Consider the following 55,979-nt stretch of genomic DNA (forward strand, 5'->3'; position numbering starts at 1 on the left):
ACCCGGAACAGGCCATCGAATCGATGCTGCCGTGGCAGGCGGATATCGATGCACTGGCGACGCAGTTGGAAGGTCAGGCCGAATTCGACTGGGTCATCGCCGACCACTACGGCCTCGATCATCACTGGCAGACCGCAGCCCGTCGCTTTGCGCCACGGATCGCCGCCGTTGACGATCTGGCAACTCGCCGTTACAGCGTGGACCTGTTGCTCAATCAGAACCTCTCCGGTCTCAGCGAAAACTATCAGCCGCTGCTGCCGGCAGGTTGCCGAACGCTGCTTGGTCCGCGCTTTGCCATGTTGCGCGAAGAGTTCAGCGGCCCGGTTATCGAGATCAAACCCGTGGCGCGACGGGTGCTGGTGAACTTCGGCGGTTTCGACGCTGCCCGCCAGACCCATCACGCGATGCTGGCGCTGGCGGATTTTTCCGGGCTTGAAGTGGACTTCGTCGCCGGTGCCGACAACCCGGCATGGGCAGAGATGCAGGCACTGGCCGCAAGCCGGCCGAACTGGCGCCTGCACAGTTTCGTCAGCGATTTTCATCGACGCATGACCGAAGCCGACCTGTTTATCGGCGCTGGCGGTGGCACCAGTTGGGAGCGCGCGGCCATGGGCCTGCCGACGATCTGCATCGCGGTGTCGAACAACCAGCAGGCCAACGGCGAGGTGATGGCCGCGGCCGGGGCGCATGTGTTCATGGGCGCGCGGGAGCAGGTCAGCGTCGAACAACTGCGTGATGCCGTCGGTTTTGTCGTGGGCAACTTTTATCTGCGCCAGAGCCTGGCCGAGCGTTCGCGGCAACTGGTCGACGGGCGCGGCGCGCTGCGGGTTGCGGCGGCACTGGCCGGCGCGGTGCTCACGCTGCGGGGCGCGACGCTGGACGATGCGCAGGTGTTGTTCGACGGACGCAACGCCGACGCTGTGCAGCGCTGGTCGGTGAAGAGTGGCGCGATCGAGTGGTCGCAGCATCTGAACTGGTTGAGCGCCAGTCTGCGCAATCCTCAACGGCTGTTGTTGATCGCCGAGGCCGATGACGGCCCGGTCGGTGTGTTGCGCTACGATCTGCGCGGCTTTGAAGCCGAGGTATCGCTGTATCTGCTGGAGGGGCGTTTCGGTCTCGGCTGGGGCAGGGCGCTACTGACGCGGGGCGAGGCGTTCGTCACGGCGCACTGGCCGCAATTGACCGCGATCAGCGCACAGGTGTTGCCGGCCAACCAGGCCTCATTGAATGTATTTCGTGACGCCGGGTTCACCCAAAGTGCCTGCGCGTTCACCAAGGATTTGAAGGAACACCGTTCATGAACAGTTTCAAGATTGGCGATCGCCTGATCGGTGCCGACGCACCGCCGTTCATCATTGCCGAAATGAGCGGCAACCATAACCAGTCGCTGGACGTCGCCTTGCAGATTGTCGAGGCGGCGGCCAAGGCCGGTGCCCATGCCTTGAAGCTGCAAACCTACACCGCTGAAACCATGACGCTGGATCTGGCGGAAGGCGAATTCTTCATCAAGGATCCGAACAGCCTGTGGGCCGGCACGTCCCTTTACGACCTGTACGAAAAGGCCCACACGCCCTGGGAATGGCACGCACCGATCTTTGCCCGGGCCAAAGAACTGGGCATGCTGGCGTTTTCGACGCCGTTCGATGACAGCGCCGTGGATTTTCTTGAAAGCCTCGACGTGCCGGCCTACAAGATCGCCAGTTTCGAAAACACTGATCTGCCACTGATTCGCCGTGTGGCGGCGACTGGCAAGCCGCTGATCATTTCCACCGGCATGGCCAGCATCGCCGAGCTCGACGAAACCGTGCGCGCTGCCCGTGAAGCCGGGTGCAAGGATCTGGTGCTGCTCAAGTGCACCAGCACCTACCCGGCGACGCCGCTCAACAGCAACGTGCGCACGATCCCGCATCTGCGTGAGTTGTTCGGTTGTCAGGTGGGGCTGTCCGATCATTCGATGGGCGTTGGTGTGTCGGTGGCGGCTGTGGCACTCGGTGCGACGGTGGTTGAAAAGCACTTCACCCTCGACCGCGCGGCGGGCGGGGTGGACGCCAGTTTCTCGCTGGAGCCTGCGGAAATGGCCGCTCTGGTGCTGGAAACCGAGCGCGCCTGGCAGGCCATGGGCCAGGTGCATTACGGCGTGACCGAGGCTGAGAAAAAGTCTCTGGTCTACCGTCGGTCGCTGTACGTCACGGCCGACATGGCGGCCGGTGAACCCTTCACGGCGGCCAACGTGCGCGCCATTCGTCCCGGTCTCGGTCTGCCGCCCAAGCACACCGACGCCGTCCTCGGCCGCCGCGCGCGCGCGCCGATCAAGCGCGGCACGCCGCTGGACTGGTCACTGGTCGAATAACCCGATCTGCACCGATTCGGCAAAATAGCGTGACCTGCGAGTCATAACGCGCATCTTCACTGTATTGTATTGACCGGGGAGATGGCGCCTGGCCCGTTATCGGTTGCAGTGATAGCCCTTTGCGCTCCCCGTGGCTGCCCTTTGTGGCGGCCGTTTTCTGTTTGTCGGCGCCCCTCGAAATCCTTGCGAGCGGTGGTATTGGGCTGTTTATTATTGGGAAGCCGTAATGATTGGCATAAAAAGCATTGCGAGCTACGTTCCTGTAGCCGGCGTGGACAATTACGCACAAGGTGCAAAATTCGAGAAGGATGAAGAATTCATCCTCGGCAAGATCGGTTCGGCCTTCCTCCCACGTAAAGACGCGGAACAGGAAACCTCCGATCTGTGCGTTGAAGCGGCCAATGCGCTGTTTGCCAACAACCCTGAACTGAAACGTGAATCCATCGATGCACTGATCGTCGTCACCCAGAATGGTGACGAAGAAGGCTTGCCGCACACCGCTGCGATCGTCCAGGACAAGCTCGGCCTGCCGACCAACGTCGCCGCGTTCGATATTTCCCTGGGTTGCTCCGGTTACGTCTATGGCATCTACGCGATCAAGGGCTTCATGGAAGCCGCCGGCCTGAAGAACGGCCTGCTGATCACCGCCGACCCGTATTCGAAGATCGTCGACCCGGAAGACCGCAACACCACCATGCTGTTCGGCGATGCCGCTACCGCGACGTGGATGGGCGAAAATCCGGCCTGGGCGCTGGGCAAGGCCAAGTTCGGCACCGACGGTTCCGGTGCGCCGCACCTGAAAGTCACCGATGGCGTGTTCTTCATGAACGGTCGTCAGGTGTTCAACTTTGCGCTGCTGAAAGTCCCGGCGCACTTGCATGAGTTGCTCGACGATTCCGGCCTCAAGGCCGATGACATCGATGCATTCTGCATTCACCAGGGCAGCGCGGCGATTGTCGATGCCGTGGCACGACGCTTCGAAGGCGAGCCGGAGAAGTTCATCAAGGACATGGTCGAGACCGGTAACACCGTGTCGTCCAGCGTTCCGCTGCTGCTGGAAAAACACGTGCTGGATTCCGACTGGCAGCGCATTGCGATCAGTGGTTTCGGCGTCGGTCTGTCGTGGGGTTCGGCGATTATCTATCGTCCTTGAAACGGCTAAAAACGACGGATACAAAAATAGCGTTCAAGGGTTAACCTTGAACGCTATTTTTTTGCCTGAATGGAGCGTGAGGCACCATGAGCGAATTCTTCCAAGCCAACGCTGAAGTCATCGAGCGACGCTGGCCGGCACTGTTCGCACGGTTGATGAACGAAGACAGTTCGGCGATCGAAGCCGAGCTGACGCAGGGGCTCGGTTCGACGCTGAGCATCGGCGGGATTCAGCTCACCAGTCGCCATGACCGCCTCCACGAAGCCCGGATCCAGGCCGCCAGCCTGCCGGCGGACAAGCCGCAACTGCACGTCTACGGCACCGGTCTCGGGGATTTACCGGCGGTACTGCTGGAGCGCGCCGGGCTTGAGCGACTGTATGTTCACATTCTCAATGGCGCGCTGTTCGCCCTGGTGTTGCAACTGATCGATCAGCGGCAGTGGCTGGAAGAGGCGCGGGTAGAGCTTCTGTACGCCGGAGACCTGACGGACATCTGCACGCCGTTTTTTGCCTTGCCGACTGAAATGCTGCTGGCCGATGACTTCAACGCGAAGATTCGTGATCGGCTGGTCAGCGAGGTGCACCTGAGTTTCAACAATCGTGAGTTCGATCCGCATTCGCCCTTCATTTTGCAGCGTCTGCAGGACTGCCTGCCGGTGCTGCTGGCTGACGATGATGTGGCGCAATTGTTCGGTACTTGTGCCGGCCGGGAAGTCTACGTGATCGGCACCGGGCCGACGCTTGAGCAGCATTTCGAGCGACTCGCAGCGATCCGTGAGCGCGACGAGCGCCCGCTGTTCATTTGCGTGGATACCGCTTACCGACCGCTGCGCGAGCACGGGATCGTGCCCGACTATGTGGTGAGCATCGATCAGCGCATCAGCTTTCGGCATTTGCCTTTCGAAGAATCCGACGGCATCCCGCTGGTGTATCTGCCCATGAGCGACCCTGAGGTATTGAGGGCCTGGAAGGGCAAGCGTTACGGCGGCTATTCGCTCAGCCCGGTCTATGCGGCGTTGCGAGAGCAACATCCACGGGCGCTGCTGCATGTGGGCGGCAGTGTGATTCATCCGGCGGTGGATCTGGCGGTGAAGATGGGGGCGGCGCGGATCACCCTGTTCGGTGCCGACTTCGCGTTTCCGATGAACAAGACCCACGCCGGCTGGCGTGATGGTGATCTGGGGCCGTCGGTGAACCAGGCACGGCACTGGGTGCGTGACGGCTTCGGCGAGCGCGTCAGTACGCAGCTCAATTTCCGCGGCTATCTGTGTGTGCTGGAGCGTTACATCGCCAGCCAGCCCCAAGTCGAGTTTTTCAACAGTAGTCGCGCAGGTGCGTTGATCGCCGGGACGCGCTTCAACCAGGAGTTCGTGCAATGAGTGCGCTGCAAGGCTGTGTCGACGAATGCCGGCGGTGTGCCGGCCTGTTTCGCCTGGGGCGTGATGTCGAAGCGGCGCTGGACATGGTCGATGTGTTCGAGGGGGCGCAGCAGTTGCTGGTGTCCGCCTCGTCGGATATCCAGCAGTCGTGGGCGCACCTGCTCACACAAATGCTCGATTGCCAGGAGCGTCAGGACTGGCTCGGGCTTGCCGACTTCATGGAGTACGAGTTGATCCGGTTGCTGGAAAGTTCTGCGGCTTGAGGAAAGCCGACAGCGCTGGCCCGCAGGTTTGCGCGGCGGACGGTTTTATGGCGTCATTTTTTCGCAGGTAAAGTGCTGCTAAGTCTTTGTTTTCAGGGGGGTGGCAGGGTGATGGCAAAAATTTTCAAAAAAGCCCTCAAGCAACCTGCAAACCCGACGATAACTATTACGAAGGTTCTCTAGGCCATACCCGGCGGTTGCCAGGGCCGGAAGCCGCAGTACCCAACCAACGAGGAATTCGTCATGGCTTTAACAGTAAACACTAACACCACGTCGTTGAACGTTCAGAAGAACCTGAACCGCGCCTCCGACGCTCTGTCGACTTCGATGCAGCGCCTGTCTTCCGGCCTGAAAATCAACAGCGCTAAAGACGACGCTGCTGGCCTGCAAATCGCTACCCGTATGTCCTCGCAGATCCGTGGTAACACTCAGGCGATCCAGAACGCCAACGACGGTATCTCCGTTGCTCAGACCGCTGAAGGCGCTCTGCAAGCTTCGACCGACATCCTGCAGCGTATGCGTGAACTGGCTGTTAAAGCTCGTAACGGTACCAACGGCACTGCTGACCAGACCGCAACCAACGCTGAATTCGCTCAGATGTCTGACGAAATCACCCGTATCTCGGCTGCTACCAACCTGAACGGCAAAAACCTGCTGGACGGTTCGGCTGGTACTGTGACCCTGCAAGTTGGCGCCAACACTGGCTCCGCCAACCACATCGACCTGGTACTGAGCGGCAAGTTCGACGCCGTCAGCCTGTCGGTAGGTAGCGGTACTGTTGTTCTGACCGGTGCTACTTCGGCTGCCGCCGCTTCGAACATCGACAACGCGATCACCGCGATCGACGCTGCAATTGCGAACATCAACGCCACTCGCGCCGCTCTGGGTGCTTCGCAAAACCGTCTGACCAGCACCATCCAGAACTTGCAGAACATCACCGAGAACACCACTGCTGCACAAGGTCGCGTACAAGATACCGACTTCGCCGCAGAGACTGCTAACCTGACCAAGCAGCAAACCCTGCAACAGGCTTCGACCTCTGTTCTGGCTCAAGCCAACCAACTGCCTTCCGCTGTACTGAAGCTGCTTCAGTAATTTCGGAATGAGTTTTGGCGGGGGAGTGCGCTTGTCGTGCTCTCTCGCTTTTTCACGTTAGGAGGTGATGAGCATGGACATGAGCGTAAAGCTTAACGTGACTTATCCGGCTCCCAAGCCAGCCAATACTGTCACTGACAAGCCCTCGGAAGCGAAGCCGCAGGCTGCTGACGCCGTTACTGCCGTGAAAGACAGTCAGGAAACGGATGAAAGCAAATTGAAGCTGGCGGTGCAGGAGATCGAAAAGTTCGTACAGTCGATCAAGCGCAATCTGGAATTCTCGATTGACGAGCATTCCGGGAAAGTCATCGTCAAGGTGATTGCAAGCGAGACGGGCGAGGTCGTACGACAGATCCCCTCCGCAGAAGCGCTGAAGCTGGCAGACAGCCTCGCCAACGCGAGTCACGTGTTGTTCGACGCCAAAGTCTGATAGCTGGCATGAATAGTGTTTGAAGTTCTTTAGGCGCCGACAAGGGTCAAAAGACTGGCAACAACCCCAAGGGAGATGCACATGGCAAGTCCAATTTTACCGGGTACGGGCCTGGGCTCCGGCCTGGACATTGGTGCGATCGTTACTGCGCTGGTCAATGCCGACAAGTCGCCGAAGCAGACGCAGATCGATGCCACGACCAAAACCAACACGCTGAAGATCTCCGGTATCGGTACGCTGAAGAGTGCGCTGACGACATTCCAGACGGCGATGGCCAACCTGGGCAGCAAGACCAACCCTGCGTTTTCCGGTTACACCGCCACGTCGGCGACTCCGACTGTTCTGGGCGTGACTTCGGATAACACCGCAGTATCGGGTACATACAGCGTAGTTGTGCAGAAACTGGCCACAGGCTCGAAAGTAGCCAGTGCATCCTTTGCCGGTGGTGCTGCCAGTGCCATTCCGAGTGGTACCCTGAAAATCAGTCAGAATGGCACTGATTACAATGTCGCGATCCCGGCGAACGCGACTTTGCAGAGCACTCGCGATGCAATCAACTCGGCTCAGGCTGTCAATGGTATTTCCGCGAACATCGTGACCGACAGCTCCGGATCTTCGCGTCTGGTGATCAGTTCGAGCAAGACGGGTGCGGGTTCTGATCTGACAGTCAGCGGTATTGCCGGTCTTGAGATCGATGGTACCCAGCCGATGGGGGCGACCCCGGCACCAGGTGCCTCCGGCTCGGTCAATGGCCTGGCACAGGATGCGCAGCTGACCATCGACGGTCTTCAGGTAAGCAGCAAGAGCAACACGGTCACTGGCGCCATCAGCGGTTTGACGATGAACCTGCTGACTGTTCCTGCTACGGCCGGAACACCGGTTACGGTAACCGTTGATGCCAACACCAAGGGTTTGCAGACGTCCGTTCAGTCTTTCGTCGACGCCTACAACACCCTGAAGAGCACCATCGATACGCTGTCCAAGGCAACGCCGGACGAAAATGGCAAGCTGACCGTTCAGGCGGCGTTCACCGGTGATTCCCTGCCGCGTTCGCTGATTGCTGACATTCGTGCGCAGTTGACTGCTCCGAGCGCCACGGCGGGCACCTCGATGGCCTATCTGTCGCAGATGGGTGTCATGACCGACAAGCTCACCGGTAACCTGACGTTCGATACCGTTGCGTTCAACAAGGTCATGTCCACGCCAGGCATGACCGGCAAGGTCCAGGACATGTTCACCGGCACCAACGACACCAATGGTCTGTTGACGCGCATGAGCAAGGCGGTGGATCCGTATCTCAAGCCATCGGCTGATGGCAAGACCACTACGGGTCTGCTTGATCAGCGCATGACGATCCTGAACAACAACACCAGGAACCTTACCAACCAGCAACTGGCGCTGGACCTGCGGGTCGCCAACCTGACCAAGACGTTGACTGCCAAGTACAACGCCATGGACTTGCTGGTAGGGCAGATGAAGGCCACGGCGAGCAACATTACTTCGTTCTTCAGCTCGCTGAACGCTCAGCAATCTGCGAAGTAACATGCAAGCGCGACAAAAACCCGGCTACGCTTTCGCGCGTGTGCCGGGTTTTTGTCTTATGGTCTAAAGTTTTTCGACTCGCAGGCGATACACTGTTCATACGAGTCATTGTGGCAAATGAGGTAGAACATGAATCCGATGTTAGCCCTTCGGCAATACCAGAAAGTTGGCGCCCACGCTCAGACGTCCGAAGCGAGCCCTCACCGACTGGTGCAAATGCTGATGGAAGGCGGTCTGGACCGCATCGCTCAGGCCAAGGGTGCGATCGAGCGCAAGGATATTCCAGCCAAGTGCACGTCGATCAGCAAGGCGATCGGGATCGTCAGTGGTCTGCGTGAGGGCCTGGACCTGGAAAAGTCCGCGGACACGCTGGCTGATCTGGATGGCCTGTATATCTACATGATGAAGCGTCTTGCCGAGGCGAACATCAGCAGCGATCCGCGTATTCTGGACGAGGTCGCCGGCTTGCTGAGCACGGTAAAAGAAGGCTGGGACGCGATCGCTCCTACGCCCGCTCCTCAGTTCTAAGGAGATCACCATGAGTCTTGTATTGCAGCGAATCGAAGAAACCCGAGAGGCGTTGGTCGGTGCCCTGGCCGAGCGCAACTGGGAGGCCATCGGTCAATTGGATCTCGATTGCCGTTCCTGCATGGAAGATGTCTTGAGTGAAGCTTCGCTGGATGAAGTGGCACTGCGTGACAATCTTGAGGAGTTGCTACATGTCTACAAGCAGCTTCTTGAGGTCGCCATGGGTGAGCGTCAGGCGATAGTCGACGAGATGTCGCAGATCACCCAAGCGCAGAGCGCGGCAAAGGTTTACCATCTGTTTGGTTAATTAACCCTCAGTTAATCCAGACATGTGCGCCATAAATTTGACTGTGCACGGTTTTTTGACTTAACTAGTGGCTGTTTTCAGATTTCAGGCGTCTACAGGCACAAGGTGTCCTGCAAGCGTCTCGCTTGCCCCTCGTTTCGGGCATTGAGTTGACTAGGGAAGTTGCTATTGCATGTGGCGTGAAACCAAAATTCTGCTGATCGATGACGATAGCGTCCGCCGCCGCGACCTGGCGGTGATTTTAAATTTTCTTGGCGAAGAAAATTTACCCTGCGGAAGCCATGACTGGCAGCAGGCAGTCGGCTCTTTGTCGTCTAGTCGTGAGGTCATTTGCGTACTGATCGGGACGGTCAATGCTCCTGGTGCGCTCTTGGGCCTGTTAAAGACACTCTCAACCTGGGATGAGTTCCTTCCGGTTTTGCTGATGGGCGATAATTCTTCGGTGGACTTGCCCGAAGACCAGCGCCGCCGGGTACTTTCGACCCTCGAAATGCCGCCGAGCTACAGCAAACTGCTGGACTCCCTGCACCGTGCCCAGGTCTATCGCGAAATGTACGACCAGGCCCGTGAGCGCGGCCGTCATCGCGAACCCAACCTGTTCCGCAGTCTCGTCGGCACCAGCCGGGCGATCCAGCATGTGCGCCAGATGATGCAGCAGGTGGCCGACACCGACGCCAGCGTGCTGATCCTCGGCGAGTCCGGCACCGGCAAGGAAGTGGTTGCGCGCAACCTGCATTACCATTCCAAGCGTCGTGACGCGCCGTTCGTGCCGGTCAACTGCGGGGCGATCCCGGCAGAGCTGCTGGAAAGCGAGCTGTTCGGCCACGAGAAGGGCGCCTTCACCGGCGCAATCACCAGCCGCGCCGGCCGCTTCGAACTGGCCAATGGCGGTACGCTGTTCCTTGATGAAATTGGCGACATGCCGCTGCCGATGCAGGTCAAGCTGCTGCGCGTGCTGCAGGAGCGCACCTTCGAGCGCGTGGGCAGCAACAAGACCCAGAGCGTCGACGTGCGCATCATCGCCGCGACCCACAAGAATCTCGAAAGCATGATCGAGATCGGCACCTTCCGCGAAGACCTCTACTATCGCCTGAACGTGTTCCCGATCGAGATGGCGCCGCTGCGTGAGCGCGTCGAAGACATTCCGCTGTTGATGAACGAACTGATTTCGCGGATGGAGCATGAGAAGCGCGGTTCGATCCGTTTCAACTCCGCCGCCATCATGTCCCTGTGCCGCCATGGCTGGCCGGGCAACGTTCGCGAGCTGGCCAACCTGGTGGAGCGCATGGCGATCATGCACCCGTACGGGGTGATCGGTGTGGTCGAACTGCCGAAGAAATTCCGCTACGTCGACGACGAAGACGAGCAAATGGTCGACAGCCTGCGCAGCGATCTGGAAGAGCGCGTGGCAATCAACGGCCACACGCCGGACTTCACCGCCAACGCCATGCTGCCGCCGGAAGGCCTTGATCTGAAGGACTACCTCGGTGGTCTGGAGCAGGGGCTGATCCAGCAGGCACTGGACGATGCCAACGGTATCGTGGCCCGTGCCGCTGAGCGCCTGCGCATCCGCCGCACCACGCTGGTGGAAAAGATGCGCAAGTACGGCATGAGCCGACGTGAAGGTGATGAGCAGGCGGATGATTGACGCCTGTTTTTCAACTGCTTCATTTATAAGCAGTTTTTTTTAGGCACGGGTATTGCTACGTCCCTCGCAACGTTCCGTTTAACTGACGGTCAGCCAAGCGAGAGAGCACAATGCCCCAAGCCTCCCAGATGTCTTCTGTTCCCGAGTCCTCGGGGCAACTGCCGTCCGTAGAGCAGGCCAGTCGGCAGGGTCTTGAGCAGGCGTTCGCGCTGTTCAACCAGATGTCGAGTCAACTGACCGATTCCTACAGCATGCTTGAAGCGCGGGTCACCGAGCTCAAGGGCGAGTTGGCCGTGGTCAGCGCCCAGCGCATGCAGGAGCTGGCGGAAAAAGAACGTCTGGCCAACCGTCTGCAAAATCTCCTCGATCTGTTGCCCGGTGGCGTCATCGTCATCGACGGTCACGGCATCGTGTGCGAGGCCAATCCGGCTGCCATCGATCTGCTCGGTTTACCCCTCCAGGGCGAGCTGTGGCGCCATGTCATCGCGCGCTGCTTCGCGCCCCGTGAAGACGATGGTCATGAAATCTCCCTGAGAAACGGTCGGCGCCTGTCGATTGCCACCCGCTCGCTGGATGCGGAGCCCGGGCAATTGGTGCTGCTCAACGACCTGACTGAAACCCGTCACTTGCAGGATCAGCTCGCACGCCACGAGCGGCTGTCGTCGTTGGGGCGCATGGTCGCCTCGCTGGCTCATCAGATTCGCACGCCGCTTTCCGCCGCGCTGCTGTATGCCAGTCATTTGACCGAACAGGCGCTGCCGGTCGCCACTCAACAACGTTTTGCCGGGCGTCTCAAAGAGCGTCTGCATGAGCTGGAGCATCAGGTGCGCGACATGCTGGTGTTCGCTCGCGGTGAATTGCCGCTGACCGACCGCATCACGCCCAATGCCCTGATGCAGTCGTTGCAGGCCGCCGCGCTGACCCATGTGCAGGATCTGCCAATTCGCTGGCAGTGCGACAGCCATGCCGGTGAGTTGCTGTGCAATCGCGATACGCTGGTCGGAGCCATCCTCAATCTGATTGAAAACGCGATTCAGGCCAGTGGCGGTGACGTGCGCCTGAAAGTGCATTGCTACACCCGCGACAACACCCTGCGCCTGTGCGTCAGTGACAACGGTGGCGGTATCGAACCGGCGGTGCTGGCGCGGCTGGGCGAGCCGTTTTTCACCACCAAGGTCACCGGCACCGGCCTGGGCCTGACCGTGGTCAAGGCCGTGGCCCGTGCTCATCAGGGACAATTGCAGCTGCGCTCGCGGGTCGGGCGCGGCACGTGCGCGCAGGTGATCCTGCCGATGTTTTCCGCTGTACAGGGAGCTGAGTGAAGGTCATGGGCATCAAGGTTCTGCTGGTCGAGGATGACCGTTCATTGCGCGAGGCGCTGGCCGATACGTTGTTGCTGGCCGGCCACGATTATCACGCAGTGGGTTCGGCCGAGGAGGCGCTGAAGGCAGTGGAGTGCGAGGCGTTCAGCCTGGTGGTCAGCGACGTCAATATGCCGGGCATGGACGGTCATCAGTTGCTCGGTCTGCTGCGCGCCCGCCAGCCGCAATTGCCGGTGCTGCTGATGACGGCTCACGGTGCCGTCGAACGCGCGGTCGATGCCATGCGTCAGGGCGCGGCGGATTATCTGGTCAAGCCATTCGAGCCCAAGGCGTTGCTGGACCTGGTCGCGCGCCATGCCTTGGGCAATCTCGGTGCAGCCGACGCGGAAGGGCCGATCGCGGTCGAGCCGGCCAGTGCGCAGTTGCTGGATCTGGCAGCGCGGGTGGCGCGCAGTGATTCCACCGTGTTGATTTCCGGCGAGTCCGGCACCGGCAAGGAAGTGCTGGCGCGCTACATTCACCAGCAGTCCCATCGTGCCCGTCAGCCATTCATTGCGATCAACTGCGCGGCGATCCCGGACAACATGCTCGAAGCGACACTGTTCGGTCACGAGAAGGGTTCGTTCACCGGCGCCATCGCGGCGCAGGCCGGCAAGTTCGAACAGGCCGACGGTGGCACCATTCTGCTCGACGAAATTTCCGAAATGCCTCTGGGCTTGCAGGCCAAGCTGCTGCGGGTGCTGCAGGAGCGCGAGGTGGAGCGGGTCGGCGCGCGCAAGCCGATCACCCTCGATATCCGTGTGGTCGCGACCACCAACCGTGATCTGGCCGGCGAAGTGGCGGCGGGGCGGTTCCGTGAAGACCTCTACTATCGTCTGTCGGTTTTTCCGTTGGCCTGGCGTCCGCTGCGTGAGCGGACCGCCGATATCCTGCCGCTGGCCGAGCGTCTTTTGGCCAAACACGTCAATAAAATGAAGCATGCAATGGCGAAGTTCTCGCCCGAGGCGCAGGCGTGCCTGATCGGTTATCCATGGCCGGGCAACGTGCGCGAGCTGGATAACGCGGTCCAGCGGGCGTTGATTCTGCAGCAGGGCGGCCTGATCCAGCCGCAGGATTTCTGCCTCTCGGGCCCTGCGCTGTTCGCCCCGTTGCCGGTGGCAGTGCCGACTGCGCCAGTCATTCGTGAAGTCGATATCGAGGCGGATTCGGCCGGGGCGCTGGGCGATGACCTGCGTCGTCGTGAGTTCCAGATGATCATCGACACCCTGCGCACCGAGCGCGGACGACGCAAGGAAGCCGCCGAAAAACTCGGTATCAGCCCGCGTACGTTGCGCTACAAACTGGCGCAAATGCGCGATGCCGGGATGGACGTCGAAGGGTATCTGTTCGCCACCTGACGGGTGGCGCAAACGTTTGAAAACGCATTTCTCGAAGCGGTGCCCGTGAGCTGGCACCGTTGTTGCTAACACCTGAGTACCCGCCGAGTGAGTGTCAAAAAATTGCGGGCCGCCCAAGAGAGTAGACCATGAGCCAAGGTATTGAAATTAATCGGTTGATGACGGACATGAAGGCCATGCAAATGGACGCCATGTCGAAGCCGAAATCGACTGCCGCCGTCCCAGAAGTGGCGGGCAGCAGCTTTTCCGACATGCTCGGTCAGGCCATCAACAAAGTGAACGATACCCAACAGGCTTCGAGCCAATTGGCCAACGCGTTCGAAATCGGCAAGAGCGGCGTCGATTTGACGGACGTGATGATTTCCTCGCAGAAGGCCAGCGTGTCGTTCCAGGCTCTGACCCAGGTGCGCAACAAACTGGTTCAGGCTTATCAAGACATCATGCAGATGCCGGTTTAAGGACGAGATTGAGTCATGGCAGAAGCAGTCGCCGATAACGTTCCGGCCAAGGCCACCCCGATAGACGGCAAACCGCCGCTGTTCGGCCTGTCCTTCCTGGAAAACCTCTCCGAGATGACCATGCTGCGTCAGGTGGGCCTGTTGGTCGGCCTGGCTGCGAGCGTGGCGATTGGCTTTGCCGTGGTGCTGTGGTCGCAGCAACCGGACTACCGGCCTCTGTACGGCAGCCTTGCCGGTATGGACGCCAAGCAGGTCATGGACACTCTGGCCTCCGCCGATATTCCGTACACCGTTGAACCGAATTCCGGCGCCTTGCTGGTCAAGGCCGATGACCTGTCCCGTGCGCGCCTCAAGCTCGCGGCCGCTGGTGTCACTCCCAGCGACGGCAATATCGGTTTTGAGATCCTCGACAAGGAACAGGGTCTGGGCACCAGCCAGTTCATGGAAGCGACTCGTTATCGTCGCGGCCTCGAAGGCGAACTGGCTCGCACCATCTCCGCCCTGAACAATGTCAAGGGCGCGCGCGTTCACCTGGCGATCCCGAAAAGCTCGGTGTTCGTACGTGACGAGCGCAAGCCAAGCGCTTCGGTACTGGTCGAGCTGTACTCCGGTCGTTCGCTGGAGCCGGGTCAGGTCGTCGCCATCATCAATCTGGTGGCCACTTCCGTCCCTGAGTTGAGCAAGTCGCAGATCACCGTCGTCGACCAGAAGGGCAACCTGCTGTCGGATCAGGCGGAAAACTCTGAAATGACCATGGCCGGCAAGCAGTTCGATTACAGCCGCCGCATGGAAAGCATGCTCACCCAGCGTGTACACAATATTCTGCAACCGGTACTGGGCAACGATCGTTACAAGGCTGAAGTGTCGGCCGACGTCGACTTCAGTGCCGTCGAATCGACCGCCGAGCAGTTCAACCCTGACCAGCCGGCGCTGCGCAGCGAACAGTCGGTCAACGAACAGCGTACCGCCAGCAATGGCCCGCAAGGCGTACCGGGTGCCCTGAGCAACCAGCCGCCGTCGCCAGCCTCGGCGCCACAAACCACCGGCGGTGCAGCAACCTCGACGAGCATGGTGCAACCTGGCCAGCCACTGGTTGATGCCAACGGTCAGCAGATCATGGACCCGGCCACCGGCCAGCCGATGCTCGCGCCGTACCCGGCAGACAAGCGTCAACAATCCACCAAGAACTTCGAACTCGACCGTTCCATCAGCCACACCAAGCAGCAGCAGGGTCGCCTGAATCGCCTGTCGGTGTCGGTGGTGGTGGACGATCAGGTCAAGATCAACCCGGCCAACGGCGAAACCACCCGTGCGCCGTGGAGCGCCGACGAATTGGCGCGCTTCACTCGCCTGGTGCAGGACGCGGTCGGCTTCGACGCCAGCCGTGGCGACAGCGTCAGCGTGATCAACATGCCGTTCTCCGCCGAGCGCGGCGAAGTGATTGCCGACATTCCGTTCTACTCCCAGCCATGGTTCTGGGACATCGTCAAACAAGTGCTGGGTGTGTTGTTCATCCTGGTGCTGGTGTTCGGCGTGCTGCGTCCGGTGCTCAACAACATCACCGGTGGCGGCAAAGGCAAGGAACTGGCCGGTCTGGGCGGTGACGTGGAACTGGGTGGCATGGGCGGTCTGGACGGTGAACTGTCCAATGATCGTGTCAGCCTCGGCGGCCCGACCAGCATCCTGCTGCCGAGCCCGAGCGAAGGCTATGACGCTCAGTTGAACGCAATCAAGAGTCTGGTGGCAGAAGACCCGGGTCGTGTGGCCCAGGTCGTGAAAGAGTGGATTAACGCAGATGAGTGATAACCGAGCCGCCGTCGCCAAACTGTCCCGGGTCGATAAAGCCGCGATTCTGCTGCTGTCCCTGGGTTCGACCGATGCTGCACAAGTGCTGCGCCACATGGGCCCCAAAGAGGTTCAGCGAGTCGGCGTGGCCATGGCCCAGATGGGCAACGTCCACCGTGAGCAGGTCGAGCAGGTCATGAGCGAGTTCGTCGACATCGTCGGCGACCAGACCAGCCTGGGCGTCGGCTCCGACGACTACGTGCGCAAAATGCTCACCCAGGCCCTGGGTGAAGACAAGGCCAACGGCCTGATCGACCGCATTCTGCTGGGCGGCAACACCAGTGGCCTCGACAGCCTGAAATGGATGGAACCGCGCGCCGTTGCCGACGTGATCCGCTACGAACACCCGCAGATCCAGGCGATCGTGGTCGCGTACCTCGATCCGGATCAGGCCGGTGAAGTGCTGGGCAACTTCGACCACAAGGTGCGTCTGGACATCATCCTGCGCGTCTCGTCGTTGAACACCGTGCAGCCGGCGGCACTGAAAGAATTGAACCAGATCCTCGAGAAGCAGTTCTCCGGCAACTCGAATGCCTCACGCACCACCCTGGGTGGCATCAAGCGGGCGGCGGACATCATGAACTTCCTCGACAGCTCGATCGAAGGCCAGCTCATGGACTCGATCCGCGAAGTCGACGAAGACCTGTCCGGTCAGATCGAAGACCTCATGTTCGTGTTCAACAACCTGGCCGATGTCGACGACCGCGGTATCCAGGCGCTGTTGCGCGAAGTGTCCTCCGATGTGCTGGTGCTGGCCCTCAAGGGTTCGGACGAAGGCGTCAAGGAAAAGATCTTCAAGAACATGTCCAAACGTGCTGCCGAACTGCTGCGCGACGACCTCGAGGCCAAAGGCCCGGTGCGCGTCAGCGACGTGGAAACCGCGCAGAAGGAAATCCTCACCATCGCCCGCCGTATGGCCGAAGCCGGAGAAATCGTGCTCGGTGGCAAGGGCGGCGAGGAAATGATCTAACACCATGGGCAAGAACGACGACGATGTAACGGACCTGATCCGTGCCCGGGACGTCCGCGGTTTCGAAACCTGGGCGATCCCAAGCTTCGATCCGCCAGCACCGGAACCCGAGCCGGAACCGGAGCCCGAGCCGCCGGAGATGGAAGAAGTGCCGCTGGAGGAAGTCCAGCCACTGACCCTGGAAGAACTCGAAAGCATCCGTCAGGAGGCTTACAACGAGGGCTTCGCCATCGGCGAAAAAGAAGGTTTCCACAGCGCCACCCTCAAGGTGCGCCAGGAGGCCGAGGTGGTCCTGACGGCCAAGGTCAACGGCCTTGAGCAGTTGATGGCGAACCTGTTCGAACCCATCGCCGAACAAGACACCCAGATCGAAAAGTCGCTGGTCGACCTCGTGCAGCACATCGCCAGACAGGTGATTCAGCGCGAACTGGCCATCGACTCGACGCAGATCGAACACGTCATGCGCGACGCCCTCAAGCTGTTGCCGCTGGGCGTGGGCAATGTGCGGCTGTACGTCAATCCGCAGGACTTCGAACAGGTCAAAGCCCTGCGCGAACGTCATGAGGAAACCTGGCGTATCGTCGAGGACGAATCGCTGCTGCCGGGCGGTTGCCGGGTCGAAACCGAACACAGCCGGATCGATGCGAGCATCGAAACCCGCGTCAGCCAGATCATGGCCAAGCTGTTCGATCAATTGCACGAACAAGCCCTGCACCCGGCCGCGCCGGACATGAGCCTGGACTTGCCGGAAACGCCGAAGCCGGCACCTGTCACCGACGAGCCGCTCGCGGACGCCCCCGATGCGCCTTGAACGCACCAGTTTCGCCAAGCGCCTGAGCACCTACGCTGAAGCCGCCGAAATTCCCGGTGCGCCGATTCTCGAAGGGCGCCTGCTGCGCATGGTCGGCCTGACGCTCGAGGCCGAAGGTTTGCGCGCTGCCATGGGCACCCGCTGCATGGTGATCAACGACGACAGCTATCACCCGTCGCAGGTTGAAGCCGAAGTCATGGGTTTCTCTGGCAGCAAAGTTTTCCTGATGCCTGTTGGCAGTGTTGCCGGTATTGCGCCGGGCGCCCGTGTGGTGCCGCTGGCCGATACCGGTCGCTTGCCGATGGGCATGAGCATGCTCGGTCGCGTGCTGGACGGCGCCGGACGTGCGCTGGACGGCAAGGGCGGCATGAAGGCCGAAGACTGGGTGCCGATGGACGGCCCGACCATCAACCCGCTCAACCGTGACCCGATCAGCGAACCGCTGGACGTCGGCATTCGTTGCATCAACGGTTTGTTGACGGTCGGTCGCGGCCAGCGTCTGGGCCTGTTCGCCGGTACCGGTGTCGGTAAATCGGTATTGCTCGGCATGATGACCCGCTTCACCGAGGCCGACATCATCGTCGTCGGCCTGATCGGTGAGCGGGGTCGAGAAGTTAAAGAATTCATCGAGCACATCCTCGGTGAAGAAGGCCTCAAGCGTTCGGTGGTGGTTGCATCCCCAGCGGACGACGCGCCACTGATGCGTCTGCGCGCGGCGATGTACTGCACGCGGATCGCCGAGTATTTCCGCGACAAGGGCAAGAACGTCCTGTTGCTGATGGATTCCCTGACCCGTTTCGCCCAGGCCCAGCGGGAAATCGCCCTGGCCATCGGCGAGCCGCCAGCGACCAAGGGCTATCCGCCTTCAGTGTTCGCCAAGCTGCCGAAACTGGTGGAGCGCGCCGGTAACGCGGAGAAGGGCGGGGGTTCGATCACTGCCTTCTACACCGTATTGTCCGAGGGCGATGATCAGCAGGACCCGATTGCCGACTCGGCGCGAGGCGTGCTCGACGGCCACATCGTGTTGTCCCGGCGTCTGGCCGAAGAAGGTCATTACCCGGCCATCGATATCGAAGCTTCGATCAGCCGGGTGATGCCGGCGGTGGTCTCGCCGGAGCACATGACCCGTGCGCAGTACTTCAAGCAGTTGTGGTCGCGCTACCAACAGAGTCGCGACTTGATCAGCGTCGGTGCCTATGTCGCCGGCGGTGATCGTGAGACGGACCTTGCCATCAATCTGCAGCCGCAATTGGTCAGATACTTGCGTCAGGGCCTGAACGACAGCATCAGCCTGGGTGAAAGCGAGGCGTACCTCGAAACGATTTTCGCCCCTGCGGCCGGCGGGTAACCGGCCATGGCCCTGAGCCGAGCCGCGCGTCTGGCGCCGGTGGTGGAAATGGCCGAAAAAGCCGAGAAAACCGCCGTGCAACGCCTGGGTTATTTCCAGGGGCAGGTGAAGGTGGCCGAAAGCAAGCTCGCCGACCTGCATGCCTTTCGTCTGGATTACTCCGAACAATGGATCGTGCGCGGCAGCACGGGCGTGTCCGGGCAATGGCTGCTGGGTTTTCAGGGCTTTCTGGCGCAACTCGACACCGCGGTCGATCAACAGCGGCAAAGTCTGCAATGGCACCAGAACAATCTGGACAAGGCGCGTGACGCCTGGCAGCAGGCGTTTGCCCGGGTCGAGGGTCTGCGAAAACTTGTACAACGCTACTGCGACGAAGCCCAGCGCGCCGAAGACAAGCGCGAGCAGAAGCTGCTGGACGAGTTGTCCCAACGCCTGCCGCGCCGTGATGCCTACTGACGGGTTGATCTCTGACAGTTTCCGGCGACTTCCTGCCTTGCCCCTTACCCTTGCAAGTGCTAAACCTTGTACAGGTTCGTCAATGACAAGGAAGCCAGTACATGTCAGTCGTTACAGAAGTCTCTCCGGATGGGCAAAAGCTGACGATTTCGATCAAGGGCCGGTTCGATTTCGGACGCCATCAGGAGTTTCGCGAGTCCTACGAGCGACTCAATAAAAAGCCCGACGCCATCGTGGTGGATCTCAAGGATGCCACCTATCTCGACAGTTCGGCTCTGGGAATGCTGCTTCTGCTGCGCGATCACGCCGGTGGCGACGACTCGGACGTACGAGTGATCAACAGCAATTCGGATGTGCGCAAGATCCTCGCCATTTCCAACTTCGACAAACTGTTCGACATCAGTTGACGGCCATGCAGCCGCAAGAACCGCTGACGATCCTGATCGCCGAAGACAGCGCCGCCGACCGGCTGCTGTTGTCGACGATCGTGCGCCGTCAGGGGCATGTCGTGCTGACGGCTACCAATGGGGCTGAAGCGGTCGCGGTGTTTTCTGCTCAGCAACCGCATCTGGTGCTGATGGATGCCATGATGCCGGTGATGGATGGCTTCGAAGCTGCGCGGCAGATCAAGGTGCTGGCGGGTGAAAACCTGGTGCCGATCATTTTCCTTACCTCGCTCACCGAGAGCGAAGCCCTGGTGCGATGCCTGGAGGCTGGCGGTGACGATTTTCTGGCGAAGCCTTACAACCAGGTGATCCTCTCCGCCAAAATCAAGGCGATGGATCGCTTGCGCCGCCTGCAAGCCACGGTGCTTGAGCAGCGCGACCTGATTGCCCGGCACCACGACTACCTGCTCAACGAGCAGCGGGTCGCCAAGGCCGTATTCGACAAGGTCGCGCATTCCGGTTGCCTGAGTGCGCCGAACATCCGCTATCTGCAATCACCCTACGCACTGTTCAACGGCGATCTGCTGCTGGCGGCCTACACGCCGGCCGGTGACATGCATGTGTTGCTCGGTGATTTCACCGGGCACGGTCTGCCGGCGGCGGTCGGTGCCATGCCCCTGGCGGAAGTGTTCTACGGCATGACGGCCAAGGGCTATGGCCTGGCCGAAACCTTGCGGGAAATGAACGCCAAGCTCAAGCGTATCCTGCCGGTGGACATGTTCTGCTGCGCGACGCTGCTCTGCCTGAGTTTTCAGCGCCGCAGCGTGGAAATCTGGAATGGCGGCATGCCCGACGGTTATCTGCATCGCATCGCCACCGGCGAGCGGGTGCCGCTTGCGGCGCGGCATCTGCCGCTGGGTGTGCTCAGCCCGCAGGCCTTCGACGATCAAACCGAAGTGCTGTCGATGGCGGTGGGTGACCGTGTGTTCCTGTTGTCCGACGGCGTGATCGACACCTGCGATGCCAATGATCAGTTGTTCGGCGTCGAGCGCTTGCAGCGGGTATTTGCCGACAATCGCCAGCCGGATCGGCTGTTTGCCGAGATCGAGCAGGCGTTGCAGGATTTTCGCGGCGAAGCCCGGGACGATGTGAGCATGGTCGAGGTCAGCCTGCTGGAAATGGCGCAGGTCAATCCGTCGGCGCCGGTGTATTCCGACAGCGGTCAGTCGTGCCCGCTGGATTGGTCGGTGAGCTTCGAATTTCGCGGTTCCACCCTGAAACGCTTCAATCCGTTACCCTACCTGCTGCAATTGCTGCTCGAGGTGCATGGCTTGCGCACGCAGAGCGGGGCGTTGTACAGCGTGCTCGCCGAGCTTTACTCCAATGCGCTGGAGCACGGGGTGTTGGGGCTGGACTCCAGTCTCAAACGCGATGCTTCAGGCTTTGCCCGCTATTATGAGCAGCGTAATGCTCGACTGGATGCCTTGCAGGATGGCTATGTGCGCGTGCACTTGCAGGTCCGCCCGGAAGGCGAGGGTGGTTGTCTGATCGTGCGGGTGGAAGACAGTGGCAAAGGCTTTGACGTGGCCCGGGTGATGGAGCGGCCACTCGACGGTGTCCGTTTGTCGGGGCGTGGCGTCAGCCTGATCCGGCAACTGAGCAGGAATCCGAGCTGGTCAGACGATGGTCGCAGTGCTCGCGTGGAGTTTTTCTGGGAGGCTCTGGCATAATCCGCGCATTCTTGATCAAGGAGTGAACAAGTGACTGATGCCTGTGTAGATCGCGACGTACTGAGTGCGTTGCAAGAAGTCATGGAGGATGGCTATCCGGAGTTGCTGGATACGTTCCTGGCAGATTCCGAAGCGCGCCTGCGTGAATTGCAAAAGACCGCCGATGCCGACGCCTTGTCGTCGGTGGCTCATAGCTTCAAAGGCAGCAGCAGCAACATGGGGGCGACCCGTCTGGCTGAGCTTTGCCAGGAGCTGGAGCTGCACGCGAGGGACAAGAGCCCGTCCGAAATCATCAAGCTGGTGGCCGACATCCATAACGAGTTTGCGGATGTGCGCCCCGTCTATGAAGCCGAGCGACAGCGCTCTCCCGCCCATTGAGCCAGCCGTCCGGCGTTTTTATTCGGCGCCGGATGAAACTGGCCCGGCACTTGCAGTCATCTCGTTCAACTGTACCTACGATCCCAGTGCAGCGGAGACCGTGCCATGCCTGCTACCCCTAACATTCTTATTCAGACTGCCGCCCAGGCCAAGGCGCAAGCCGCCTCCGCCAAACCGTCAGTGGTGGCCGCAGGCCCCGGGGACAAGGCTTCAAGCTTCTCTCAGGTGTTTGCCGATCAGGGACAGAACAAGCCTTCCGTTACCACCGATAACTCGGTGAAACCTGCACGCGACAAGGACACCGGCAGCGTCAGCAAGAAGGACAGCGGCAAGGATCAGTCTGCCGCCCCCGAGCCGGCCGTTGCCGATAGCGGCAATGCCTTGCCCGCTGACAAAACCTCGTCGACCGCAACGGATGACGCGGTGGCCAGCGACGATACGTCCGATACACCGACCACGCCGGTCGCCGACACCACGCCTGTCGTAGATCCGACGCTGGACCCGGCGCTGATGCAAGTCGCGCAGCCGGTCGTCACGCCGCCGGTCGTGGCGGCGCCCGTCGTCGAAACACCCGTGAAGCCTGAAACCCAGACGCCAGCGGTGGCTGCATTGCCGGCAGCTGCCACGGCGGCGCCTGCCGCCGACAGTGATTTCGATCCCGAGGCCGATCCGCTCGACTCGATGCCGGCCGTGCGTATGGCGATGGAGCAGAGTGGTCACATTTCCGCGTCCAGCCAGTCGCAGCCCAAGGCGACGCCGGCCCAGGCCCAGGCTGATGGCGAGCTGACCTCGGCTCAGACCTTCGCCGCCGGCATGGCCAGCATGCTGGATGTGCAGGCTGACAAGGACAGCACCAGCCAGGGCGGTGAAAAGGCCTTCAGTGGTCTGATCGACGATGGTTTGAAAGACCTGAAATCCGCCACCAGCGATACCCGCGTGGATGATTTCGCCAACCGTCTGGCGGCACTGACTCAGGCCGCCACACCGAAAACCGCCAACGCGGTGCCGGTGAATCAGCCGATCGCCATGCATCAGAGCGGCTGGACCGAGGAAGTGGTCAACCGCGTCATGTACCTGTCGAGCAACAACCTGAAGGCCGCCGATATCCAGTTGCAGCCGGCCGAACTGGGTCGCCTGGACATTCGGGTGAACATGGTGCCGGACCAGCAGACCCAGGTGACCTTCATGAGCGCTCACCCGAGTGTTCGCGAAGCGCTCGACGGCCAGATGCATCGCCTGCGTGACATGTTCACGCAGCAAGGCATGGGGCAGGTCGATGTCAACGTTGCCGACCAGAATCGTGGCTGGCAGGGGCAAGGCCAGGAGCAGGCGCAACAGGGGCAGCAGGGTGGTCGCACCAGCGCCGCCGGCAGTCGCCTGGACTCGTCGGAAGAAGAGTTGACGCCTGCGGCCGTAGCCGAAGCAGCTGCTCAAACCACTAGCGTGATCGGTAGCAGCGCCGTCGACTACTACGCCTGATTCATCCTCCCCCGAGGGAGCGGCCCTGTCCGCTCCCTCGTCTGTTTTGCCACCGCTCTCCATTCCCCTCCGACACTTCTGGCATAACACTTGCTCTTGCCTTGCCGTGCGACTGTGAAAACCCGATTAGTGACGGATTATTGGCATGGCGAAGAGCGAAGCAGCAGCAGTAAAAGACCCCGCAACCAAAGGCAAACTCAAGATGATCATTGTGATCGTTCTGGGGCTGCTGCTGGCCATCGGCGCGTCTGTGGGGGCGACGTGGTTCTTCATGCACAGCGCCCAGAGCAAACCTGCGGCTGCCGCGGAAACCGCTCCGGTCGGCAAGCAGCCGGCAATTTTCGAGCCGATGGCGCCGGCCTTCGTGGCCAACTACAACCAGAACGGCCGTCAGCGCTACATGCAGGTGAGCATCACCATGCTGGCGCGCAATCAGGCCGATCTTGAAGCGCTCAAAGTGCACATGCCGGTGATCCGCAACAACCTGGTGATGCTCTTCTCCGGTCAGGATTTCGCCACTTTGGCGACGCCGGTCGGTCAAGAGATGTTGCGCCAGAAGGCCACGGCCAGCGTCCAGGAAGTGGCGCAGAAAGAGCTGGGCAAAGTGGTGATCGAACAGTTGCTTTTCACTAATTTCGTACTGCAGTAGGAACACGACATGGCCGTGCAGGATCTGCTGTCCCAGGATGAAATCGACGCGCTGTTGCATGGCGTCGACGATGGTCTGGTACAGACCGATAACGCTGCCGAACCCGGCAGTGTCAAAAGCTACGACCTGACCAGCCAGGATCGCATCGTCCGTGGACGCATGCCGACTCTTGAGATGATCAACGAGCGTTTTGCCCGTTACACCCGCATCAGCATGTTCAACATGCTGCGCCGCTCGGCGGACGTTGCCGTCGGTGGCGTGCAGGTGATGAAGTTCGGCGAATACGTGCACTCGCTGTACGTGCCGACCAGTCTGAACCTGGTCAAGATCAAACCCCTGCGCGGCACCGCGCTGTTCATCCTCGACGCCAAACTGGTGTTCAAGCTGGTGGACAACTTCTTCGGCGGCGACGGCCGTCACGCCAAGATCGAAGGGCGTGAATTCACCCCGACCGAACTGCGCGTGGTGCGCATGGTGCTGGAACAGGCGTTCGTCGACCTGAAAGAAGCCTGGCAGGCGATCATGGAAGTCAACTTCGAGTACATCAACTCGGAAGTGAACCCGGCCATGGCCAACATCGTCGGCCCGAGCGAAGCGATCGTGGTTTCCACGTTCCACATCGAACTCGACGGCGGTGGCGGCGACCTGCACGTGACCATGCCGTACTCGATGATCGAGCCGGTGCGCGAAATGCTCGACGCCGGTTTCCAGTCGGACCTCGACGATCAGGACGAGCGCTGGGTCAACGCCCTGCGTCAGGACGTCCTCGATGTCGACGTGCCGATCGGTGCCACCGTGGCTCGCCGCCAGTTGAAACTGCGCGACATCCTGCACATGCAGCCGGGTGACGTGATCCCGGTCGAGATGCCGGAAGACATGATCATGCGCGCCAACGGCGTGCCGGCCTTCAAGGTCAAGATGGGCTCGCACAAAGGCAACCTCGCGTTGCAGGTGATCGAGCCGATCGAGCGCCGCTGAAGCGGCGCAACACCCCTTTCGCATTTAACTGAATTGTTGCCCGCCGAGGACAAATGATGAACGACGATATGAACGCCCAGGACGATCAGGCACTGGCCGACGAGTGGGCTGCCGCCCTGGAAGAAACCGGTGAAGCCGGGCAGGCCGACATCGACGCGCTGCTGGCCGCCGACGCTGGTGTTTCGAGCTCCAACCGTCTGCCGATGGAAGAGTTCGGCAGCGTGCCGAAGAACAACGATCCGGTGACCCTTGACGGTCCGAACCTGGACGTGATTCTCGACATTCCGGTGTCGATCTCGATGGAAGTGGGCAGCACCGACATCAACATCCGCAACCTGCTGCAACTCAACCAGGGTTCGGTGATCGAGCTCGATCGTCTGGCCGGTGAGCCGCTGGACGTGCTGGTCAACGGTACCCTCATCGCTCACGGTGAAGTGGTTGTGGTCAACGAAAAGTTCGGCATCCGCCTGACCGACGTGATCAGCCCAAGCGAACGCATCAAGAAGCTGCGCTGAGTGAAAAAGGTTCTGGGTTCTTTGCTGGCCTCGGCGCTGGCGCTGCCATCGATCGTGATGGCCGCCGAGCCGGTGGCTGCCACCGCTGCGGCGGTGACGCCTGCGGTCAATAGCGGTGTCGCCGGGCAATTGACGCAGCTGGTGTTCGGCCTGTTGCTGGTGCTGGGGTTGATCTTCTTCCTCGCCTGGCTATTGCGCCGGGTGCAGCAGGCAGGCCCGGCGGGCAAGGGCCAGGTGATCGAGCTGATCGGTTCCCGGGCGCTCGGTCCGCGTGACCGACTGATGCTGGTGCAGGTCGGCAAGGAGCAGATCCTGCTGGGTCTCAGCCCCGGCACGATCACCGCGCTGCACGTACTCAAGGAACCGGTGGACGTCCCGGCGACCTCCGAAAAAGCGACTCCGGAATTTGCCCAGCATCTGTTGAAGATCCTCGGCAAGGATCAAAAGGATACGAAGTAATGGGTGCGTTGCGCATCGTCTTGACCCTGGCCTTGATGTTGGCCGCGCCACTGGCGTTCGCCGCCGATCCGTTGTCGATCCCGGCGATCACCCTGGGCACCAATGCCAACGGTGCGCAGGAATATTCGGTCAGCCTGCAGATCCTGCTGATCATGACGGCGCTGAGCTTCATTCCGGCCGCCGTCATCCTGATGACCAGCTTCACCCGGATCATCATCGTTTTCTCGATCCTGCGTCAGGCCCTCGGTCTGCAACAGACGCCGTCGAACCAGATCCTCACCGGCATGGCGCTGTTCCTGACCATGTTCATCATGGCCCCGGTGTTTGACCGGGTGAACAACGACGCCCTGCAACCGTATCTGGCGGAGAAACTCACCGCCCAGCAAGCGGTGGAAAAAGCTCAGGTGCCGATCAAGGACTTCATGCTCGCGCAGACGCGCTCCAGCGATCTCGAGCTGTTCATGCGCCTGTCCAAGCGCACCGATATCGCGACGCCGGATCAGGCACCGCTGACCATTCTGGTGCCGGCCTTCGTCACGTCTGAACTGAAAACCGCGTTCCAGATCGGCTTCATGATCTTCATTCCGTTCCTCATCATCGACCTGGTCGTGGCGAGTGTGCTGATGGCGATGGGTATGATGATGCTGTCGCCGCTGATCATTTCCCTGCCGTTCAAGATCATGCTGTTCGTGCTGGTGGATGGGTGGGCGCTGATCATCGGCACCCTGGCCAGCAGTTTCGGAGGTGTATCGCCATGACGCCAGAAGTAGCGGTCGACATTTTTCGCGAAGCCTTGTGGCTGACCACGATGATGGTCGCGATTCTGGTGATCCCGAGTCTGCTGGTGGGCCTGCTGGTGTCGATGTTCCAGGCCGCCACGCAGATCAACGAACAGACCCTGAGCTTTCTGCCGCGTCTGCTGGTGATGCTGGTGACCCTGATTGTCGGCGGTCCGTGGATCATCCAGACCTTCATGGAATACATCATCCAGCTGTACAAAAACATTCCGCTGGTCATCGGCTGAGTCATGCAGTCGCTGCTTCAGTTGACCGACACGCAGATCAGCACCTGGGTGGCGACGTTCATGCTGCCGCTGTTTCGCATCGGCTCGATGCTGATGGTGATGCCGGTGTTCGGCACCACGCTGGTTCCCAAACGCGTCCGTCTCTACCTCGCCCTCGCGATCACCGTGGTGATCGCGCCAAGCCTGCCGCCGATGCCGGCCGTCAGTCCGCTCGATCTCAGTGGCTTGCTGTTGATTGCCGAGCAAATCCTGGTCGGCGCCGTGTTGGGCTTCTCCTTGCAGTTGTTCTTCCAGGCCTTCGTGGTCGCGGGGCAGATCGTCGCGATTCAGATGGGCATGGGCTTCGCCTCGATGATCGACCCTACCAACGGCGTGTCGGTGGCGGTGATCGGGCAGTTCTTCACCATGCTGGTGACGTTGCTGTTCCTCGGCATGAACGGTCACCTTGTAGTCTTTGAGGTGCTGACTGAAAGCTTCACCACGCTGCCGGTCGGCGCAGGCCTGATGACCGCGCATTACTGGGAGCTGGCCGGCAAGCTCGGCTGGGTGCTTGGCGCGGCATTGATGCTGGTGCTGCCGGCCGTCACTGCGCTGCTGGTGGTCAACATTGCATTCGGTGTGATGACCCGGGCGGCGCCACAACTGAACATCTTCTCGATCGGCTTCCCGCTGACCCTCGTGCTCGGCCTGTTCATTGTCTGGGTCGGGCTGGCGGACATTCTCAATCAGTATCAGCCGCTGGCCGTCGAGGCCTTGCAGCTGCTACGCGAACTGGCACAGGCGCGCTGAGTCATGGCAGAGAGCGAGAGCGGTCAGGATAAAACAGAAGACCCCACGGAGAAGCGCAAGAAGGACTCCCGGGAAAAAGGCGAGATTGCGCGCTCCAAGGAACTCAACACCTTGGCGATCATGCTCGCCGGCTCCGGTGCGCTGCTGGTGTTCGGCGGCATGTTGGCGCAGGACTTGATGGAGCTGATGCGCCTGAATTTCACGCTGTCGCGCGAAGTCATCATGGATCAGAGCTCCATGGGCAAGTTCCTGATGAATTCCGGGGTGATCGCACTGGTGGCGATCCAACCGATCATGATCACCTTGCTGCTGGCGGCGTTTCTCGGGCCGATCGCCCTCGGTGGCTGGCTGTTTGCGGCGGGTTCCCTGGCGCCCAAGTTCAGTCGGATGAACCCCGGCGCGGGTCTCAAGCGCATGTTCTCCATGAAGTCGGTGATCGAACTGCTCAAGGCGCTGGCCAAGTTCCTGATCATTCTGGCGGTGGCGCTGGTGGTGTTGTCTGGCGATGTCGACGACCTGTTGCGCATTGCCCATGAACCGCTGGACCGGGCGATCATTCACAGTCTGCAACTGGTGGGCTGGAGCACTTTGTGGATGGCGTGCGGTTTGATCATCATCGCTGCCGTCGACGTCCCGGTGCAGCTCTGGGAGAGCATTAAAAAGCTCAAGATGACCAAGCAGGAAGTGCGCGACGAGCACAAGGACCAGGAAGGTCGGCCGGAGGTCAAACAGCGGATTCGTCAGGTCCAGCGCGAGATGTCGCAGCGGCGGATGATGGCGGCGATCCCGGATGCCGACGTGGTCATCACCAACCCGACGCACTACGCCGTGGCGCTCAAATACGACTCGGAGAAGGGCGGGGCGCCGATGCTGCTGGCCAAGGGCAGCGACTTCCTGGCGCTGAAAATCCGCGAAATCGCCGTGGCCAACAACGTCATGCTGCTCGAATCGCCGGCCCTGGCGCGTTCGATCTATTACTCCACCGAGTTGGAAGAAGAAATTCCCGGCGGTCTGTACCTGGCGGTCGCTCAGGTACTGGCCTACGTCTACCAGATCCGCCAGCACCGCGCAGGCAAGGGCAAGTTCCCGGAACCGCTCAAGGACGATCTGCCGATCCCGCCGGATCTGCGGCGCGATTCCTGATGGTGATGAAGTAAAAAAACCGCCTCGGGTTGAACCCGGTGGCGGTTTTTTTATGCCCGATGATCTGTGTTGCTTGTGAGGTCGCTTACGCGATCAGCAGCCACGACACATCACATCTGCGACGGCGGTAGTTCCAGATTATTCAGCACCCGATTCGCTGCCAGCTCCCCGAGCATGATCAGTTGCCCGATGCCCATCAATGTCCTGCGCTGCGAGGCGGGCATGAGGTGAGCGAAGTCATTGGCGATGGTTCTGGCGGAGGCGAGGGTTTCGCAGAGCTCGACCAGCAGCTCTTCGTTTTTGAAGTCTGCGGTGACGGCATACATTCTGCGGGTTTTGCGCGGTGGTGGCGTGGATCCGGGCGGGCAGAGATAGTGGTCGAGGGCGCGGTCGGCGGCTTCGTGAAGCTTTCTGGAATCGAGGGATTCGTAGGGCGAGGCAGGGTCGGTTTCGGGTGGATTGGGTGTTGGTTTGATCATGGTGAAGCTCCTATAAAGTGGAGCCGCCCTGAACTGTCGCTAAACAGGAAGGTGGCGGCTGTACGCGGGTTAGCGAACCGGTTATAGGCACCCGGTAGACCCGAGGGTCTCCCGCATACAGCCACCATAGCGGAGTTGCAGACATTGAGTCTGCGACAAGGCATGGAGCGCTGGTGCACCTATTTATGATTCGAGTCGCTAAACCCGATCGCTGATTCGTCAGCGACCAACCCACAATAGAACCCGACCCCAAGGCGCACAAGCCGGCGGATTCTGGCGTAGCTGTAGGCAACGGCGCAAGGATTCGTAGCCTGTAAGGCGTGTCTGAAGGTGTCTTTTAAACACCCGAGTTTAAAAGGTACTTTTTGCTGACTTCTTGCGAAGGCAACATCCCGCCCAGCAGAAAAACCGCGCTCAAACCCCTCTGTTTCAATCATCGGCAAAAGTTGGAAGGCTTCTTGCAGTAGCCGCCGTGCGCCCGCTCTGGGCGTCAAAAGTTTGCTTTAAAGGAACGGGGAAAACCGGTGGATCGCTCTCAGTTAATCAACAGTGCTCGCTCGAACATTGCCGATCTCAGTCGGGGCAATCTAGGTGTGCCGCTGTTGCTGCTGGTCATGCTGGCGATGATGATGTTGCCGGTGCCGCCGTTCCTGCTCGACGTCTTCTTCACCTTCAACATTGCCCTGTCGATCGTCGTGCTGCTGGTCTGCGTGTACGCGTTGCGGCCGCTGGATTTCGCGGTGTTCCCGACGATCCTGCTGGTGGCGACGCTGTTGCGGCTGGCGCTGAACGTGGCGTCGACGCGGGTGGTGATGCTCCACGGTCAGGACGGCCACGCCGCTGCCGGTAAGGTGATCCAGGCCTTCGGTGAGGTGGTGATCGGCGGTAACTACGTGGTCGGTATCGTGGTCTTCGCGATCTTGATGATCATCAACTTCGTCGTGGTCACCAAGGGTGCCGGGCGGATTTCCGAGGTGAGCGCGCGTTTCACCCTCGACGCGATGCCCGGCAAACAAATGGCAATCGACGCCGACCTCAACGCCGGTCTGATCGACCAGAACCAGGCCAAGGCCCGCCGTTCCGAAGTCGCCCAAGAGGCTGAGTTCTACGGTTCTATGGACGGTGCCAGCAAGTTCGTTCGCGGTGACGCCATCGCCGGCCTGCTGATTCTGTTCATCAACCTGATCGGCGGCATGGCCGTCGGTATCTTCCAGCACAACATGACCTTCGCTGACGCCGGCAAGGTTTACGCCCTGCTGACCATCGGTGACGGTTTAGTGGCGCAATTGCCATCACTGTTGTTATCTACAGCGGCAGCGATCATGGTGACCCGTGCTTCCGGTTCGGAAGACATGGGCAAGCAGATCAATCGCCAGATGTTCGCCTCGCCGAAAGCGCTGGCGGTGGCGGCCGGCCTGATGGCAGTCATGGGCCTGGTGCCGGGCATGCCGCACTTCTCCTTCCTGAGCATGGCGGCACTGGCTGCCGGTGGCGCGTACCTGTTCTGGAAGAAGCAGAACGTCGCCAAGGTGCAGGCGCTGCAAGAGGTTCAGCGTCAGCAGGAGCTGCTGCCGTCGCCGGCCCGCGCCATGGAAACCAAGGAGCTGGGCTGGGACGACGTGACGCCAATCGACATGATCGGCCTGGAAGTCGGTTATCGCCTGATTCCGCTGGTGGACCGCAACCAGGGCGGGCAATTGCTGGCGCGGATCAAGGGCGTGCGCAAGAAGCTCTCGCAGGATCTGGGCTTCCTGATGCCGACCGTGCACATCCGCGACAACCTCGATCTGGCGCCGAGCGCCTATCGCCTGACCCTGATGGGCGTGATCCTGGCCGAAGCCGAGATCTACCCGGATCGCGAACTGGCGATCAACCCGGGGCAGGTCTACGGCACGCTCAATGGTATTACCGCCAAAGATCCGGCTTTCGGCCTGGAGGCGGTGTGGATCGAAGTCAGCCAGCGTGCTCAGGCACAATCGCTCGGTTACACCGTGGTGGACGCCAGTACCGTGGTCGCCACGCACTTGAACCAGATTCTGTACAAGCACTCCAGTGAGCTGATCGGCCACGAAGAAGTGCAGCAACTCATGCAATTGCTGGCCAAGAGCTCGCCAAAACTGGCGGAAGAGCTGGTGCCGGGTGTGGTGTCGCTGTCGCAACTGCTCAAGGTGCTGCAAGCACTGCTGGCCGAACACGTGCCGGTGCGCGACATCCGCAGCATTGCCGAAGCCATCGCCAACAATGCCGCCAAGAGTCAAGATACCGCCGCTTTGGTGGCCGCTGTGCGGGTCGGCGTTTCTCGCGCCATCGTCCAAAGCATTGTAGGGACTGAGTCGGAGCTGCCAGTTATCACGCTGGAGCCAAGGTTGGAACAAATATTGCTCAATAGTCTGCAGAAGGCAGGACAAGGCTCGGAAGAGGGCGTTCTGCTGGAGCCAAGCATGGCCGAGAAGCTGCAGCGTTCGCTCATCGAAGCGGCGCAGCGTCAGGAAATGCAAGGTCAGCCGGTGATCCTGTTGGTAGCAGGCCCGGTTCGCGCGATGCTCTCGCGCTTTGGCCGCCTGGCAGTCCCTGGACTGCATGTGCTGGCCTACCAGGAAATTCCGGACAACAAGCAAGTGACCATCGTTGCGACAGTAGGGCCCAACGGCTGAGGTAGTGGTTTATGCAAGTTAAGCGTTTTTTCGCCGCCGATATGCGTCAGGCCATGAAGCTGGTTCGTGATGAGCTGGGCGCTGATGCCGCCATCATTGGCAACCGCCGCATTGCCGGCGGCGTCGAGCTGACGGCGGCGCTGGATTACAAACTGTCGGCGCTGGCGCCGCGGGTTCCGAACATGGAACTCGAAGACGAGCTGCGCAAGACCCAGTCGCGCATCGTCACCGCCCAGGCCGAACTGAGCATGCGTGGTGAAGCCGACGGCAACACCAATCGCCAGTTGTTCTCCGGTCTGCCATTGACCGCCGGCCTGCCGCTGACGGCTGCCGAGCCTCTGACAGAACCGACTTACGCTGCTCCGGCGCGTCCGGCACCTGCGCCTGCACCGGCTGCCGCTGGCGTTGATCCGCGTGCGCTGGATTCGATGCGTTTCGAACTCAACAGCCTGCGCGAGCTGATGGAAGTGCAGCTCGGCACTCTGGCCTGGAATCAGCTGCAAGGCAGCCGTCCGGCTCAGGCGAACCTTTATCGTCGTCTGCAACGCATCGGCTTGTCCGGCCCGTTGTCCCGCGACCTGCTGGCGCTGACCAGCGATATCGAAGAACCTCGTCAGGCCTGGCGCATGTTGCTGGCGCACCTGGCGCGGATGATCGCCACGCCGGAAGTCGAGCCGCTGGAAGAGGGCGGGATCATTGCCATGGTCGGTCCTGCCGGCATGGGCAAGACCACCACCCTGGCCAAGCTGGCCGCCCGTTACGTGCTCAAGTACGGCGCGCAGAACATTGCGCTGGTGAGCATGGACAGCTTCCGCATCGGTGCTCAGGAACAGTTGAAAACCCTGGGCCGGATCCTCAATGTGTCGGTGACCCACGTCGACCCGGGCCAGTCCCTGGTGCAGGCGCTGGATCCACTGCTGCGCAAACGCGTGGTGCTGATCGATACCGCCGGCCTGCAGGCCAGCGATCCGGCACTGCGCATGCAGCTGGAAAGCCTGGCCGGTCGTGGCATTCGGTCAAAAAATTATCTGGTTCTGGCAACCACCAGCCAGAAACAGGTTCTAACCGCCGCTTATCACAGTTACAAGCGTTGCGGGCTCGCCGGGTGCATCCTGACTAAACTGGATGAGACGGCCAGCCTTGGCGAAGTGCTGAGCCTGGCGATCAGTCATGAACTGCCGGTCGCCTACCTGACCGACGGCCCACGGATTCCGGATGATCTGCATCTGCCGCGCCGTCATCAATTGGTCAGCCGCGCCGTCAGTGTGCAAATGCAGGAAGAACCCAGCGAAGAAGCCATGGCTGACATGTTCGCTGATATCTACCACAGTCCCACCAAGCAGGTTGGCTGAGGTAATGAACAGTTTTTGTACCTACATCGATGGTCTGCCATGCATTGTTCCGGTTGTGAACGCGCAGCCAGTAATGTGGCCTCCGTCTATGCAAGACAAGGTAAAGAAATAACATGGGCAGCATGCATCCCGTACAGGTGATCGCGGTGACCGGCGGCAAAGGTGGCGTCGGCAAGACTAACGTGTCAGTGAACTTGTCCCTGGCGCTGGCAGAGCTTGGCCGTCGGGTCATGCTGCTGGACGCCGACCTGGGTCTGGCGAACGTCGACGTTCTGCTGGGCCTCACGCCCAAACGTACCCTGGCCGATGTGATCGAGGGCCGCTGCGAGCTGCGCGACGTGCTGTTGCAAGGCCCCGGCGGGATCCGCATCGTGCCGGCCGCTTCCGGCACGCAGAGCATGGTTCACCTGAGCCCGGCCCAGCATGCCGGTCTGATTCAGGCGTTCAGCGACATCGGCGACAATCTCGACGTACTGGTGATCGACACCGCTGCGGGTATTGGTGACTCGGTAGTCAGTTTCGTTCGCGCTGCGCAAGAAGTGTTGCTGGTGGTCTGCGACGAGCCGACCTCAATCACCGACGCCTACGCCCTGATCAAACTGCTGAACCGCGATTACGGCATGAACCGCTTCCGCGTCCTGGCCAACATGGCCCAGAGCCCGCAGGAAGGTCGCAATCTGTTCGCCAAGTTGACCAAGGTCACGGATCGCTTCCTCGACGTCGCCCTACAATACGTCGGTGCGGTGCCTTACGACGAAAGCGTGCGCAAGGCGGTGCAGAAGCAGCGTGCGGTCTATGAAGCCTTCCCGCGTTCCAAGTGCGCACTGGCGTTCAAGGCGATCGCGCAAAAGGTCGACACCTGGCCGCTGCCCGCCAATCCGCGCGGCCACCTCGAATTTTTCGTCGAGCGCCTCGTGCAGCAAACGGCAGGACCTGTGCTATGACCGCCAGCGGTATGAATTTCTACAAGAAGTCGGCACGTGACGCGCAGTACGAGCTGATCGAGCGTTACGCGCCACTGGTCAAACGCATTGCTTACCACTTGCTGGCGCGATTGCCGGCCAGTGTGCAGGTCGAAGACCTGATCCAGGCCGGAATGATCGGCCTGCTCGAAGTCTCGACCAAATACGACGCCAGCAAAGGCGCCAGTTTCGAAACGTACGCGGGCATCCGGATCCGCGGCGCGATGCTCGATGAAGTACGCAAGGGGGACTGGGCACCGCGCTCGGTTCACCGCAACACCCGTATGGTCAGCGACGCGATTCGCTCGATTGAAGCTAAAACCGGCCGTGACGCTAAAGATCACGAGGTTGCGGCCGAACTCCAATTGAGTCTCGACGATTACTACGGGATTTTGAACGACACCTTGGGCAGCCGACTGTTCAGTTTCGACGACCTGTTGCAGGACGGCGAACACGAAGGGCTGCACGAGGATGGCGCAAGTGCTCATCTTGAGCCGTCGCGCGATCTGGAAGATGAGCGCTTCCAGGCTGCGTTGGCGGACGCGATTGCCAATTTGCCGGAGCGTGAGCGACTGGTGTTGGCGCTGTACTACGACGAAGAGCTGAACCTCAAGGAAATCGGTGAAGTCCTTGGCGTCAGTGAATCGCGGGTCAGCCAGTTACACAGCCAGTGCGCGGCCCGCTTGCGGGGGCGTTTGGGGGAGTGGCGAGCGCGCTGAAGGCAGTGTGGGGACGCTGCGAACGAGGCTGGTGCGGTGGTGAACGGCACCGGTCTTGCTCTGTTGTGCTCCAGACAGTCATCGAGTGCTTTGCCGGATTGATTGAAATGGCGCGTCCAGGTGCTGGGCGCGTTTAAGACTGCTTGGAGGTCGAATTGAACAAAGACATGAAAATCCTCATCGTTGATGACTTCTCAACGATGCGGCGGATCATCAAGAACCTGTTGCGTGACCTTGGGTTCACCAACACCGTTGAAGCCGACGATGGCACCACTGCCATTCCGGTGCTCAACAGCGGCAGCATCGACTTTCTGGTGACCGACTGGAACATGCCTGGCATGACCGGTATCGACCTGCTGCGTCACGTGCGCGCCGATGAAAAACTCAAGCACCTGCCAGTGCTGATGGTGACTGCTGAAGCCAAGCGCGAGCAGATCATCGAAGCGGCCCAGGCCGGCGTTAACGGCTACGTGGTCAAACCTTTCACGGCTCAGGCGCTGAAAGAAAAAATCGAGAAGATTTTCGAACGCATCGGCTGATGACGCGCGGGGGAGCTATGGAGCATAACGAATCTTCACAGGGCGACTTCGAGTCGACTCTGAAAAAACACGCGGTCGAACTGGTCGAAAGCCTTGAAAAAGGCAGGTTCGGCGACGCTGTGCAACTGATCCATGAGCTCAATCAGACCCGTGACCGTGGCCTGTACCAGGAAGTGGGCAAGCTCACGCGCGAACTGCACAGTGCAATCGTCAACTTCCAGATCGACCCGCATATGCCGCAGGCCGAGGAAGTGTCGCAGATCACTGATGCGACCGAGCGTCTGGGCTATGTGGTCAAGCTGACTGAAGCTGCGGCCAACCGCACCATGGACCTGGTCGAAAGCGCCACGCCGGTGGTCAATGGCCTGGCTGACGAAGCCCAGGCATTGAGTGCCGACTGGGGACGTTTCATGCGCCGTGAAGTCGGGGCTGAAGAGTTCCGCGAACTGGCGCGTCGGGTCGACGGTTTTCTGGCACGCAGCAGCGCGGACAACCGCGCGGTGTCGAGCAACCTCAACGACATTCTGCTGGCCCAGGATTACCAGGACCTCACAGGTCAGGTGATCAAGCGCGTGACCCAATTGGTCACCGAAGTCGAAAGCAATCTGCTCAAACTCGTGCTCATGGCCAGTCAGGTGGACCGCTTTGCGGGCATCGAACATGACCGTGCGGCAATGCTCGCTGAAAAAGATCCACAAAAACATCTCTCGCAGGGTGAAGGTCCGCAGATTCATGCCGATAAACGAGAAGACGTTGTGTCCGGTCAGGACGATGTGGACGATTTGCTATCCAGCCTTGGATTTTAGTTTTCTGGGTTTTTAGACCTGTAGGAGCACCCCATTAATGAGCTTCGGCGCCGATGAAGAGATCCTTCAGGATTTCCTGGTTGAGGCCGGCGAGATTCTTGAGCAACTGTCCGAACAACTGGTCGAGCTGGAAAGCCGCCCGGATGACGCAGATCTGCTCAACGCAATTTTTCGCGGTTTCCACACTGTAAAAGGGGGCGCCGGCTTCCTTCAGCTCAATGAGCTGGTGGAGTGCTGTCACATCGCCGAAAACGTGTTCGACATCCTGCGCAAGGGTGAACGTCGCGTAGATGCAGAACTGATGGACGTGGTGCTCGAAGCGCTGGACGCGGTGAACAGCATGTTCAGCGAAGTCCGCGATCGCAGCCCGATTACTGCCGCAACCCCGGAACTGCTGGCCGCCCTGGCGCGTCTGGCTGAACCGCAATCGGCGGATGAAGCCCCGGCTTCGCCTGTTGCCGAGATGATCGAAGAACTGGTCGTCGAAGGCGATTCGGGCGATATCACCGATAACGAATTTGAACAGTTGCTGGACTCGCTGAACGCCGTCAAGGCCGAAGCCGAAGCACCGGCGGCTGCCGCTGCGCCTGCTTCCGATGAAGCAGCCAGCGATGAAATCACCGACGCCGAATTCGAGTCGCTGCTCGACCAGTTGCACGGCAAGGGCCAGTTCGCGGCCGACGCCGTGGCACCGACAGCCGCTGCACCTGCTGCTCCGGCGGCGGGCGACAGCTCCGACATCACCGACGACGAATTCGAAGCCTTGCTCGATCAGTTGCACGGCAAGGGCAACTTTGCCGTCGATGCGCTGGAATCGGCGATTGCGTCGGTGCCTGCATCTGCTGCTCCGGCAGCGGCTGCGGCCGGTAGCGATCTGATCAGCGACCATGAGTTCGAATCGCTGCTCGACGATCTGCATGGCAAAGGCAAGTTCACTGACGTCGCCACCGGTGCCGTCGTGACGGCCGGCAATGCTTCTGCTGTTGCAGCGCCTGCCGCCAAGGCCCCGGCCGCTGCGGCAAAACCTGCTGCAAAAGCGCCTGAGCCTAAAGCCGAACCGGCCAAGCCAGCCGCCGCTGCTGCACCGGCTCCAGCCCGTGCACCGGCGACTCCGCCACCGGAAAAACCGGCGAGCGAAGCCGAAACCACCGTTCGTGTAGACACCGCGCGTCTCGACGAAATCATGAACATGGTCGGCGAGCTGGTACTGGTGCGTAACCGTCTGGTGCGCCTGGGCCTGAACAGCGGCGACGAATCGATGCAGAAGGCCGTGTCGAACCTCGACGTGGTTACCGCCGACTTGCAGACCGCGGTAATGAAGACCCGGATGCAGCCGATCAAGAAAGTCTTCGGCCGCTTCCCGCGTCTGGTTCGCGATCTGGCGCGTCAGCTCAAGAAAGAGATCAACCTGGAACTGGTGGGCGAAGAGACCGACCTCGACAAGAACCTCGTCGAGGCTCTGGCCGACCCGCTGGTCCACTTGGTGCGCAACGCGGTCGACCACGGTATCGAGTCGCCGGAAGAGCGCGAAGCCTCGGGCAAGGCCCGTGGCGGCAAGGTCATCCTGGCGGCCGAGCAGGAAGGCGACCATATCCTGCTGTCGATTTCCGATGACGGCAAAGGCATGGACCCGAACGTCCTGCGTGCCATCGCCGTGAAACGCGGTGTGATGGACAAGGATGCCGCCGATCGCCTGAGCGACACCGAGTGCTACAACCTGATTTTCGCCCCGGGTTTCTCGACCAAGACCGAGATCTCCGACGTGTCCGGCCGTGGTGTCGGCATGGACGTGGTGAAGACCAAGATTTCCCAGCTCAACGGTTCGATCAACATCTACTCGACCAAGGGCGCCGGCTCGAAAATCGTCATCAAGGTGCCGCTGACGCTCGCGATCATGCCGACCCTGATGGTGATGCTCGGCAACCAGGCGTTCGCGTTCCCGCTGGTGAACGTCAACGAAATCTTCCACCTCGACCTGTCGACCACCAACGTGGTGGATGGCCAGGAAGTGGTGATCGTGCGGGACAAGGCGCTGCCATTGTTCTACCTCAAGCGCTGGCTGGTCAGCTCCGCGGCTCACGAAGAGCAGCGTGAAGGCCATGTGGTGATCCTTTCGGTGGGCACTCAGCGGATCGGCTTCGTCGTCGATCAACTGGTCGGCCAGGAAGAAGTGGTCATCAAGCCATTGGGCAAAATGCTGCAGGGAACCCCGGGCATGTCCGGCGCCACCATTACCGGTGACGGCCGCATTGCGCTGATTCTCGATGTTCCAAGCATGCTCAAGCGTTACGCCGCACGGCGTATTTGAATCCGGGGCGGCGGGGCGACAACGTCCCGCTGCACCTAATGGAGTGTTTATGGCAGTCAAAGTCCTGGTGGTGGACGATTCGGGTTTTTTCCGCCGCCGCGTCTCGGAAATTCTTTCAGCGGATCCGAGCATCCAGGTTGTCGGTACGGCAACCAACGGTAAAGAGGCGATCGATCAGGCCCTGGCCCTCAAGCCGGACGTGATCACCATGGACTACGAGATGCCGATGATGGACGGCATCACGGCAGTGCGGCACATCATGCAGCGCTGCCCGACCCCGGTGTTGATGTTCTCCTCGCTGACCCATGAAGGCGCCCGGGTAACCCTGGATGCGCTGGATGCCGGCGCGGTGGATTTCCTGCCGAAGAATTTTGAAGACATCTCCCGCAATCCGGAGAAGGTCAAGCAACTGCTGTGCGAGAAGGTGCACAGCATCTCGCGCAGTAACCGTCGTTTCAGTGCCTACAGTGCGCCGGCGCCTGCCGCTGCACCTGCGCCTGCGCCGACTCCGGCAGCGGCGCCGTCGAGCTTTGGCAGCCACAGTGCTCCGGCTCGTCCGGCACCTGCGCCTGCACCGGCTCGCGCTCCGGCGGCCAGCACTTCGTCGGCAGCGCCGAAACGCAAAGCCTACAAACTGGTGGCTATCGGCACGTCGACTGGCGGCCCGGTTGCCCTGCAACGGGTTCTGACCCAGTTGCCGGCCAACTTCCCGGCGCCGATCGTGCTGATCCAGCACATGCCGGCAGCCTTCACCAAGGCCTTCGCCGAGCGTCTGGACAAGCTCTGCCGCATCAGCGTCAAGGAAGCCGAGGATGGCGACATCCTGCGTCCGGGCCTGGCGCTGCTGGCACCCGGTGGCAAGCAGATGATGATCGACGGCCGTGGCGCGGTGAAAATCCTGCCGGGCGACGAGCGTCTGAACTACAAGCCATGCGTCGACATCACCTTCGGTTCCGCAGCCAAGTCCTACAACGACAAAGTTCTGGCGGTCGTGTTGACCGGCATGGGCGCCGACGGCCGCGAAGGCGCACGCCTGCTCAAACAGGGCGGCAGCACGGTCTGGGCCCAGGATGAAGCCAGCTGCGTGATCTACGGCATGCCGATGGCCATCGTCAAAGCCGACCTCGCGGATGCGGTGTACGGCCTGGACGATATCGGCAAGCACATCGTCGAGGCGTGTATCTGATGGATGTTCTAAGCCTTATCGGGATCATCATGGCGTTTGTCGCCATCATCGGCGGCAACTACCTTGAAGGCGGCCACCTCGGCGCGCTGGCCAACGGTCCGGCGGCGCTGATCGTGCTGGGCGGCACCATCGGTGCCGCGCTGCTGCAATCTCCGATGAGCGCGTTCAAGCGCGCCATGCAGATCCTCGCCTGGATTTTCTTTCCGCCTCGTGTCGATCTGGCTGGCGGCATCGACCGCGTGGTCAACTGGAGTCTCACCGCCCGCAAGGAAGGCCTGCTGGGTCTGGAAGGCGTGGCGGATGCCGAGCCTGATGCCTACTCGCGCAAAGGCCTGCAACTGCTGGTCGACGGCGCCGAGCCGGAAGCGATCCGCAGCATCCTCGAAGTGGATTTCTACACTCAGGAAGCCCGCGACATCGAGGCCGCCAAGGTCTTTGAAAGCATGGGCGGCTACGCGCCGACCATCGGTATCATCGGTGCGGTGATGGGCCTGATCCACGTGATGGGCAACCTGGCCGATCCGACGCAACTGGGCAGCGGCATCGCCGTGGCGTTCGTTGCCACCATCTACGGTGTGGCCAGTGCCAACCTGATCCTGCTGCCGGTGGCAGCCAAATTGAAGTCAATCGCGTTGCGGCAGTCGCGTTATCGCGAAATGTTGTTGGAAGGCATTTTGTCGATCGCCGAAGGTGAAAACCCACGCTCCATCGAGTTGAAGCTTCAGGGCTTCATGGATTAAGGGACTAACCTCATGGCACGTCGTCGCCAACATGAAGAGCATGTAAACCATGAACGCTGGCTGGTTTCCTATGCCGACTTCATCACCTTGCTGTTCGCTTTTTTCGTGGTGATGTACTCCATCTCGTCGATCAACGAAGGCAAGTACAAGGTCATCTCCGAAGCGCTGATCGGGGTCTTCACCGACTCCGACCGCTCGCTCAAGCCGATCCCGATCGGCGACGAGCGACCGAAGACCGTGACCCCGGCCAAGCCGCTGGTCAAGGACGCCGAACAGGTCGACGCCGGCATTGCCGGGGCCAGCGATCCGCTGAAAAGCATCGCCGATGACATCAGCGCGGCGTTCGGCGACCTGATCTCCTCGAACCAGATGACCGTGCGCGGCAACGAGCTGTGGGTCGAGATCGAACTCAACTCCAGCCTGTTGTTCGGCAGCGGTGATGCGATGCCGAGCGACATCGCGTTCAACATCATCGACAAGGTTGCAGCGATCCTCAAACCGTTCGACAACCCGATCCACGTCGAAGGCTTCACCGACGATCAACCGATCCGCACCGCGCAGTACCCGACCAACTGGGAACTGTCCTCGGCGCGTTCGGCGAGCATCGTGCGGATGCTGGCGATGCAGGGCGTCAACCCTGGCCGTCTGGCCTCGGTGGGCTATGGCGAATTCCAGCCGGTGGCCAACAACGCCACGGCCGAAGGCCGGGCGAAGAACCGTCGCGTGGTGCTGGTGGTGTCGCGCAATCTCGATGTTCGTCGCAGCCTCACAGGCACCGGAACCGCCAATGCGCAACCGGATGCCGCGTTGAAGCGTGCTGGCACACAAACTGCACCGACCCCGGTCAAGACGCCGGGACGCGAGAGTGCCGTCAATTCTCCGTCGCCCGCATTAATACGCTGAGCCATGTCTCGGCCGAGCATCTCGGCCGGGAGGAACAATCCGAATGAGAGTCTGGGCAGTCGCCAATCAAAAGGGTGGTGTTGGTAAAACCACTTCTTCCATCGCTTTAGCCGGTTTGCTGGCAGAGGCGGGCAAACGCGTGGTCGTGGTCGATCTCGACCCGCACGGCTCGATGACCAGCTATTTCGGTTACGACCCCGACAGCCTGGAACACAGCAACTACGACCTGTTCCTGCACAAGGGCAGTGTGCCGCAAGGCCTGCCGGGCCAGTTGCTGCTGTCGACCAGTGATGAACGCATTTCCCTGCTGCCGTCCAGCACCGCGCTGGCGACCCTCGAGCGCCAGTCGCCGGGGCAGAGTGGTCTGGGCCTGGTGATCGCCAAGAGTCTGGCGCAGCTGTGGCAGGACTTCGATTACGCAATCATCGACAGCCCGCCGTTGCTCGGCGTGCTGATGGTCAACGCCCTGGCCGCGAGCCAGCAACTGGTGATCCCGGTGCAGACCGAACACCTGGCCGTCAAAGGCCTGGAGCGCATGGTCAACACCCTGGCGATGATCAACCGCTCGCGCAAACAGGCGCTGCCGTTCAGCATCGTGCCGACCTTGTTCGACCGCCGCACCCAGGCGTCGATGGGCACCTTGCGCGTGTTGCGCGACAAATTTCCCGAAGAGATCTGGCAGGGTTACATCCCGGTCGATACGCGTCTGCGCGACGCCAGCCGTGCCGGTGTCACGCCTTCGCAATTCGACGGCAAGAGCCGTGGCGTGCTGGCCTACCGCGCGCTGCTCAAGCATCTGCTGGCGCAACAACTCGTTCCGCAGGTGGCCTGAGCATGAATCGGCCGATCAAACTGACTTCGCGTCCGCAACTGGCTTTGCAGTCCTATCTGGACAGCTTGCTGGAGGATGTGACGGAAGAGATCCCGCAGGAAATCGAAGCGCCTGTCGAGGTGGTTGAAAGCACCGCCGAGCTCGATGAGTTCCAGGCCGCGGTGCTTGAAGAACAGGCTCGCGATGCGCAGAAAGCCGCCAGGCCTGCTGCCCCGGTTGCAGCGCCTGCCGCTGTGGCGGCCAAAGCGCCGGCACCGCTGATCAAGGAACCCGAGCCGGTGCGTGTGGTGTCGACCCTCGCGCCGCTGCTGCAAACCCAGCTTCTGCAAGCGCAACCCGAGCCGACTCCGGTCGAGCCGCCCGCGCCGGTGCCAGTCGTTGCGCCGGTCGAGCAGGTTGTCGAGCAAGCACTGGTTGCGCCGCTGGTCGAAGTGCATCTGCCACCGAGCAATACACCGCCACCGGTAGAAACTGACGGTCGCCCGGCCTGGGCGTCGGAAGCGTTCGAATGCCTGTTGTTCGATGTCGCCGGGCTGACCCTGGCGGTGCCGCTGGTGTGCCTCGGCTCGATCTATTCGCTGGCCGGCCATGAGCTGACGCCGCTGTTCGGTCAGCCGGAATGGTTCCTCGGCATCCTGCCAAGCCAGGCGGGGAACCTGAAGGTGCTGGACACCGCACGCTGGGTCATGCCGGATCGCTATCGCGATGACTTCCGTCAGGGCCTGCAATACGTGATTTCGGTACAAGGTTACGAGTGGGGCCTGGCGGTGCATCAGGTCAGCCGCTCGTTGCGTCTGGATCCGAATGAAATCAAATGGAGGACTCACCGAGGTCAGCGGCCATGGCTCGCGGGCACGGTGATTGAACACATGTGCGCCTTGCTCGATGTCTCCGCACTGGCCGAGTTGATCGCCAGCGGTGGGGCAAAGCACATGTCCGGCAGTAAGCCGAACCACAAACCGACATAACGCTTACATAACAGACAGACGCCGGCATGCAATGCCGGCACACGAGACACACACCGCCATTGCGGTATTTCGAGGGGCTAGGGTATGAACGACAAGGCGACGGCGGCAAAGGGTTCCGAAGATCCGATCCTGCAATGGGTAACCTTCAAGCTGGACAATGAAACCTACGGCATCAACGTGATGCGCGTTCAGGAAGTCCTGCGCTACACCGAAATCGCTCCGGTTCCGGGTGCACCCAGCTACGTGCTGGGCATCATCAACCTGCGCGGCAACGTGGTGACCGTGATCGACACCCGTCAGCGCTTCGGCCTGATGAGCGGCGAGATCAGCGACAACACCCGTATCGTCATCATCGAAGCCGACAAGCAGGTTGTTGGCATCATGGTCGACAGCGTCGCTGAAGTGGTTTACCTGCGTCAGTCGGAAATCGAGACCGCACCGAACGTCGGTAACGAAGAATCGGCCAAGTTCATCCAGGGCGTGTGCAACAAGAACAACGAGTTGCTGATCCTGGTCGAGCTGGACAAGATGATGAGCGAAGAAGAATGGTCGGAACTGGAGAATATCTGATTGATTCTCGAGGTAGCGGTCATTGTCCTGTTCCTGTTCTGGGCAGGCACGCTGGCGATGTTTCTGGCGTACATCAAGGCGCAGCGCGTGATCGCTGCGCAACAGGCCCAGGGCGATGCGCTGCGTGATCAGCGCATCAAGGACCTGGCCAAGCGTGTCGACGATTACCAGAACGGCAACGTGCGCATGGGCGAAGCCCTGCACGAACTGCGCGCGGTCGTCGGCCCGATTCCGGACAAACTCGCCCAGCTCGAACAGCGCGATCCTTCCAGCCTGTCGTTCGCCCAGGCGGCGAAACTGGTCGGGATGGGCGCGAGTGTCGATGAGCTGACGCAGTCCTGCGGGTTGACCCAGGCTGAGGCGGAGTTGATGCGCAAGTTGCACAAGAACTGAAGTATCAAAAAGATCGTAGTCTGCGGCAGCTTCCACAGGTGCGCTTGATGCCACTGTTGATGCTTCGCACACTGCGATCTTTTTTGTCTCGCTCCATCATCAGGAACCGAGCCCTGCAATCACCTTTTTCAAGTGACTGCTTTCTTTGCGTAAGAAATCATTTGATAAAGTGCTTTTTGTTCTCCTGTGCCTCCGTATCCCTCATCTCCCCACGCTATGACCCGGTTGTCTTGACGTAATGCGGCAAAGGTATTGCCTCCCGCATATACAGCTCGAATATTGTTGAGCAAAGCGGTGTATTGCGTAGTTTCTCCACCGCCTTCAGGGTCTCCCCAGGCAACGGCAATACCATTACTGCGCAATGCGACGACAGCATTCTGGTTTGCGTTGATTGCGACAATATCTCTGAGTTCTCGGATGGCGGGAGGGATGTCACTGATAAAGAAAGCCGGATCAGCCCAGGCGTTTACTGATCCGTCGGCACACAGCACGACAAATCCTTTTGATGTGCCCATGATGTGCACGATGTCCGTTCGCGCCGCGATGTCCTTCGGTACGGGGGGTAGATGTCCCCATGCAGCGATTTTTCCGTTAGCCCTGAGAACCGCAAATCCTGTACTACAGCTCGCGATATCCACGATATCCCTGAGCGGTTCAATCTCTGGTGACAGCTCACCACCCCAGACTCTTGGCCCCCATGCCAGCACCTGCCCGTTATTACGAAGGACTGCGTATGCGTAAGTTGTGCAGGCGAGCTGTTGGACATCCCTTAACAACGAAATGTTTTCCGGCATTGGGTAAGGTCCACCCCAACTGACGACTGCGCCATTGCGGCGTAGTGCGAGGAACCCGTTTTGCCCACCGCGGGCCTTAACGACATCGGTTAATTCTGCAATAGGTGCGGGTATCGACCCTCCATTTTCAGGTCGTCCCCAAGCAACAATCCTGTCATTGGATTGATGCGCCACGAATACATAGCTGCTACCTGATAAAGCGTCGATGTTATTCAGTTTTGAAATGTCGCCAGGGACTACCCCTGCACTTGTCGCCAGACCCCAGGCATGGACATTTCCGCTGTCTAGTCTTATGGCGAATGCCCCCATACCCGCCGAAAGTTCGGTTATGTTGCGAAGGTCTTTTATGGGGGCCGGTATTGAGCCTCCGCCCTCCGGATGTCCCCAGGCATGCACACTACCGTTGTTCAGTCGGGCGCATAGCGCGAAGGAAGTTCCTGTGATGTTGGAGGGCTGGAGGAGGATGCTCTGTTTGTCTGAAGTCACTTTCAGCGCTGCATAGGGGCGAGCATCAAAAAAGTGATCTCCGGAGACAGACCTGGTTTCATCCTCGTATTGCCAGTTGGCGACACGTGGAGTCAGTGATGATGCGTCGAGTGCTACGAGTCGCCAATTGCGCGTATAAAAATTTCCAAGGCCGCCATGATTGCCGCGTGCGCCCATGACAAGCAATTCACCTGACGTTTTCTTCGATGACGACTTTTCGGTTTTTTTGCTTCTCATGACGTCATGTCCCCTCAAATTCGGGCGTTAAGTGGGAGCCGATAGAGTGGCTGTGCAACAAAGGCCTGACGACTGTCAGATCTGACAGTCGCGACGAGTGGTTATGAGTCGAGGAAGGGGACCACTGTGGCGCGGACGTTGGGAGCCTTGCCAGACACGGGTTGGGAAATGCCCTTTGGCAGGCCGGGGATGGGACTTTCGGAAGCTCAGTAATCGTCGCCGCGTTCGGTGACGTCCTTCTCGACCATAGGCGCATTCGGGTCCTGTCCCGCCGGGAACTTGCCCTTGAGGTTCCAGGCAAACGCGATGATCTCGGCAATCGTCAGGTACAGCTCCTGCGGGATGCTGTCGCCCAGTTCCATACGCGCCAGCAACTTCACCAGCTCGGCGTTCTCGTAAATCGGCACTTCACACTCGCGGGCGATCCGCAGGATTTCTTCGGCCAGCTCTTCGTCGCCCTTGGCGGTGAGGGTCGGGGCGTGGCTGCCGTCGTATTTGAGGGCGATGGCCTGGCGTGGAGCAGTGGAATCGTTCATGCGGTTTCGTCGACCCAGCGGTGTTCGAGACGGGTTTGGTTGCCTTGCGGCGGGGTGCCGAGGTGGCAGTCGAGATCGCCGACGTTGAGACCGGAATCCAGCAGGCGCTGGCGCAGGGCGCTCAGGTTGTTTTCGATCAGGCTCGCGGTAAAGGGGCGTTCGGCCCAGAGCTGACTCGACAGGCTGCCACTGATCAGTTGCGCCTGAATCTGCATCGGCCCCAGCGGTTCCATGTCGAAGGCCAGATCGACGCGCCACAGCTGCTGTTTGGTTTCGCGCTCACTGTCTCGGCGGTCATTCTTCTGTTCTTCCTGCGGGGCTTCTTCGCGCTGGAACTTGACCTGCAACGGCACGATGTCCTGCATATTGCGCATCGGGATTTCCAGCTGCCAGGTGCTGAGCAGTCGACCGTCGTCGGTCACGCCGGTCTGCTCCAGGCTCGACAGCTGATGGCTTTGCAGGCGCGAGACAGCGGCGGCCGCCAGGCGCAGGAGATGTTCCAGATCACCTTCACCTTCCAGGCTTTGCAACAGCCGGTCCGGCAGCGGGAAGCTGCTCGGCACCGGTTTGGCGCTGACCTGGCCGAGCATGCCGAGGGCATTGCGCACGAAGCTCGGCATCGCCTGGGCGAGTGTGTTGGCGGCGATGATGGCGTTCAGGTTGGTATTGCCGGGCAGGCCGGGGGTGAGTTGCGCGATCAGCTTGAGCAGATCGGCTTTCATGTCCGGGGTCAGCGTCGGGTTTTGCCCGGTCAACAGTTTGGCTTCAAGAAACGCGCCACTGTTGAGCAGTGCCTGGGCCAGGCCTTTGGGCGTGGTCAGTTGCTCGACGTCCGGCAGGTTGGCCAGCAGCCGGTCCACGGCGGCGCGCAGATCACTGGAGGTCTGATCGTCGGCGGGCGGCAGGCTCTGGAGCATTTTCAGCAAACCGTCCAGCGAACCCTGGCGGCTCTGCTGGCTGACCAGTTGCTGACTGACCGCCAATTGTTCCTGGCGATTGCTCAGCGGCAGGAATTTCAGGGTCTGGGAATCCTGTACCAGCGCCGACAGCAGGGTGCCGATGCGCAACGGTTGCGGGCTGTCGAGGCTCAGGGTGCTGCCGCTCAATACCGTGTTGAGCAGGCTGACCGTCGAGCGGAACACCGTCGGCTGCCCTGGCACTTGCGGCAAGGCCTGATTCGTCAGCACTTTGCCTTGCAGCAACGTACCGACCGGCAATTGCGCGGTATCGATGCGGGTTAGGGTGGCGACAGCCGTGGCGATGGCCTGTTGCACGGTGACCGCGAGATTGCCCGCCGACGGCTGGGTGACGGCCAGGTTGGTGCCTTGCGGCAGCGGCAGGGGGCTGGTCGCCTGCACGGTGGTCTGACGGCCGCTGTCGAGGGTGACCTTGAGCAGCACCTGAAAGGCTTGGTCCGCAGGCTTGAGCGACAACACCTCGGCCTTGGCGCTCTGGCCGGCGGCAATCAGCCCGTCCATCGGCGTCAACAGCTTGAGCAGCTCGCCGCTGACCTGCAAACGTGAGTTCGCCGGAGAGGGTTGCGGGAGCGGGAGGATGTTCATTTCGCCTGTCATACGCGGACACAACCTGAGGAAAATGCGCTCGGGAGAGGGAGAGACGCCATGTATAATGCCGCCCGTCTTTCCGTTCGTTCAAAAAACATAGCAATTGTTTGACGCAGCTCTCTGGATTGAGCCGTCATTGCATTTATGCTGCAACTCTTTAACGGCCGCCCCAGAGCCGACTTGAACCGTATAAGGCCCGTGAACCCTTGACCAGTCCTGTCCTGCAAACCGTTGGCCTCGCGTGTGAGCGTGATCTCAGGCTGCTCTTCGAAAATCTCGAATTGAGACTGGCCAGTGGCGATATGGTGCAGATCAGCGGTCCCAACGGCAGCGGCAAGACCAGTCTCTTGCGTTTGCTGTCCGGACTGATGCAACCGACCGACGGTCAGGTGCTGCTCAACGGCAAACCGCTGAGCGAGCAACGCAGCGAACTGGCGCGCAACCTGCTGTGGATCGGCCATGCCGCCGGCATCAAGGACCTGCTCACCCCGGAAGAAAACCTCGCCTGGCTCTGCGCCCTGCATCAACCTGCCGAACGCGACGCGATCTGGCAGGCACTGGCGGCGGTTGGATTGCGCGGTTTCGAAGATGTTCCCTGTCATAGCCTGTCCGCCGGTCAGCAACGCCGCGTGGCGTTGGCGCGCCTTTACCTCGACAGCCCGCCGCTGTGGATTCTCGATGAACCGTTCACCGCGCTGGACAAGCAGGGCGTGGCGCAACTCGAAGAACACCTGGCCAATCACTGCGAGCAGGGCGGTCTGGTGGTGTTGACCACCCATCACACGCTGAGCCGGATGCCGGCCGGTTATCGCGACATCGATCTGGGGAATTGGGCGGTATGAGTGTGTTCGGCCTGCTGGTTGCCCGTGAATCCCGACTGCTGTTCCGCCGCCCGGCGGAGCTGGCCAATCCGCTGATTTTCTTCGCCATCGTCATCGCGCTGTTCCCGCTGGCCGTCGGACCGGAAACTCAAGTATTGCAAAACTTGTCCCCGGGGTTAGTCTGGGTGGCGGCTCTCTTGTCGGTCCTGCTCTCGCTGGACGGGCTTTTCCGCAGTGATTTCGAAGATGGATCCCTTGAACAGTGGGTCCTTTCGCCGCACCCCCTGCCACTTCTGGTATTGGCCAAGGTGCTGGCACACTGGCTTTTTTCCGGGCTGGCACTGGTTTTGCTCTCGCCGTTACTGGCGTTGATGCTCGGGTTGCCGGCTGCGTGTCTGCCGGTATTGCTGCTTTCGTTGTTGCTGGGTACACCGGTGCTGAGCTTGCTCGGCGCGGTGGGCGCGGCGCTGACGGTCGGTCTGAAACGCGGTGGCCTGTTACTGGCGCTGCTGATTCTGCCGTTGTACATCCCGGTGTTGATCCTCGGCAGTGGCGCCTTGCAGGCGGCACTGCAAGGCATGCCGGCGATGGGTTATCTGTTGTGGCTTGGCAGCCTGACCGCCCTGGCGATAACCCTGACACCCTTTGCAATAGCTGCTGGCCTGAAGATCAGCGTCGGCGAATAATGAGGTCTGGTTAAAATTTAACCAGCAAAGACCCTGAGACTGCTCACACCGATGAGCGGCACCCGTGATGGAAACAGTATGAACTGGACCTGGTTTCACAAGCTCGGCTCGCCCAAGTGGTTCTATGGCATCAGCAGCAGGCTGTTGCCGTGGTTGAGCATTGCCGCGTTGCTGCTGATCACCGTTGGCGTCGTCTGGGGCCTGGCCTTCGCGCCGCCGGACTATCAGCAAGGCAACAGCTTTCGCATCATCTACATCCACGTACCCGCTGCGATGCTCGCTCAGTCGATCTACGTGATGCTGGCGGTGTGCGGTGTGGTCGGGCTGGTGTGGAAGATGAAACTGGCCGACGTCGCCCTGCAATGTGCCGCACCGATCGGCGCGTGGATGACCGCCGTGGCGCTGGTCACCGGGGCGATCTGGGGCAAACCGACCTGGGGTTCGTGGTGGGTCTGGGACGCGCGCCTGACCTCGATGCTGATTCTGCTGTTCCTGTATTTCGGCGTGATCGCCCTGGGCAACGCCATCAGCAATCGCGACAGCGCCGCCAAGGCCTGCGCGGTGCTGGCCATCGTCGGCGTGATCAACATCCCGATCATCAAATACTCGGTGGAGTGGTGGAACACCCTGCACCAGGGCGCGACTTTCACCCTCACCGAAAAACCGGCGATGCCGGCCGAAATGTGGCTGCCGCTGCTGCTGACGGTGCTGGGTTTCTACTGTTTCTTCGGCGCCGTGCTGTTGCTGCGCATGCGCCTTGAAGTGCTCAAGCGCGAAGCCCGCGCCAGTTGGGTGAAAGAAGAAGTGCAGAACAGCCTGGAGGCCGCTCGATGAGTTTCGCGTCATTCGGCGACTTCCTCGCCATGGGCCATCACGGCCTGTATGTCTGGTCGGCCTACGGCATCTGCCTGGCGGTGCTGGCCCTCAACGTGGCGGCGCCGATCCTGGCCCGCAAGCGGTATCTGCAACAAGAGGCGCGTCGTCTGCGCCGGGAGAACGGCAAGTGAATCCGCTGCGCAAAAAGCGTCTTATCATCATTCTGGCGATTCTGGTCGGGGTCGGCGCTGCCGTCGGCCTGGCCCTGAGCGCCCTGCAGCAGAACATCAATCTGTTTTACACCCCGACCCAGATCGCCAACGGTGAAGCGCCGCAGGACACCCGCATCCGCGCCGGCGGCATGGTCGAGAAAGGTTCGCTGCAACGCTCCTCGGACTCCCTGGACGTCAAATTCGTGGTCACTGACTTCAACAAGTCCGTGACCATCACCTATCGTGGAATCCTGCCGGACCTGTTCCGCGAAGGGCAGGGCATCGTCGCACTGGGCAAGCTCAACGCCGACGGCGTCGTGGTCGCCGATGAAGTGCTGGCCAAGCACGACGAGAAATACATGCCGCCGGAAGTGACCAAAGCACTGAAGGACAGCGGTCAATCCGCGCCAACCCCTGCGAAGGAGGGTTGATCGATGACATCCAGCATTTTCATTCCTGAGTTGGGCCATCTGGCCATGATCCTGGCGCTGTGTTTCGCGCTGGTGCAGGCCGTGGTGCCGTTGCTCGGTGCCTGGCGCGGCGACCGTCTGTGGATGGGCCTCGCCCAGCCAGCGGCGTGGGGGCAGTTTGCGTTCCTGTTGTTTGCCTTTGGCGTCCTGACCTACGCGTTCATGACCGACGATTTCTCCGTGGCTTACGTCGCGATGAACTCCAACAGCGCGCTGCCGTGGTACTACAAGTTCAGCGCGGTGTGGGGCGCCCACGAGGGTTCGCTGCTGCTGTGGGCCTTGATCCTCGGGGGCTGGACCTTCGCGGTGTCGGTGTTCTCCCGGCAACTGCCGCAAGTCATGCTCGCCCGCGTGCTGGCGGTGATGGGCATGATCAGCACCGGATTCCTGTTGTTCCTGATCCTCACCTCCAACCCGTTTTCGCGGATCCTGCCGCAGATCCCGGCCGACGGTCGTGACCTCAATCCGTTGTTGCAGGATATCGGCCTGATCGTCCACCCGCCGATGCTGTACATGGGCTATGTCGGTTTCTCGGTGGCCTTCGCGTTCGCCATCGCCGCACTGCTCGGCGGCCGTCTCGATGCGGCATGGGCACGCTGGTCGCGTCCGTGGACCATCGTCGCCTGGGCTTTCCTCGGCATCGGCATCACCCTCGGTTCGTGGTGGGCTTACTACGAACTCGGCTGGGGCGGCTGGTGGTTCTGGGACCCGGTGGAAAACGCCTCGTTCATGCCTTGGCTGGTGGGCACGGCGCTGATCCACTCGCTGGCAGTCACGGAAAAACGTGGCGTGTTCAAGAGCTGGACGGTGTTGCTGGCGATTGCCGCCTTCTCCCTGAGCCTGCTCGGCACCTTCCTCGTGCGTTCCGGCGTGCTGACGTCGGTGCACGCGTTTGCCTCCGATCCGGAGCGCGGCGTGTTCATCCTGATCTTCCTGTTGTTCGTGGTCGGTGGTTCGCTGACGCTGTTTGCCTTGCGCGCCCCGGTGGTCAAGAGCCAGGTCGGTTTCAACCTGTGGTCGCGGGAAACCCTGCTGCTGGGCAACAACCTGGTGCTGGTGGTGGCTGCGTCGATGATCCTGCTGGGCACGCTGTATCCGCTGATTCTCGATGCCATCAGCGGCGCCAAGTTGTCGGTCGGCCCGCCGTATTTCAACGCGCTGTTCATTCCGTTGATGGCCTTGCTGATGGTGGTGATGGCGGTCGGTGTGATCGTGCGCTGGAAAGACACACCGGTGAAATGGCTGGTCAGCATGCTCACTCCGGTGCTGCTGGGCAGCGTGGCGCTGGCCGTGGTGGCCGGTGTTGCCTATGGCGATTTCAACTGGGCGGTGCTGGCGACGTTCCTGCTGGCGGCCTGGGTGTTGCTGGCCGGCGTGCGCGACATCTTCGACAAGACCCGCCACAAAGGCCTGATCAAAGGTCTGCCAACTCTGACCCGCAGCTACTGGGGCATGCAACTCGCTCACCTCGGCATCGCCGTCTGCGCCCTGGGCGTGGTGTTGTCGAGCCAGAACAGTGCCGAACGCGACCTGCGTCTGGCGCCGGGCGAGTCGATGGAACTGGCCGGTTATCAGTTCGTGTTTGAAGGCGCCAAACATTTTGAAGGCCCGAACTTCACCTCCGACAAAGGCACCATCCGGGTGATCCGCGATGGCCGGGAAATCAGCGTGCTGCACCCGGAAAAACGCCTGTACACCGTGCAGAGTTCGATGATGACCGAAGCCGGGATCGACGCCGGTTTCACCCGCGACCTCTACGTCGCATTGGGTGAGCCACTGGGCGATGGCGCCTGGGCAGTGCGGGTACACGTCAAACCGTTTGTGCGCTGGATCTGGTTCGGTGGTCTGCTGACCGGTTTCGGTGGTTTGCTCGCAGCGCTGGATCGGCGCTACCGGGTCAAGGTCAAAGCCAAGGTGCGTGAAGCGCTGGGCATGGAAGGAGCCGCTGCATGAGACGTTGGTTGATGCTGGTGCCATTGGCGATTTTCCTGCTGGTGGCCGTATTCCTTTATCGCGGTCTGTACCTGGATCCAGCGGAGCTGCCGTCGGCGATGATCAACAAACCGTTCCCGGAGTTTTCCCTGCCGGCGGTGCAGGGCGACAAGACCCTGACCAAAGCTGACATTCTCGGCAAACCGGCGCTGGTCAACGTCTGGGGCACCTGGTGCATTTCCTGCCGGGTCGAGCACCCGGTGCTGAACAAACTCGCCGAGCGCGGCGTGGTGATCTACGGCATCAACTACAAGGACACCAACGCCGATGCGTTGAAGTGGCTGGCCGAATTCCACAATCCGTATCAACTGGACATCCGCGACGACGAAGGCTCCCTGGGCCTGAACCTCGGTGTCTACGGCGCACCGGAAACCTTCTTCATCGACGCCAAGGGCATCATCCGCGACAAGTACGTCGGGGTGATCGACGAGCAGGTCTGGCGCGAAAAACTGGCGGCCAAGTATCAGGCGCTGGTTGACGAGGCCAAGCCATGAAGCGCTTTTTAGCCGCCATGGTGTTGGGCTTGAGTCTGGCGGGTGTGGCTCACGCCGCCATCGACACCTACGAGTTCGCCAAAGAAGGCGATCGCGAGCGTTTCCGTGAGTTGACCAAGGAACTGCGTTGCCCCAAATGCCAGAACCAGGACATCGCCGATTCCAACGCGCCGATTGCCGCCGACCTGCGCAAAGAGATTTTCCGCATGCTCGGCGAGGGCAAGGACAATCAGCAGATCATCGACTTCATGGTCGACCGCTACGGTGATTTCGTGCGCTACAAACCGGCGCTCAATGCCAAGACCGCGCTGCTGTGGTTTGGCCCCGCCGGATTGTTGCTCGGCGGTTTTGTCGTCATCGCCGTGATCGTCCGCCGCCGTCGCGGGCAACGTGCCGAGACTCCGCAATCGCTGTCCCCTGAAGAGCGTCAGCGCCTCGACCAACTGTTGGATAAAAACCAAGAATGATTGATTTCTGGCTTGCCGCAGGGCTGTTGCTTCTGGTCGCCCTGAGTTTTCTGCTGATCCCCGTTCTGCGTGAACGTCGCGCCCAGCGTGAAGAGGATCGGACTGCCCTGAACGTCGCGCTGTATCAGGAACGTGTCGCCGAGTTGCAATCGCAGCAGGCCGAGGGTGTTCTCGATGCCGCGCAAATGGACAGCGGCCGTGCCGAAGCGGCGCGGGAACTGCTGGCCGACACCGAGGGCGTGGCTCCAGCGCGGGTTTCGCGTCTGGGCAAACCATTGCCGCTGCTGGCGGCCGTGCTGGTGCCGGTGTTGGGCCTGGGCCTCTATATGCATTTTGGTGCCGCCGACAAAGTCGAACTGACCCGGGAATTCGCCCAGGCGCCGCAGTCGATGGAAGAGATGACCCAGCGTCTGGAACGCGCCGTGGCCGCGCAACCGGATTCCGCCGAAGGCCTGTACTTCCTCGGTCGTACCTACATGGCTCAGGATCGTCCGGCAGACGCGGCGAAGATGTTCGAACGCGCCGCCAACCTGGCCGGTCGTCAGCCGGAACTGCTCGGCCAGTGGGCGCAGGCGCAGTACTTCGCCGATGGCAAGAAGTGGTCGGAGAAGATTCAGGCCCTGACTGACGAAGCACTGAAGGCTGATCCGAAAGAAGTTACCAGCCTCGGCCTGCTGGGCATCGCCGCATTCGAAGGCGAGCGCTATCAGCAAGCCATCGATTACTGGAACCGTCTGCTGGCGCAACTGCCGCCGGAAGACAAATCCCGTGAGCCTCTGCAAGGCGGCATCGCCCGCGCCACTGAAAAACTTGAGGCCAGCGGCGGTAAGGTCGCCCAGGCTCCGGTCGCGAAAACCGCGCTGCTCAAGGTCAGCGTCGATCTGGCCGCCGAGCTCAAGGGCAAGGTGCAACCGGGTGACAGCGTGTTCATCTTCGCCCGTGCAGTGTCTGGCCCTCCAGCACCGTTGGCCGCCAAGCGACTGACCGTCGCCGACCTGCCGGTGACTGTCGAACTGGGCGATGCCGACGCAATGATGCCGCAATTGAAACTGTCGAACTTCCCCGAAGTCCAACTGGTTGCGCGCATCTCCCGAGCCGGTCAACCGACCGCCGGTGAGTGGGTCGGCCGCAGCGGGCCTCTGGCCAGCAGCACCACCGCGCCACAAAAACTGACCATCGACAGCCCGGACAAATAGCCGGAACCAACAGGAAAGCACCGCCATGAACGCCATCGCCCGAATCACAGTCCTCACACTGGCCCTGGGCTTGAGCGCATGTGCGGTGCAACGACCGGAGCCGACCACAAGGCTGCCGCCGATTCCGCCATCACAACCCGGCCCGACCCCGTCGACCACCCCGACGCCGGGCAAACCGGGCATCCCGGCCAAACCCGCGAAACCGGCCCCACGCACCTCCGCCAGCTTCGCCCCACCACCGGGCGGCAATAGCCACTGGGATCAGAAGCTGGGCGTGTATGTGCTGGATGACCAGACCAACACCTTCTACCGCCAGCGCACCTACTACCGCTGGAACAACGGCTGGAGCCGCTCGATCAGCCCGAACGGACCGTGGGAAGAAACCAATATCCACGGCGTACCGGCGGGGCTGGGCAAGCAGTTCGGGGAGTAATGGAAAACGGCGATCTTTGGATCGCCGTTTTGCTGTGTGGGGTAATGAACTTTCAAAGGATCACGTGATAGCCGCTGAGTGCCTGGACCGACTTAACCAGGCCTTGTCGTTGCAGTAGATCAAGAAAGGTTTCGACGTCCATGGCAGGCATTTTCAGCTGCCGACGCTGCTTTTGGGCCGCAGCAACCACAGCTGCAGGATCAAGCCCAAAGAGGTTATCGACGAACTCGTCCGGATGCTGCGCCTCGATGCCGAAAGGCTCCAGCGTTTTGCATGGAAAGTCTTTCTGGTTGAAGGTCACTATCACACTTGCGCCGCAACGGATGGCCGCTGCCAGAACATGACGATCATCGCAGTCAGGCAACGTGAGTCCGGTAATCAGATCTTCATAGTCATGGACGCAGGCGTCGGGTATCGCTTGATCCATCAGGCCGGACGTACGATCCAGCTGTTCCATCGTCAGGTCAGGGCGGTTCTTCAGCAGATTGCGTTTCCATTCGCAGTGAATCTCCTGGGTCCATCGCGCCCGAA

Annotated in this window: 60 protein-coding genes (2 of these 60 cut by a window edge); 55 read left to right on the plus strand and 5 right to left on the minus strand. The window is 60.8% G+C overall.

Annotated features, from left to right (window positions below; genetic code table 11):
• From pseG to flhB, 31 genes are all read left to right on the plus strand, one after another.
• On the plus strand, window positions 1–1,301 hold the 3' portion of the coding sequence (pseG, locus tag AC1RMX_RS11985; protein ID WP_192560090.1) for a UDP-2,4-diacetamido-2,4,6-trideoxy-beta-L-altropyranose hydrolase. The gene continues 202 nt to the left of window position 1, outside the view; the window shows 1,301 of its 1,503 coding nt (coding positions 203–1,503); its start codon lies beyond the left edge, outside the window; its stop codon occupies window positions 1,299–1,301.
• The gene (gene pseI, locus AC1RMX_RS11990; protein ID WP_096822192.1) at window positions 1,298–2,350 is read left to right on the plus strand and encodes a pseudaminic acid synthase; all 1,053 of its coding nucleotides are present in this window, start codon (window positions 1,298–1,300) and stop codon (window positions 2,348–2,350) included. Before pseG ends, pseI begins: the two co-directional genes overlap by 4 nt.
• 226 nt (window positions 2,351–2,576) lie before the next feature.
• Window positions 2,577–3,503, plus strand: a complete 927-nt coding sequence (locus AC1RMX_RS11995; protein WP_096822191.1) for a ketoacyl-ACP synthase III — start codon at window positions 2,577–2,579, stop codon at window positions 3,501–3,503.
• A gap of 86 nt (window positions 3,504–3,589) precedes the next feature.
• The gene (locus tag AC1RMX_RS12000) at window positions 3,590–4,882 is read left to right on the plus strand and encodes a motility associated factor glycosyltransferase family protein (protein ID WP_493072009.1); all 1,293 of its coding nucleotides are present in this window, start codon (window positions 3,590–3,592) and stop codon (window positions 4,880–4,882) included.
• Window positions 4,879–5,145, plus strand: a complete 267-nt coding sequence (locus tag AC1RMX_RS12005; RefSeq protein ID WP_493072011.1) for a hypothetical protein — start codon at window positions 4,879–4,881, stop codon at window positions 5,143–5,145. The genes AC1RMX_RS12000 and AC1RMX_RS12005 overlap by 4 nt, the downstream gene beginning before the upstream one ends.
• A gap of 243 nt (window positions 5,146–5,388) precedes the next feature.
• Window positions 5,389–6,240: a flagellin domain-containing protein gene (locus tag AC1RMX_RS12010; protein WP_064594348.1), complete on the plus strand. Its 852-nt coding sequence runs from the start codon at window positions 5,389–5,391 to the stop codon at window positions 6,238–6,240.
• 73 nt (window positions 6,241–6,313) lie between these two features.
• Window positions 6,314–6,670 carry a flagellar protein FlaG gene (locus AC1RMX_RS12015; RefSeq protein WP_096822188.1) on the plus strand — a complete coding sequence of 119 codons (357 nt, stop codon included), beginning with the start codon at window positions 6,314–6,316 and terminating at the stop codon, window positions 6,668–6,670.
• An 81-nt stretch (window positions 6,671–6,751) separates the two neighbouring features.
• Window positions 6,752–8,212 (plus strand): flagellar filament capping protein FliD, encoded by a 1,461-nt coding sequence (fliD, locus tag AC1RMX_RS12020; RefSeq protein WP_096822187.1) that lies wholly within the window; start codon window positions 6,752–6,754, stop codon window positions 8,210–8,212.
• Between the two features lie 129 nt (window positions 8,213–8,341).
• On the plus strand, window positions 8,342–8,740 hold the full coding sequence (gene fliS / locus AC1RMX_RS12025) for a flagellar export chaperone FliS (protein ID WP_096822186.1): 399 nt from the start codon (window positions 8,342–8,344) through the stop codon (window positions 8,738–8,740).
• Between the two features lie 10 nt (window positions 8,741–8,750).
• A complete protein-coding gene (gene fliT / locus AC1RMX_RS12030) occupies window positions 8,751–9,047 on the plus strand; it encodes a flagellar protein FliT (RefSeq protein ID WP_096822185.1) in 297 nt (98 codons plus the stop codon).
• A 172-nt stretch (window positions 9,048–9,219) separates the two neighbouring features.
• Complete coding sequence (locus tag AC1RMX_RS12035; protein ID WP_003222863.1) at window positions 9,220–10,695, plus strand: sigma-54 dependent transcriptional regulator; 1,476 nt, start codon at window positions 9,220–9,222, stop codon at window positions 10,693–10,695.
• 110 nt (window positions 10,696–10,805) lie between these two features.
• Window positions 10,806–12,017, plus strand: coding sequence for a sensor histidine kinase (locus AC1RMX_RS12040; RefSeq protein WP_102620337.1), 1,212 nt, complete (start codon window positions 10,806–10,808; stop codon window positions 12,015–12,017).
• Window positions 12,018–12,022: 5 nt separating this feature from the next.
• The gene (locus tag AC1RMX_RS12045; protein ID WP_493072014.1) at window positions 12,023–13,414 is read left to right on the plus strand and encodes a sigma-54-dependent transcriptional regulator; all 1,392 of its coding nucleotides are present in this window, start codon (window positions 12,023–12,025) and stop codon (window positions 13,412–13,414) included.
• A gap of 128 nt (window positions 13,415–13,542) precedes the next feature.
• Window positions 13,543–13,872: a flagellar hook-basal body complex protein FliE gene (gene fliE, locus AC1RMX_RS12050; RefSeq protein ID WP_096822182.1), complete on the plus strand. Its 330-nt coding sequence runs from the start codon at window positions 13,543–13,545 to the stop codon at window positions 13,870–13,872.
• A gap of 15 nt (window positions 13,873–13,887) precedes the next feature.
• Window positions 13,888–15,675, plus strand: coding sequence for a flagellar basal-body MS-ring/collar protein FliF (gene fliF, locus AC1RMX_RS12055; protein WP_096822181.1), 1,788 nt, complete (start codon window positions 13,888–13,890; stop codon window positions 15,673–15,675).
• Window positions 15,668–16,687: a flagellar motor switch protein FliG gene (fliG, locus tag AC1RMX_RS12060; RefSeq protein ID WP_007958288.1), complete on the plus strand. Its 1,020-nt coding sequence runs from the start codon at window positions 15,668–15,670 to the stop codon at window positions 16,685–16,687. Before fliF ends, fliG begins: the two co-directional genes overlap by 8 nt.
• A 4-nt stretch (window positions 16,688–16,691) precedes the next feature.
• Entirely contained in the window at window positions 16,692–17,498 is an 807-nt protein-coding gene (gene fliH, locus AC1RMX_RS12065) for a flagellar assembly protein FliH (protein WP_192560094.1), read from the plus strand.
• Window positions 17,488–18,846 carry a flagellar protein export ATPase FliI gene (gene fliI / locus AC1RMX_RS12070; RefSeq protein WP_096822179.1) on the plus strand — a complete coding sequence of 453 codons (1,359 nt, stop codon included), beginning with the start codon at window positions 17,488–17,490 and terminating at the stop codon, window positions 18,844–18,846. The genes fliH and fliI overlap by 11 nt, the downstream gene beginning before the upstream one ends.
• Window positions 18,847–18,852: 6 nt before the next feature.
• Window positions 18,853–19,302, plus strand: coding sequence for a flagellar export protein FliJ (fliJ, locus tag AC1RMX_RS12075; protein WP_493072017.1), 450 nt, complete (start codon window positions 18,853–18,855; stop codon window positions 19,300–19,302).
• 101 nt (window positions 19,303–19,403) lie between these two features.
• Window positions 19,404–19,709, plus strand: a complete 306-nt coding sequence (locus AC1RMX_RS12080) for an STAS domain-containing protein (RefSeq protein ID WP_096822178.1) — start codon at window positions 19,404–19,406, stop codon at window positions 19,707–19,709.
• 5 nt (window positions 19,710–19,714) lie between these two features.
• Window positions 19,715–21,418 carry an ATP-binding SpoIIE family protein phosphatase gene (locus AC1RMX_RS12085; RefSeq protein WP_096822177.1) on the plus strand — a complete coding sequence of 568 codons (1,704 nt, stop codon included), beginning with the start codon at window positions 19,715–19,717 and terminating at the stop codon, window positions 21,416–21,418.
• 30 nt (window positions 21,419–21,448) lie between these two features.
• The gene (locus tag AC1RMX_RS12090) at window positions 21,449–21,796 is read left to right on the plus strand and encodes an Hpt domain-containing protein (RefSeq protein ID WP_096822176.1); all 348 of its coding nucleotides are present in this window, start codon (window positions 21,449–21,451) and stop codon (window positions 21,794–21,796) included.
• Between the two features lie 105 nt (window positions 21,797–21,901).
• Window positions 21,902–23,275 (plus strand): flagellar hook-length control protein FliK, encoded by a 1,374-nt coding sequence (locus AC1RMX_RS12095; protein WP_493072019.1) that lies wholly within the window; start codon window positions 21,902–21,904, stop codon window positions 23,273–23,275.
• Between the two features lie 145 nt (window positions 23,276–23,420).
• Entirely contained in the window at window positions 23,421–23,924 is a 504-nt protein-coding gene (gene fliL / locus AC1RMX_RS12100; protein WP_096822174.1) for a flagellar basal body-associated protein FliL, read from the plus strand.
• Window positions 23,925–23,933: 9 nt separating this feature from the next.
• Window positions 23,934–24,902, plus strand: a complete 969-nt coding sequence (gene fliM, locus AC1RMX_RS12105; RefSeq protein ID WP_003222890.1) for a flagellar motor switch protein FliM — start codon at window positions 23,934–23,936, stop codon at window positions 24,900–24,902.
• Window positions 24,903–24,958: 56 nt separating this feature from the next.
• Window positions 24,959–25,417, plus strand: coding sequence for a flagellar motor switch protein FliN (gene fliN, locus AC1RMX_RS12110; RefSeq protein ID WP_096822173.1), 459 nt, complete (start codon window positions 24,959–24,961; stop codon window positions 25,415–25,417).
• Window positions 25,418–25,876, plus strand: a complete 459-nt coding sequence (gene fliO / locus AC1RMX_RS12115; RefSeq protein ID WP_493072021.1) for a flagellar biosynthetic protein FliO — start codon at window positions 25,418–25,420, stop codon at window positions 25,874–25,876.
• Window positions 25,876–26,634, plus strand: a complete 759-nt coding sequence (gene fliP, locus AC1RMX_RS12120; protein WP_096822171.1) for a flagellar type III secretion system pore protein FliP — start codon at window positions 25,876–25,878, stop codon at window positions 26,632–26,634. Before fliO ends, fliP begins: the two co-directional genes overlap by 1 nt.
• Window positions 26,631–26,900: a flagellar biosynthesis protein FliQ gene (gene fliQ / locus AC1RMX_RS12125; RefSeq protein ID WP_096822170.1), complete on the plus strand. Its 270-nt coding sequence runs from the start codon at window positions 26,631–26,633 to the stop codon at window positions 26,898–26,900. The genes fliP and fliQ overlap by 4 nt, the downstream gene beginning before the upstream one ends.
• Window positions 26,901–26,903: 3 nt before the next feature.
• A complete protein-coding gene (gene fliR / locus AC1RMX_RS12130; protein ID WP_096822169.1) occupies window positions 26,904–27,689 on the plus strand; it encodes a flagellar biosynthetic protein FliR in 786 nt (261 codons plus the stop codon).
• 3 nt (window positions 27,690–27,692) lie between these two features.
• Window positions 27,693–28,832, plus strand: a complete 1,140-nt coding sequence (flhB, locus tag AC1RMX_RS12135) for a flagellar biosynthesis protein FlhB (protein ID WP_096822168.1) — start codon at window positions 27,693–27,695, stop codon at window positions 28,830–28,832.
• A gap of 110 nt (window positions 28,833–28,942) precedes the next feature.
• Here flhB and AC1RMX_RS12140 read toward each other — a convergent pair whose 3' ends face one another.
• Window positions 28,943–29,311, minus strand: a complete 369-nt coding sequence (locus AC1RMX_RS12140) for a DUF6124 family protein (RefSeq protein ID WP_493065502.1) — start codon at window positions 29,309–29,311, stop codon at window positions 28,943–28,945.
• Window positions 29,312–29,835: 524 nt separating this feature from the next.
• Here AC1RMX_RS12140 and flhA point away from each other — a divergent pair.
• From flhA to AC1RMX_RS12210, 14 genes are all read left to right on the plus strand, one after another.
• Entirely contained in the window at window positions 29,836–31,965 is a 2,130-nt protein-coding gene (gene flhA, locus AC1RMX_RS12145) for a flagellar biosynthesis protein FlhA (RefSeq protein WP_096822166.1), read from the plus strand.
• A gap of 11 nt (window positions 31,966–31,976) precedes the next feature.
• A complete protein-coding gene (flhF, locus tag AC1RMX_RS12150; RefSeq protein ID WP_096822165.1) occupies window positions 31,977–33,317 on the plus strand; it encodes a flagellar biosynthesis GTPase FlhF in 1,341 nt (446 codons plus the stop codon).
• Window positions 33,318–33,430: 113 nt separating this feature from the next.
• A complete protein-coding gene (gene fleN, locus AC1RMX_RS12155; RefSeq protein ID WP_003222917.1) occupies window positions 33,431–34,261 on the plus strand; it encodes a flagellar synthesis regulator FleN in 831 nt (276 codons plus the stop codon).
• On the plus strand, window positions 34,258–34,998 hold the full coding sequence (gene fliA / locus AC1RMX_RS12160; RefSeq protein WP_011333070.1) for an RNA polymerase sigma factor FliA: 741 nt from the start codon (window positions 34,258–34,260) through the stop codon (window positions 34,996–34,998). The genes fleN and fliA overlap by 4 nt, the downstream gene beginning before the upstream one ends.
• 167 nt (window positions 34,999–35,165) lie before the next feature.
• The gene (locus AC1RMX_RS12165) at window positions 35,166–35,537 is read left to right on the plus strand and encodes a chemotaxis response regulator CheY (protein ID WP_003183998.1); all 372 of its coding nucleotides are present in this window, start codon (window positions 35,166–35,168) and stop codon (window positions 35,535–35,537) included.
• A gap of 17 nt (window positions 35,538–35,554) precedes the next feature.
• Entirely contained in the window at window positions 35,555–36,343 is a 789-nt protein-coding gene (locus tag AC1RMX_RS12170; protein ID WP_096822164.1) for a protein phosphatase CheZ, read from the plus strand.
• 37 nt (window positions 36,344–36,380) lie between these two features.
• On the plus strand, window positions 36,381–38,651 hold the full coding sequence (locus AC1RMX_RS12175) for a chemotaxis protein CheA (protein ID WP_493072023.1): 2,271 nt from the start codon (window positions 36,381–36,383) through the stop codon (window positions 38,649–38,651).
• A 49-nt stretch (window positions 38,652–38,700) separates the two neighbouring features.
• A complete protein-coding gene (locus tag AC1RMX_RS12180) occupies window positions 38,701–39,837 on the plus strand; it encodes a protein-glutamate methylesterase/protein-glutamine glutaminase (RefSeq protein WP_102620345.1) in 1,137 nt (378 codons plus the stop codon).
• A complete protein-coding gene (locus tag AC1RMX_RS12185) occupies window positions 39,837–40,577 on the plus strand; it encodes a flagellar motor protein (protein ID WP_096822161.1) in 741 nt (246 codons plus the stop codon). The genes AC1RMX_RS12180 and AC1RMX_RS12185 overlap by 1 nt, the downstream gene beginning before the upstream one ends.
• 12 nt (window positions 40,578–40,589) lie before the next feature.
• Window positions 40,590–41,480: a flagellar motor protein MotD gene (gene motD, locus AC1RMX_RS12190; protein WP_096822160.1), complete on the plus strand. Its 891-nt coding sequence runs from the start codon at window positions 40,590–40,592 to the stop codon at window positions 41,478–41,480.
• Between the two features lie 43 nt (window positions 41,481–41,523).
• The gene (locus tag AC1RMX_RS12195; RefSeq protein ID WP_085710493.1) at window positions 41,524–42,312 is read left to right on the plus strand and encodes a ParA family protein; all 789 of its coding nucleotides are present in this window, start codon (window positions 41,524–41,526) and stop codon (window positions 42,310–42,312) included.
• Between the two features lie 2 nt (window positions 42,313–42,314).
• Complete coding sequence (locus AC1RMX_RS12200) at window positions 42,315–43,280, plus strand: CheW domain-containing protein (RefSeq protein WP_493072025.1); 966 nt, start codon at window positions 42,315–42,317, stop codon at window positions 43,278–43,280.
• Between the two features lie 84 nt (window positions 43,281–43,364).
• Entirely contained in the window at window positions 43,365–43,850 is a 486-nt protein-coding gene (locus AC1RMX_RS12205; protein WP_007959223.1) for a chemotaxis protein CheW, read from the plus strand.
• Complete coding sequence (locus tag AC1RMX_RS12210) at window positions 43,851–44,243, plus strand: DUF2802 domain-containing protein (RefSeq protein WP_096822158.1); 393 nt, start codon at window positions 43,851–43,853, stop codon at window positions 44,241–44,243. It begins immediately after the preceding gene.
• A gap of 128 nt (window positions 44,244–44,371) precedes the next feature.
• Here the strand turns inward: AC1RMX_RS12210 and AC1RMX_RS12215 are convergent, their stop codons facing one another.
• The 3 genes from AC1RMX_RS12215 to fliK form a co-directional block, all read right to left on the minus strand.
• Window positions 44,372–45,760, minus strand: coding sequence for an RCC1 domain-containing protein (locus tag AC1RMX_RS12215; protein WP_493072028.1), 1,389 nt, complete (start codon window positions 45,758–45,760; stop codon window positions 44,372–44,374).
• A gap of 206 nt (window positions 45,761–45,966) precedes the next feature.
• Window positions 45,967–46,296, minus strand: coding sequence for an EscU/YscU/HrcU family type III secretion system export apparatus switch protein (locus AC1RMX_RS12220; protein WP_102620348.1), 330 nt, complete (start codon window positions 46,294–46,296; stop codon window positions 45,967–45,969).
• Complete coding sequence (gene fliK, locus AC1RMX_RS12225) at window positions 46,293–47,870, minus strand: flagellar hook-length control protein FliK (RefSeq protein WP_493072033.1); 1,578 nt, start codon at window positions 47,868–47,870, stop codon at window positions 46,293–46,295. Before fliK ends, AC1RMX_RS12220 begins: the two co-directional genes overlap by 4 nt.
• Before the next feature lie 197 nt (window positions 47,871–48,067).
• Here fliK and ccmA point away from each other — a divergent pair, with 197 nt between their 5' ends.
• The 10 genes from ccmA (at window position 48,068) to AC1RMX_RS12275 (ending at window position 55,448) form a co-directional block, all read left to right on the plus strand.
• Window positions 48,068–48,703: a cytochrome c biogenesis heme-transporting ATPase CcmA gene (ccmA, locus tag AC1RMX_RS12230; protein ID WP_096822154.1), complete on the plus strand. Its 636-nt coding sequence runs from the start codon at window positions 48,068–48,070 to the stop codon at window positions 48,701–48,703.
• Window positions 48,700–49,368, plus strand: a complete 669-nt coding sequence (gene ccmB / locus AC1RMX_RS12235; protein ID WP_096822153.1) for a heme exporter protein CcmB — start codon at window positions 48,700–48,702, stop codon at window positions 49,366–49,368. Before ccmA ends, ccmB begins: the two co-directional genes overlap by 4 nt.
• Before the next feature lie 78 nt (window positions 49,369–49,446).
• Window positions 49,447–50,202, plus strand: coding sequence for a heme ABC transporter permease (locus AC1RMX_RS12240; RefSeq protein WP_096822152.1), 756 nt, complete (start codon window positions 49,447–49,449; stop codon window positions 50,200–50,202).
• The gene (ccmD, locus tag AC1RMX_RS12245; RefSeq protein WP_008055370.1) at window positions 50,199–50,375 is read left to right on the plus strand and encodes a heme exporter protein CcmD; all 177 of its coding nucleotides are present in this window, start codon (window positions 50,199–50,201) and stop codon (window positions 50,373–50,375) included. The genes AC1RMX_RS12240 and ccmD overlap by 4 nt, the downstream gene beginning before the upstream one ends.
• Window positions 50,372–50,827 (plus strand): cytochrome c maturation protein CcmE, encoded by a 456-nt coding sequence (ccmE, locus tag AC1RMX_RS12250; protein WP_096822151.1) that lies wholly within the window; start codon window positions 50,372–50,374, stop codon window positions 50,825–50,827. Before ccmD ends, ccmE begins: the two co-directional genes overlap by 4 nt.
• Window positions 50,828–50,830: 3 nt before the next feature.
• A complete protein-coding gene (locus AC1RMX_RS12255) occupies window positions 50,831–52,819 on the plus strand; it encodes a heme lyase CcmF/NrfE family subunit (protein ID WP_102620350.1) in 1,989 nt (662 codons plus the stop codon).
• Window positions 52,816–53,352: a DsbE family thiol:disulfide interchange protein gene (locus AC1RMX_RS12260; protein WP_007959246.1), complete on the plus strand. Its 537-nt coding sequence runs from the start codon at window positions 52,816–52,818 to the stop codon at window positions 53,350–53,352. Before AC1RMX_RS12255 ends, AC1RMX_RS12260 begins: the two co-directional genes overlap by 4 nt.
• The gene (locus tag AC1RMX_RS12265; RefSeq protein ID WP_011333089.1) at window positions 53,349–53,819 is read left to right on the plus strand and encodes a cytochrome c-type biogenesis protein; all 471 of its coding nucleotides are present in this window, start codon (window positions 53,349–53,351) and stop codon (window positions 53,817–53,819) included. The genes AC1RMX_RS12260 and AC1RMX_RS12265 overlap by 4 nt, the downstream gene beginning before the upstream one ends.
• On the plus strand, window positions 53,816–55,015 hold the full coding sequence (gene ccmI / locus AC1RMX_RS12270) for a c-type cytochrome biogenesis protein CcmI (RefSeq protein WP_096822149.1): 1,200 nt from the start codon (window positions 53,816–53,818) through the stop codon (window positions 55,013–55,015). The genes AC1RMX_RS12265 and ccmI overlap by 4 nt, the downstream gene beginning before the upstream one ends.
• A gap of 25 nt (window positions 55,016–55,040) precedes the next feature.
• Complete coding sequence (locus AC1RMX_RS12275) at window positions 55,041–55,448, plus strand: hypothetical protein (protein ID WP_493065507.1); 408 nt, start codon at window positions 55,041–55,043, stop codon at window positions 55,446–55,448.
• 52 nt (window positions 55,449–55,500) lie between these two features.
• On the opposite strand, the gene AC1RMX_RS12280 is transcribed toward AC1RMX_RS12275, so the two are convergent.
• On the minus strand, window positions 55,501–55,979 hold the 3' portion of the coding sequence (locus AC1RMX_RS12280) for a VapC50 family PIN domain-containing toxin (RefSeq protein ID WP_493072036.1). Its footprint extends 25 nt past the window's final position; the window shows 479 of its 504 coding nt (coding positions 26–504); the start codon falls outside the window, past its right edge; it ends in the stop codon at window positions 55,501–55,503.

The organism is Pseudomonas sp. GW822-FHT03F04 (assembly GCF_058801405.1).

Coding starts and splice junctions, on each gene's coding strand:
- pseI (WP_096822192.1), top strand. CDS start 1,298: ATGAACAGTTTCAAGATTGGCGATCGCCTGATCGGTGCCGACGCACCG.
- AC1RMX_RS11995 (WP_096822191.1), top strand. CDS start 2,577: ATGATTGGCATAAAAAGCATTGCGAGCTACGTTCCTGTAGCCGGCGTG.
- AC1RMX_RS12000 (WP_493072009.1), top strand. CDS start 3,590: ATGAGCGAATTCTTCCAAGCCAACGCTGAAGTCATCGAGCGACGCTGG.
- AC1RMX_RS12005 (WP_493072011.1), top strand. CDS start 4,879: ATGAGTGCGCTGCAAGGCTGTGTCGACGAATGCCGGCGGTGTGCCGGC.
- AC1RMX_RS12010 (WP_064594348.1), top strand. CDS start 5,389: ATGGCTTTAACAGTAAACACTAACACCACGTCGTTGAACGTTCAGAAG.
- AC1RMX_RS12015 (WP_096822188.1), top strand. CDS start 6,314: ATGGACATGAGCGTAAAGCTTAACGTGACTTATCCGGCTCCCAAGCCA.
- fliD (WP_096822187.1), top strand. CDS start 6,752: ATGGCAAGTCCAATTTTACCGGGTACGGGCCTGGGCTCCGGCCTGGAC.
- fliS (WP_096822186.1), top strand. CDS start 8,342: ATGAATCCGATGTTAGCCCTTCGGCAATACCAGAAAGTTGGCGCCCAC.
- fliT (WP_096822185.1), top strand. CDS start 8,751: ATGAGTCTTGTATTGCAGCGAATCGAAGAAACCCGAGAGGCGTTGGTC.
- AC1RMX_RS12035 (WP_003222863.1), top strand. CDS start 9,220: ATGTGGCGTGAAACCAAAATTCTGCTGATCGATGACGATAGCGTCCGC.
- AC1RMX_RS12040 (WP_102620337.1), top strand. CDS start 10,806: ATGCCCCAAGCCTCCCAGATGTCTTCTGTTCCCGAGTCCTCGGGGCAA.
- AC1RMX_RS12045 (WP_493072014.1), top strand. CDS start 12,023: ATGGGCATCAAGGTTCTGCTGGTCGAGGATGACCGTTCATTGCGCGAG.
- fliE (WP_096822182.1), top strand. CDS start 13,543: ATGAGCCAAGGTATTGAAATTAATCGGTTGATGACGGACATGAAGGCC.
- fliF (WP_096822181.1), top strand. CDS start 13,888: ATGGCAGAAGCAGTCGCCGATAACGTTCCGGCCAAGGCCACCCCGATA.
- fliG (WP_007958288.1), top strand. CDS start 15,668: ATGAGTGATAACCGAGCCGCCGTCGCCAAACTGTCCCGGGTCGATAAA.
- fliH (WP_192560094.1), top strand. CDS start 16,692: ATGGGCAAGAACGACGACGATGTAACGGACCTGATCCGTGCCCGGGAC.
- fliI (WP_096822179.1), top strand. CDS start 17,488: ATGCGCCTTGAACGCACCAGTTTCGCCAAGCGCCTGAGCACCTACGCT.
- fliJ (WP_493072017.1), top strand. CDS start 18,853: ATGGCCCTGAGCCGAGCCGCGCGTCTGGCGCCGGTGGTGGAAATGGCC.
- AC1RMX_RS12080 (WP_096822178.1), top strand. CDS start 19,404: ATGTCAGTCGTTACAGAAGTCTCTCCGGATGGGCAAAAGCTGACGATT.
- AC1RMX_RS12085 (WP_096822177.1), top strand. CDS start 19,715: ATGCAGCCGCAAGAACCGCTGACGATCCTGATCGCCGAAGACAGCGCC.
- AC1RMX_RS12095 (WP_493072019.1), top strand. CDS start 21,902: ATGCCTGCTACCCCTAACATTCTTATTCAGACTGCCGCCCAGGCCAAG.
- fliL (WP_096822174.1), top strand. CDS start 23,421: ATGGCGAAGAGCGAAGCAGCAGCAGTAAAAGACCCCGCAACCAAAGGC.
- fliM (WP_003222890.1), top strand. CDS start 23,934: ATGGCCGTGCAGGATCTGCTGTCCCAGGATGAAATCGACGCGCTGTTG.
- fliN (WP_096822173.1), top strand. CDS start 24,959: ATGAACGACGATATGAACGCCCAGGACGATCAGGCACTGGCCGACGAG.
- fliP (WP_096822171.1), top strand. CDS start 25,876: ATGGGTGCGTTGCGCATCGTCTTGACCCTGGCCTTGATGTTGGCCGCG.
- fliQ (WP_096822170.1), top strand. CDS start 26,631: ATGACGCCAGAAGTAGCGGTCGACATTTTTCGCGAAGCCTTGTGGCTG.
- fliR (WP_096822169.1), top strand. CDS start 26,904: ATGCAGTCGCTGCTTCAGTTGACCGACACGCAGATCAGCACCTGGGTG.
- flhB (WP_096822168.1), top strand. CDS start 27,693: ATGGCAGAGAGCGAGAGCGGTCAGGATAAAACAGAAGACCCCACGGAG.
- AC1RMX_RS12140 (WP_493065502.1), bottom strand. CDS start 29,311: ATGATCAAACCAACACCCAATCCACCCGAAACCGACCCTGCCTCGCCC.
- flhF (WP_096822165.1), top strand. CDS start 31,977: ATGCAAGTTAAGCGTTTTTTCGCCGCCGATATGCGTCAGGCCATGAAG.
- fleN (WP_003222917.1), top strand. CDS start 33,431: ATGGGCAGCATGCATCCCGTACAGGTGATCGCGGTGACCGGCGGCAAA.
- fliA (WP_011333070.1), top strand. CDS start 34,258: ATGACCGCCAGCGGTATGAATTTCTACAAGAAGTCGGCACGTGACGCG.
- AC1RMX_RS12165 (WP_003183998.1), top strand. CDS start 35,166: ATGAAAATCCTCATCGTTGATGACTTCTCAACGATGCGGCGGATCATC.
- AC1RMX_RS12170 (WP_096822164.1), top strand. CDS start 35,555: ATGGAGCATAACGAATCTTCACAGGGCGACTTCGAGTCGACTCTGAAA.
- AC1RMX_RS12175 (WP_493072023.1), top strand. CDS start 36,381: ATGAGCTTCGGCGCCGATGAAGAGATCCTTCAGGATTTCCTGGTTGAG.
- AC1RMX_RS12180 (WP_102620345.1), top strand. CDS start 38,701: ATGGCAGTCAAAGTCCTGGTGGTGGACGATTCGGGTTTTTTCCGCCGC.
- AC1RMX_RS12185 (WP_096822161.1), top strand. CDS start 39,837: ATGGATGTTCTAAGCCTTATCGGGATCATCATGGCGTTTGTCGCCATC.
- motD (WP_096822160.1), top strand. CDS start 40,590: ATGGCACGTCGTCGCCAACATGAAGAGCATGTAAACCATGAACGCTGG.
- AC1RMX_RS12195 (WP_085710493.1), top strand. CDS start 41,524: ATGAGAGTCTGGGCAGTCGCCAATCAAAAGGGTGGTGTTGGTAAAACC.
- AC1RMX_RS12200 (WP_493072025.1), top strand. CDS start 42,315: ATGAATCGGCCGATCAAACTGACTTCGCGTCCGCAACTGGCTTTGCAG.
- AC1RMX_RS12205 (WP_007959223.1), top strand. CDS start 43,365: ATGAACGACAAGGCGACGGCGGCAAAGGGTTCCGAAGATCCGATCCTG.
- AC1RMX_RS12215 (WP_493072028.1), bottom strand. CDS start 45,760: ATGAGAAGCAAAAAAACCGAAAAGTCGTCATCGAAGAAAACGTCAGGT.
- AC1RMX_RS12220 (WP_102620348.1), bottom strand. CDS start 46,296: ATGAACGATTCCACTGCTCCACGCCAGGCCATCGCCCTCAAATACGAC.
- fliK (WP_493072033.1), bottom strand. CDS start 47,870: ATGACAGGCGAAATGAACATCCTCCCGCTCCCGCAACCCTCTCCGGCG.
- ccmB (WP_096822153.1), top strand. CDS start 48,700: ATGAGTGTGTTCGGCCTGCTGGTTGCCCGTGAATCCCGACTGCTGTTC.
- AC1RMX_RS12240 (WP_096822152.1), top strand. CDS start 49,447: ATGAACTGGACCTGGTTTCACAAGCTCGGCTCGCCCAAGTGGTTCTAT.
- ccmD (WP_008055370.1), top strand. CDS start 50,199: ATGAGTTTCGCGTCATTCGGCGACTTCCTCGCCATGGGCCATCACGGC.
- AC1RMX_RS12255 (WP_102620350.1), top strand. CDS start 50,831: ATGACATCCAGCATTTTCATTCCTGAGTTGGGCCATCTGGCCATGATC.
- AC1RMX_RS12260 (WP_007959246.1), top strand. CDS start 52,816: ATGAGACGTTGGTTGATGCTGGTGCCATTGGCGATTTTCCTGCTGGTG.
- AC1RMX_RS12265 (WP_011333089.1), top strand. CDS start 53,349: ATGAAGCGCTTTTTAGCCGCCATGGTGTTGGGCTTGAGTCTGGCGGGT.
- ccmI (WP_096822149.1), top strand. CDS start 53,816: ATGATTGATTTCTGGCTTGCCGCAGGGCTGTTGCTTCTGGTCGCCCTG.
- AC1RMX_RS12275 (WP_493065507.1), top strand. CDS start 55,041: ATGAACGCCATCGCCCGAATCACAGTCCTCACACTGGCCCTGGGCTTG.